We start from the raw sequence: 57671 nt of genomic DNA, 5'->3' as shown, positions 1-57671 counted from the left end.
GGATTCATCGCGAAGGAGCGCTCCATGTGCCGCTGGCTCGCCTATACGGGCAATCCGATCCAACTCGAGACCGTACTGTTTCGCGCGAAGCATTCGCTGATCGACCAGAGCCTGCATTCGGAGCTGGGCGCGACGACGACCAACGGCGACGGCTTCGGGATCGGCTGGTACGGGCACCGGGACGAATTGCCGTTTCGCTACCGCTCCGTGCACCCCGCCTGGAACGATCGCAACCTGCGCGAGGCCGCGCGCGCGATCCGTTCGCGAATGTTCATCGCGCACATTCGCGCGGCCACCGATACGCCCGTTCAGGAAACCAACTGCCATCCGTTCCGCCACGGCCGCTGGCTGTTCGCGCACAACGGGCTGATCCGCGATTTCCACAAGCTGCGCCGCGATCTGACGATGAAGATCGACCCTGCACTGTTCCCCACGCTCGAAGGGTCGACCGACTCCGAGGTGATGTTCCGTCTCGCGCTCACCTACGGACTCGAGCAGACGCCGCTGCCGGCGCTCGAGCGGATGGTCGGCGTGATCGAGGAAGCCGCCGTGCGGTATCGCGTCGCCGAGCCGCTCAACATGACGATCTGCGCGACCGACGGCGAGCGCATCATCGCCGTGCGTTACTCGAGCGAACGGCAATCGCGCTCGCTGTTCCACAGCACGTCGTTCAAGCACCTGCACGAACTCTATCCGCACAATCCGCGTATCGCGGAAGCGGGCGACGATGCGTTCATGGTCGTGTCGGAGCCGCTCGTCGATCTGCGCGGCGCGTGGGAGGAAGTGCCTGAAAGCATGGCGATCGTCGCGCACGGAGCGGACGTGCAGCAGCGGCCGTTCGAGCCGCGACACAAGTAGGCTCGTTGCGGACGCATCAAAAATGCATGCGTTGTCGCGACTTCGCAGATGCCTGCGATGAAATGAAGCGCGTCGCCGCCACGGCGTCGCGAGAATCCCGCGGCGAGTCGAGCGGCCCGGTTGTCGCGGCGCAGCAGTCGCGTTATAAACGTCCGACCGTCTGGAACCGAACGCTTCCATTTTCGCGCCTCTGCGCTCATCTACCGGGGAGAATGCATGATCGATCTGCACACCGCGCAACAATTCCTGATGACCCGCGGCCTCGACTTCGGCCTGAACCTGCTCGCTGCAATCGCGTTGTGGTTCGTCGGCCGCTGGGCGATCCGCCTCGGCACCGGCCTGCTCGGCAAGGTCGTGCGCCGCAGCGGCAAGGTCGACCCGACGCTCGCCGACTACCTGACTTCCGTCGTCAGCGTGCTGCTGACCGTCCTGTTGATCCTCGCGATCCTGCAGATCTTCGGCGTGCAGACCACGTCGTTCGCCGCACTGCTCGCCGGCCTCGGCCTCGCGATCGGCACCGCGTGGGGCGGGCTGCTCGCGCACTTCGCCGCCGGCGTGTTCATGCAGGTGCTGCGTCCGTTCAAGATCGGCGACGTGATCACCGCAGGCGGCGTGACGGGCACCGTGAAGGAACTCGGCCTGTTCGGCACGACGATCATCACCGCCGACAACGTCGTGACGATCGTCGGCAACAACAAGATCTTTTCGGACAACATCGCGAACTACAGCGCGACGCCGCATCGCCGCGTCGACCTGACCGCGAAGATCGCGAACAGCGTCGACGCGGCCGACGCGATCAACCGCCTGAAGACGCGGATCCAGCTGGTCCCTAACGTGATGAAGGTGCCGGCGCCGGACGTCGGCGTGCTGCAGTTCACGCCGGAAGGCCCGCTGCTGTTCGTGCGTCCGTCGACGCAGCCGGAGAACTACTGGCAGGTGTATTGCGATACCAACCGCGTGATCCTCGAGACGTTCCGCGAGGCCGGTTATCCGACGCCCGAAACGCCGGTCTCGCATCGCAACGCGTGATGCACGCAGCGCGCTGGCCGGCACGGACGAAAAGAAAGCGTGGCAGCCCGCGGCCGGCACGCTTTCTTGTCGAGCAGAATGAAAGACGCCGGCTCAGCGCCCGCTCGTCTTCTGCGTAGTGTCCGAGTGCTTTCCGCGCACCAGCTTCCACAACGCGCCGAGCGCGATCGGCACGATCGCCGCGCCGATCCCGACCAGCACGATCACGTTCAGGTACTGGCGAACGAACGGGATATTGCCGAAGAAGTAGCCGAGCAACACCAGCAGCAGCACCCAGACCAGCGCGCCGATCACGTTGAACAGCTGGAAGCGCGTGAAGCTCATCGACGACGCGCCGGCCACGAACGGCGCGAATGTGCGCACGACCGGGATGAAACGCGCGAGCACGATCGTCTTGCCGCCGTGCTTGTCGTAGAACGAGTGGGTTTTCTCCAGCGCCGCGCGGTCGAGGAAGCGCTCGAGCACCGGGATGTGGGTATTGAAGACCTTCGGCCCGATCCAGCGGCCGATCAGGTAGTTCACGGTATTGCCGACAGTCGCCGCGACGAGCAGCAGCGCGATCAGCACGCCGACGTTCATGTCGCCGGTCGCGGCGAACGCGCCGCCGATGAACAGCAGCGAATCGCCGGGCAGGAACGGCAGCACGACGAGCCCCGTCTCGCAGAACACGATCAGGAACAACACCAGATACACCCATGCGCCATACTGCCGGATGAAGTCGCCGAGGAACGCGTCGATATGCAGGACCAGGTTGACGAAATGAAGCAGCGTATCCAAATGCGATTCCTCGAAGACGAAAGGGCCTGAACGGCCGGAGACGGCGGAAGCGCCCACCGCACAAGGCGGCGCGCGAAACGCAGTCATCATACCGAAAGTCCCTTGAGGCTCCGTGAAAAAACGTAACGGTCCGCGGCGCCGGCATGCCCGCGCCGCCTCGCTATAATTCGGCCATGTCCGAAATCACCGAAACGGCCACGGGCGCCGCGTCCGCCCCCGCTCCGCGCCCGCTGCGCGCGATCCAGCCCCTGCCCGACCAGTTGATCAGCCAGATCGCTGCCGGCGAGGTCGTCGAACGTCCGGCATCGGTCGTCAAGGAGTTGCTGGAGAACGCGATGGACGCCGGCGCGACGACGCTGCGCATCGTGCTCGAGGAAGGCGGCGTCAAGCGCATCTCGATCACCGACGACGGCTGCGGAATTCCGCCCGACCAGCTGCCGCTCGCACTGATGCGCCACGCAACGAGCAAGATCCGCTCGCTCGAGGAGCTCGAGGCGGTCGCGACGCTGGGTTTTCGCGGCGAAGCGCTCGCGTCGATCGCATCGGTCGCCGAGATGTCGATCACGAGCCGCACGGCCGACAACGCGCATGCGACGAAGATCGACGCGACCACGGGCGCGCTATCGCCGGCGGCCGGCGCGGTCGGGACGACGATCGAGGTGCGCGAGCTGTACTTCAACACGCCCGCACGCCGCAAATTCCTGAAGAGCGAGCAGACCGAGTTCGGTCACTGCGTCGAAATGATCCGCCGCGCGGCCCTCGCGCGGCCGGACGTCGCGATCTCGGTGCTGCACAACGGCAAGGCCGTCGAGCACTGGAATGCAACCGAACCCGCGCAGCGCGTCGCGAAAATCCTCGGCGACAGCTTCGCGACCGCGCACCTGCCGCTCGACGAACGTGCGGGGCCGCTCGCCGTCTACGGCTGCGCGGGCCTGCCGACCGCGAGCCGCGGCCGTGCCGACCAGCAGTATTTCTTCGTGAACGGCCGCTTCGTGCGCGACAAGCTGCTCACGCACGCGGTACGCGCGGCGTATGAAGACGTGCTGCACGGCGACCGTTACCCGTCGTACGTGCTGTTCCTCGATCTGCCGCCCGAGGCGGTCGACGTGAACGTGCACCCGTCGAAGATCGAAGTGCGGTTCCGCGATTCGCGCTCGATCCACCAGTACGTGTTCCACGCGGTGCAGCGCGCGCTCGCGCGCCATGCGGGCGCGTCGCCGGAAACCACCGCGGGCGGCCATGCCGCGCAACTGTCGCCGGCGCCGGGCGGTCCCGCGTCGTTCGGCAATACGCCACTCGGTCAGGGCGCCGCCGCGGGCACGAGCCGCAGCGGCTTCTCGTCGCCATCCGCTTCATCGTCATCGTCGTCGGGCACCACGTGGATGCGCCAGGCACGCATGACGCAGGGCACACTGCCGGTCGCGCAGCCGCTCGCGCTCTACGACGCGCTGTTCGGCCGCAAGGACACGGGCGCGGGCACGCCCGACGGCACGACGATCGTCGCGCGCGATGCGGCCGGTCCGGCCGACGCGCCGATCGCACCGCCGCCCGGATTCGCGGCGTCGCCGCTTGCCGGTGCCGCACACGACGAGCAGCCGCTCGGCTTCGCGCTCGGCCAGATCCACGGTATCTACGTGCTCGCGCAGAACGCGCACGGCCTCGTGATCGTCGACATGCACGCGGCGCACGAACGGATCCTGTACGAACAGTTCAAGAACGCGCTCGCCGACCGTACGGTCGCGGTGCAGCCGCTGCTGCTGCCGGTATCGATGACGGCGACGCCGGTGGAGATCGGCACGGCCGAGGAAGAACGCGAGACGCTCGAATCGCTCGGCTTCGACCTCGCGGTGCTGTCGCCGACGACGCTCGCGATCCGCGCGGTGCCCGCGCTGCTGAAGGACGCGGACCTGCAGTCGCTCGCGCGCGCGGTGCTCGCCGACCTCCACGCGTTCGGCGGCTCGCGCGTGCTCACGGAGCGCCAGCACGAATTGCTCGGCACGCTCGCGTGCCACCACGCGGTGCGCGCGAACCGCCGCCTGACGCTCGACGAGATGAACGCGCTGCTGCGCCAGATGGAAGCGACGGAACGCGCGGATCAGTGCAATCACGGCCGGCCGACGTGGTACCAGCTCACGCTGAACGACCTCGACCGCCTCTTCATGCGCGGGCAATGAGCGCGACACCGCAGCCCCGTCCGACGACGATCGCCTGCCTGCTCGGCCCCACCGCATCGGGCAAGACGGCCGCCGCGCTCGCGCTCGCCGCGCGGCGGCCGATCGAGATCGTCAGCGTCGATTCGGCGCTCGTCTATCGCGACATGGATATCGGCACCGCGAAACCGACGCGCGACGAGCGCGCGAGCGTACCGCACCACCTGATCGACATCATCGACCCGGCCGATGCGTATTCGGCCGCCGAATTCCGTGCCGATGCGCTGCGCCTGATCGGCGAGATCGTCGCGCGCGGCCGCACGCCGCTGCTCGCGGGCGGCACGATGCTGTACTACAAGGCGCTGACGCAGGGCCTCAACGACCTGCCGACCGCCGATCCTGCCGTGCGCGCGGCGCTCGATGCCGACGCCGCGCGCGACGGCTGGCCCGCGCTGCATGCGCGGCTCGCCACGGTCGATCCGGCCACGGCCGCGCGGCTCGCGCCGAACGACTCGCAGCGGATTCAGCGGGCGCTCGAAGTGTTCGTGCTGAGCGGTCAGCCGATGTCGGCATTGCTCGCCGCGCCGCGGCCGACCGACGATGCGGCCGCAGCGTACCGCTTCGTGCCGGTCGCGCTCGAGCCGTCGGACCGCGCGGTGCTGCACGCGCGCATCGCGCAACGCTTCGACGCGATGCTCGACGCCGGCTTCATCGACGAAGTCGAACGGCTGCGCCGCCGCGACGATCTGCACGTCGGCCTGCCGTCGATGCGCTGCGTCGGCTATCGCCAGGCGTGGGAATATCTCGACGGCGACACCGATTACCGGACGATGCGCGACAAGGGCATCTTCGCGACGCGCCAGCTGTGCAAGCGGCAGATCACGTGGCTGCGCGCGATGCCGGAGCGGATCGTCGTCGACTGCGTCGCGCCAGATTCGACCGCGCGAGCGCTCGACGCACTCGAGCGCGTGCTCGACGGCCGCGCTCCGACGTGATGCATACGGCGCGTGCCGGCGCCGCCCCCGATAACGCCAGTTAGCCGCGCCGACGCGCCGCCATGCGCGCGCGCGCGCCATCGACGATCAACGCAACGCCGCGCTCGAACGCTTCGTCGCCGCCCCGGTCGCGCAGCGCGGCCCAGCCCTGCGCAAGCAGCGGATACTCGGCCGCATCCGGCAGCGTCGTGTCGGCTTCGCGCGCCGCGTCCGCCTGCTCTTCCAGCACCCAGCCCACCACGAAGCGGCCGATCGCATACATCACGTCGACCGCTTCGTCCGGCGCCAGACCCGCGTCGCACAACAGCGCCACCTTGCGTTCGATCGAGCTGAAATGCAGGCTGCGCGGCCGCGTGCCGGCATGCAGACGCGCACCGTCTCGGTAGGCGAGCAACGCGCGCCGGAAGCTGCGCGCATTCTCCATCAGCCACGTGTCCCATACGTCGCCCGGCCGCGGCAGCGACGCGTCGTGGCGCTCGAGCATGATCGCTTCGGCCATCGCGTCGAGCAGTTCGGCCTTGTTCCTGAAATGCCAGTACAACGTGGGCGACTGCACGCCGAGCCGCTCCGCGAGCCGCCGCGTCGACAGCCCGTCGATGCCGGCTTCGTTCAGCAGCTCGAGCGCCGCGCGCATCACCGTGTCGCGCGTCAGTCGCGTACCTGTGTCCTTCATCTCTATCACCGCTAGGGAAAACTGTGGAATAATCGTCACTCTATCACCGATAGAGTGACCACCTTGAATCCATCCTTGATTGCGATCCTCGCGACGGTACTGCTCGACGCGATCGGCGTCGGGATCGTGATGCCGATCCTGCCCGGGCTGCTGCGCGCGCTCGCCGGCGCCGGCAGCACCGACACCCATTACGGCATCCTGCTCGCGCTGTACGCGTTCGCGCAGTTCCTGTGCGCGCCGCTGCTCGGCACGTTGAGCGACCGTTTCGGCCGCCGGCCCGTGCTGCTTGCGTCGCTGGCCGGCGCCGCGCTCGACTATCTGCTGATGGCGCTCGCGCCGACGCTCGCGTGGCTATACGCCGGGCGGCTGATCGCCGGCATCACCGGCGCGAACGTCGCGGTCGCGACCGCGTACGTGACCGACGTGACCGCCGAACCGGATCGCGCGCGACGCTTCGGCCAGCTCGGCGCGATGATGGGCGTCGGCTTCATCGCCGGCCCGCTGATCGGCGGGCTGCTCGGCGCAGCGCACGTGCGCGCGCCGTTCGGCGCGGCCGCGCTGCTCAATGCGCTGAATCTGGTGCTCGTATGGCGCGTGCTGCCGGAATCGCGCCCGCGTGGGGCACATGAGGCACGTGAGGCGCACGAACGCCGCGCGGCGGCCGCACTGAACCCGTTCGCCGGCCTGCGCCGCTTGCGCGGCGCACCTGCGCTCGTGCCGCTGATCGGCATCTACGTGATCGTCGCGCTCGTGTCGCAAGCGCCGGCCACGCTATGGATTCTTTACGGGCAGGAACATTTCGGCTGGTCGACGCCGGTGGCCGGGTTGTCGCTGGCGGGGTACGGTGCGTGCCACGCGCTCGCGCAAGCGCTCGCGATCGGGCCGCTGATCGCGCGGCTCGGCGAACGGCGCGCGCTCGCGCTGGGTCTCGCGGGCGACGCACTCGGGCTCGTCGCGATCGCGGTCGCGACGGCAGCGTGGGTACCGTTCGCGCTGCTGCCGCTGTTCGCGGCCGGCGGCATGACACTGCCGGCGCTGCAGGCGATGCTCGCGCGCCAGGTCGACGACGCACGCCAGGGCGAACTGCAGGGCGCGCTCGCGAGCGTGTCGAGCCTGATCGGCGTCGCCGGGCCGCTCGTCGTCACCGCGATCTACGCAGCAACTCGCGGCACGTGGCCGGGGCTCGTATGGGCGGCCGCCGCACTCCTCTATCTGCTGGTGCCGCCGTTGCTCGCCGGCGCACGCGGGGCCTGCACGGCGCGAGCATCCGTGTAGACGGCGGCCATCGCCGCGCGCCGCCGCGCTCACTGCGCGAGCGTCACGAGATTCGCATCGCGTGCGAGCTGCCAGCGCCCGTCCGTCTTGCGGAAGATCGTCAGCGTATGGCCCGAACGGCGCACGGTATCGCCGCCGGGCGGCGTGACCTCGATCTCGATGAAATTGCGCATGTACGCCCAGTCGCCGATCACGCGCAGTTCGTCGATCCGGTAGCGGCCGTCGACTTTCGACGCGGCGCCCGCGGCAACCGCATTCGCATCGCGCGACGCGGCGGCGAACGCTGCCTTGTCGAATGGCGGCTTGCCGGCCACCATGAAGATCGCGTCGTCGGCGATCAGGTCGAGCACGGTCGCCAGATCGCCGCGCCGGCTCGATACGAACCAGGTTTCCACCAGTTCGCGGATCGCGCGTTCGTCTTCGGTCATCGTCGGTTCTCCTTCGATGGCGCACCGCAACGCCCGCGCGCCGCGCCAGAAAAAAAGCCGCCCGGATCGGCTCCGGGCGGCTTTCAGTGCTGCATCCTGCTTGCGGCGTGTCAGACCACGACCGTCTGCGCCTCGCCTTCGCGGCTCGCACGCACGGTGCCGATCTTCCACACCTGTTCGCCGGCGGCCGTCAGATCGGCGATCGCTGCGTCAGCATCGGCCGCCGCGACGATCACGGCCATCCCGATCCCGCAGTTGAACACGCGGTGCATTTCCGCGTCGGCGACGCCGCCATGCTCCTGCAGCCACTTGAACAGCGGCGGCAGCGGCCATGCGGTCTGATCGAGTTCGGCGGTGAGGCCCTCGCGCAGCACGCGCGGAATGTTCTCGACGAGGCCGCCGCCGGTGATGTGCGCCATGCCCTTCACCGTCAGCTTCTGCATCAGTGCGAGCAGCGGCTTCACGTAGATGCGCGTCGGCGCCATCAGCGTGTCGGCCAGCGAGCGGCCGTGGAAATCTGCCGACAGGTCGGGATTCGCGCGCTCGATGATCTTGCGCACGAGCGAGAAGCCGTTCGAGTGGATGCCGCTCGATGCGAGGCCGAGCACCACGTCGCCTGCGGCGATCGTGCTGCCGTCGATGATCTTGCTCTTCTCGACCGCGCCGACCGCGAAGCCGGCCAGGTCGTATTCGCCGTCCGGGTACATGCCCGGCATTTCGGCCGTTTCACCGCCGATCAGCGCGCAGCCCGACAGTTCGCAGCCGTGCGCGATGCCCTTGACGACGGTCGCGGCCGTGTCGACGTCGAGCTTGCCGCACGCGAAGTAGTCGAGGAAGAACAGCGGCTCGGCGCCCTGCACGAGGATGTCGTTCACGCTCATCGCGACCAGGTCCTGGCCGACGGTGTCGTGTTTGTTCAGATGAAAGGCCAGCTTGAGCTTCGTGCCGACGCCGTCGGTGCCCGACACGAGCACCGGCTCCTTGTACTTCTTCGGCACTTCGAACAGCGCGCCGAACCCGCCGATGCCGCCAAGCACGCCGTCGCGCAGGGTTTTCTTCGCAAAAGGCTTGATCTTGTCGATGAGCGCGTCGCCCGCGTCGATGTCGACGCCTGCGTCGCGGTAGGACAGACCCTGAGCGTCGGGAGCGGATTTCGGAGGATTCATGGGGGAATGCGAGAAGGTCGGTAAAATGCGATTTTACCCGAAGCCGGCCCGTTGGCCGGAATTCCCAGTACCGAATCGTCAGGGATTGCATCTTGGTCGACACGTCCCCGTTTTCATCGCCCCGCGAGCCGCGCCGCAACCCGCGCGCCGCCGTGCGTGCGGCCGTGCGTGCACCGACCGGCGCGGTCCCGCGCGCGTGCCCGGCGTACGGCGCGCGTTTCATCAACCGACCCGCATTGTGACTGTTGTGTCCCGTCAACTGACGCTCGATCTCGGCACGCCGCCGCCCGCCACGTTCGACAACTTCATCATGAATGAGGAGAACGACGAGCTCATCTCGCGGCTTCAGAAGCTCGACCTCGCGCTCGCGGCGGGGCCGGTGCCGGACCGGTCGTTCTATATCTGGGGCGAGCCCGGCAGCGGCCGCACGCATCTGCTGCAGGCGCTCGTGAGCGACGCGTCGTACGGCAACGCGCGCTATCTGACGCCGCAAAGCCCGCTCGGCGCGTTCACGTTCGACCCGCGCATCGGCATCTACGCGATCGACGACTGCGACAAGATGAGCGACGCGCAGCAGGTCGCGCTGTTCAACCTGTTCAACGAAGTGCGCGCGCATCCGTCGAGCGCGTTCGTCGCGGCCGGGCCCGCGGCGCCGCTCGCGCTCGACGTGCGCGAGGATTTGCGCACGCGCCTGGGCTGGGGGCTCGTGTTCCACCTGTCGCCGCCGTCGGACGCCGGCAAGATCGCCGTGCTGAAACTGGCGGCGAAGGAGCGCGGAATCGCGCTCACCGACGACATCGCCGCATACCTGCTGACCCATTTCCGCCGCGACATGCCGAGCCTGATGGCGCTGCTCGACGCGCTCGACCGCTTCTCGCTCGAGCAGAAGCGCGCCGTCACGCTGCCGCTGCTGCGCCGGATGCTGGCCCGCCCCGGTGACGACATCGCACCGCCGGGCACAGGCCCGAACCGCTTCGAGTAAAATGCGCTTCCATGACTAATCTGGCACTCTTTGACCTCGATCACACGCTGATCCCGACCGATAGCGACCACGAATGGGGCCGCTTCATGGTGAAGCTCGGCATCGTCGATGCGGAAAGCTTCTCGCGTCAGAACGATCAGTTCTTCGCCGACTACAAGGCCGGCAAGCTCGACATCCACGCGTACCTGTGCGCGATGCTCACGCCGCTCGCGAAGTATTCGCGCGCGCAGCTGGCCGAATGGCACGAGCAGTACATGCACGAGGTGATCCGCCCCGCGATGACGCCCGCCGCGCTCGAACTCGTGCGCAAGCACATCGACGCCGGCGACCTGTGCTGCGTCGTGACGGCCACCAACGAATTCATCACGCGTCCGATCGCGACCGCGTTCGGCGTCGACACGCTGATCGCGTGCGAGGTCGAAACGACCGACGGGCATCCCGATTCGCCGTACACGGGCCGGCCGACCGGCACGCCGAGCTATCGCGAAGGCAAGATCGTGCGCACCGAAGCATGGCTCGCGTCGCTCGGCAAGCACTGGGACGACTTCGAACACAGCTACTTCTACAGCGACTCGCACAACGACATCCCGTTGCTCGAGAAAGTCACCGACCCGATCGCGACCAACCCCGACGACACGCTGCGCGCGCATGCAAACGCGCGCGGCTGGCGCATCCTCGATCTCTTCTGAACGTCGTGATCAAAAAATTCATTCGCAAGCTGCTCGGCCAGGACGGCGCCGAACAAACGTCGCCCGCCGAGGCGCCCGCGGCCGACACGGCCGCTGCCCCGCGCCCGGCGAAGGGTAGCCGCGGCGGTGCCCCCGCGAAGCCGCGCGGCAATCACGAACCGACCATCGTGCCGGCCAGCGTGCACGGCATCAACCCGTCGCTGATCTCGAAGAATGCGGTGCGCGTGACGGACACGCTGCAGCAGGCGGGCTTCCGCGCGTTCATCGTCGGCGGCGCGGTGCGCGACCTGCTGCTCGGCATCGCGCCGAAGGACTTCGACGTCGCGACCGACGCGACGCCGACCGAAGTGCAGCGCCTGTTCCGCCGCGCGCGGCTGATCGGCCGCCGCTTCCAGATCGTCCACGTGCAGTTCGGCCAGGAACTGATCGAGGTGTCGACGTTCCGCGCACTGGTCGACGCGCCCCCCGAAGCCGGGGCGGCCGAGCCGCCGAAGCGCCTGAAGCGCGACGAGCTCGACCGCCGCACGCATGCGGTGGACGCGAGCGGCCGCGTGCTGCGCGACAACGTGTGGGGCGAGCAGCACGAAGACGCCGCGCGCCGCGACTTCACGATCAACGCGATGTACTACGACCCGTCGACGCAGACGGTGCTGGACTACCACGACGGGATGGCCGACGTGCGCGCCCGCCTGTTGCGGATGATCGGCGATCCGGCCACCCGCTATCGCGAGGATCCGGTGCGGATGCTGCGCGTCGTGCGGTTCGCGGCGAAGCTCGGCTTCGAGATCGAGCCGCATACGCGCGAGCCGATCAACGCGCTCGCCGACCTGATCAACAACGTGCCGGCCGCACGCCTGTTCGACGAAATGCTGAAGCTGCTGCTGTCGGGCCACGCGCTCGCGTGCCTGCAGCGGCTGCGCAAGGAGGGGCTGCACCACGGGCTGCTGCCGCTGCTCGACGTCGTGCTCGAGCAACCGCAAGGCGAGAAGTTCATCACGCTCGCGCTGAACAACACCGATGCCCGCGTGCGCGCCGGCAAGCCGGTGTCGCCGGGCTTCCTGTTCGCGACGCTGCTGTGGCACGACATGCGTCAGCGCTTCGAGCAGTACTCGGCCGAAGGCGAATTCCCGGTGCCGGCGCTGCATCGCGCGATGGACGACGTGCTCGACATGCAGACCGAGAAGCTGGCGATCCACAAGCGCTACTCGGCCGACATGCGCGAGATCTGGGGGCTGCAGCTGCGCCTCGAGAAACGCTCGGGCCGCAGCGCGATGCGGCTGCTGGAACACCAAAGATTTAGAGCGGGGTATGATTTCCTCCTGTTACGCTGCGAATCCGGCGAGCTCGATGCCGAAGTCGGACAGTGGTGGACGGATTTCATCGAAGGCGACGCGGCCGCCCGTGAGGCGCTCCTCACGCAGGGCGGCTCGAAGGAAAAATCGCCCCGCAAGCGGCGCCGCCGCGGCGGCGCGCGAAACCGCAAGCCGGGCGAAGGCGCCGCCGAGCAGGCGCCGGACACCGCGGGCGGTTCCGACGACTGACGCGCTCGCCGGCGAACGACGTAGGAAGTGATGCCATGACGGTTGCATATATCGGACTGGGGGCGAATCTCGGCGATGCGCGCCAGACGCTGAAGGACGCGGTGGTGTGCCTTGCGCAGCAGCGCACCATCTCGATCCTCGGCAAGTCGAGCCTGTATCGCACGGCGCCTTTCGAAGCGGGCGGCGACGATTACTACAACTGCGTCGTCAAGCTCGACACGACGCTGTCGGCCCGCGAGCTGCTCGCGCTCTGCCAGAAGATCGAACATCACTTCGGGCGCGAGCGCCCGTATCGCAACGCACCGCGCACGCTCGACCTCGACATCCTGCTGTTCGGCACCGATTCGATCGACGAACCCGACCTGATCGTCCCGCATCCGCGCCTCACCGACCGCGCGTTCGCGCTCGTGCCGCTCGTCGAAATCGAGCCGGCGCTCGACATTCCCGCGCGCGGCCGCGCCGACGCGTTCCTCGCGGCCGTCGCCGATCAGCGCGTCGAGAAGGTGCAGACCTGTCAATGCCTGATGCAGAAGGCCCTTGCCGCCGGCGCCGACGCCGACAAGAACCGCTGCCGATGAACGCCACCCCACTGACCGTCACCGCGCCCGACCTGCGCGCCCCGCATCGCTACCTGGTGATCGAAGGCCCGATCGGCGTCGGCAAGACGACGCTCGCACGCCTGTTCGCCGAGCGCTGGTCGATGCAGACGCTGCTCGAACGCCCGCAGGACAACCCGTTCCTCGAACGCTTCTACCGCGACACCGCGCGCTATGCGCTGCCCGCGCAGCTGTCGTTCGCGCTGCAGCGCGCGCAGCAGGCGCGGGAACTGATCGGCGCGCTCGACACGGGCCGGCCCGTCGTCGCCGATTTCATGCCGCAGAAGAACGACATCTTCGCGCGGCTGAACCTGCCGGAAGACGAATGGCAGCTGTACCGGTCGATCGCGGCGCACGTCGACGTGCCGCAGGCGCCCGCGCCCGATCTCGTCGTCTATCTGCAAGCGAGCCCCGAGGTGCTGTTTTCGCGCATTCAGAAGCGCGGGCTGCCGATGGAGCTGCAGATCAGCGACGCGTACCTGCGCTCGCTCGTCGATGCGTACAACGAATTCTTCTATCACTACGACCGCACGCCGGTGCTGACCGTCGCAGCGGAACACCTGAACCCGCTGGATTCCCCCGAAGATCTTGCGCTGCTGATCGAGCGCATCGACACGATGCGCGGCCGCAAGGAATTCTTCGTCAAGGGCGAGACGACGCGCTGACGCGTCCTCGCCCGTCGTTTTCATCCTCGAACCGGATTTCCCCATGACCTATCTCCAGGAATCGAGCCGGCCTGCCGTCACGGTGCCGAAGCTGCAGGCAATGCGCGAGGCCGGCGAGAAGATCGCGATGCTCACCTGCTACGACGCGAGCTTTGCCGCGCTGCTCGATCGCGCCGGCACCGACGTGCTGCTGATCGGCGACTCGCTCGGCAACGTGCTGCAGGGCCACTCCACCACGCTGCCGGTGTCGCTCGACGACATCGCGTACCACACCGCATGCGTCGCGCGTGTGCAGCCGCGCGCGCTCGTCGTCGCCGACCTGCCGTTCGGCACCTACGGCACGCCGGCCGAGGCATTCGCGAACGCGGTCTCGCTGATGCGCGCGGGCGCGCAGATGGTCAAACTCGAAGGCGGCGAATGGCTTGCCGACACGATCCGCTTCCTCGTCGAACGCTCGGTGCCGGTATGCGCGCACCTCGGCCTCACGCCGCAGTCCGTGCATGCGTTCGGCGGCTTCAAGGTGCAGGGCCGCACGGAGGCCGGCGCCGCGCAGCTGCTGCGCGATGCGCGCGCGATCGAGGACGCGGGCGCGCAACTCGTGGTGCTCGAAGCGGTGCCGACGCTCGTCGCGGCCGAAGTCACGCACATGCTGAAGATCCCGACGATCGGCATCGGCGCGGGCCTCGAATGCTCGGGGCAGGTGCTGGTGCTGCACGACATGCTGGGCATCTTCCCCGGCAAGCGTCCGCGTTTCGTGAAGGATTTCATGCAGGGGCAGCCGAACATCCAGGCGGCCGTCGAGGCGTATGTGAGCGCGGTGAAGGACCGTTCGTTCCCGGGACCGGAGCACTCGTTCTGATTCGCGGATGAGGGGGCGGCGCGATGCGAAGGCATGAGTCGCCGCCGGCTCGGCGGCACCCGCCGTTCGATTAGACAGCGCTGCATTTTCAAACGCGTCCTATATCCACCTGCGTTCGTTGCGGAGACCATTGCGCTTCCATCAACCCATGGAAGTGACATGTCCCACGTATACGAACGCGCAGCCGAATTGGCCGGCGAACCGCTGGAAGGCGATGGGGCCTGCGTCGCGCTCGTGAAGGCTTACACCAAAGTGGGCGCGACCTCGGGCTGGCGGCCGGAAAAGACCGTAAAGGGCGATTCGACCATTCGTCCGGGCACGGTCATCGCAACCTTCGAGAACGAGCGTTATCCGAACAGATCGTACGGCAACCATGCAGCGTTCTATCTGAGTCAGGATTCGAAAGGCATCTACGTCGTCGAACAATGGCGCAGCCTGACCAAGGTCCAGAAACGGCACATCCGGTTCCAGGGCAAGGACAAAAACGGTCGCCATATCGACCCGAGCACCAACGCCGATGCGTTCTCGGTGGTGACGTGACGATGGCGCTTGCCTATTTTCCAATCAATGCGGCGCTCGCCGCGTTGCTGACAAGTACTTGCATCTCGTCGGCGTACGCCACTTCGGCACCCGTCCAGTGTCCGGCCCGCCTGCCGGTTTCACAGACGATCGACCGTCCCGCGCCCGACGGCTGGCGACCGTACGATTCGCGGAAAACCCATCCGCTGATCGGCGTGTCGTTCTGGTCCGGGCCGCCCGATCGACTCGCGCTGCTCGCCCCATCGAGCGGTGTCAAGCGGCGCGATACGCTCATCGATACGTGGCCACTCGCCGCGGCCGAGACCGATTACTGGGTGAGTTGCGAGTATTTCGACACGGCCGTTATCGTTGCCCGTCCGCTGGGCACCGCCGCGCGAACCTGCACGGTCCGCTATGACGCGACGCGGACGCCGCCGAAGATGATCGACTGGCAATGCACACCACCTGCGCGCTGACTCGACGCACGTGGAGGCAACCCGTCCAGGACCGCCGGACCGGATGACGCCGCCGGCGCCGAACCGCTCGCGTTCCGAGTCCAAAAGCGATATCTATATCTGGTCGCTCGCCGAAAACAGCGAAGACTATTGGGTTTCGTGCGACTACGGCAATACGAGCGTCGTGATCGCACGGCCACTGGGCAAACACGCACAGACTTGCGTCGCGCGCGACGGACGTGGGCACGCGATCGTACAAAGCTGGCAATGCACGCCGCAGAAGTAATCGGCGTTCAGGCCGGTGCGCTGTCGTTAATCAGCCGCGCCGCCATCGGCCCGCGCAATGCGTTGCAGATCATCAGCTCCTCCGCGTTCAACACATCATCGAGCGTCAGCACACGCTCTTCCGCGCGCAGTGCCGGATCCTCGAGCAGCACACCGCGCATCACGCCGGGCAGCACGCCGCACGACAGCGGCGGCGTCACCCATACACCATCCCGTTTCACGAACACGTTCGAGCGCCCGCCTTCCGTCACCTCGCCGCACTCGTTCACGAACAGCATGTCGAAGCCGCCGAGCGCTTCCGCAGCCTGCCACGCGCGGTCGTATTCCGCGCGGCGCGTCGTCTTGTGCAGCAGCAGCGCGTCGTCCGCGCGGGTCGGCGCGAAGCCGTGCACGGGCGCGAGCATCACGCCGACCGGCCCCGCCGGCAGCGGCTTCAGCACGGCCGCCGTGATGTCGAGCGTGCCGTCCTTCGCGAGCGCGAGCTTCATCCGGTACGGGCCGTCGCCGTCGAGCGCCGCGCAGCGTGCATCGATCTCGCGGCGAAGCGCATCGGCATCGAAGCGAAAGCCGAACGCATCGGCGCTGCGCTGCAGCCGCGCGAGATGACGCTCGAGATGACGGACGCCGTCCGCACGCGTCGCGGCGGTGGTTTCGAACAGCTGGAAGCCGGGATCGGCGTCGGTCAGGAATCGCGCTTTCAATTCGCACTCCGCATATTCGTCGGCGGCGACGCTGTCGAGCACGATGCCCGCGCCGACGCCCATCGTGCCGCGCCGCCGGCCGGCAGCAGCCATTGCATGGTGCCGCGTGCCGGTCGTTGCGCCCGCATCGGTGCCGGCCGCATCGAGCGTCAGCGTCCGGATCGCGACCGACAGACAGAAATCGCCGCAGCCGGGCACGCCGTCCGGCAACGCGCCGCCTGCCGGCGCGGCTTGCGTCGGCGTCGGCGCATCGAGCCAGCCGATCGCGCCCGTATAGAGCCCGCGCGGCGTCGATTCGATCGCGTCGATCAGTTCCATCGTCTTGTGCTTCGGCGCACCGGTGATCGAGCCGCACGGAAACAGCGCGCGCAGCATCTGCGCGAACGTCGTCCCGTCGCGCCAGCCGGCCTCGACCGTCGACGTCATCTGCCATACCGACGCATACGGCTCGACGGAGAACAGCGCCGGCACCTTGACCGTGCCGGTCCGCGCGATCCGCGACACGTCGTTGCGCAGCAGGTCGACGATCATCACGTTTTCGGCACGGTTCTTCGGATCGTTCGCGAGGAACGCGGCGGCCGCCGCGTCTTCACGCGGGTCGGCCGCGCGCGGCGCCGTGCCCTTCATCGGCCGCGCGCGCAGCACGTCGCCGTGCTTTTCGACGAACAGCTCCGGCGAGCACGACACGACCCATGCGCCGTCGGGCAGCGCGATCAGTGCGCCGTAACGCACCGGCTGGCGCGCGCGCAGCCGCCGGTACAGCGCCAGCGGCGTGCCGAACATGTCGAAATTGAGCCGGTACGTGTAATTGATCTGGTACGAATCGCCGGCCCGCAGCGCGTCGTGCACCGCGGCGATCGCCGCGTCGAACGCGTCGCGCGACACGCTCTTCGCGACGTGCGCGACGCCCGCGATCGACGGCGGCCCGCCGCCGTCCTGCTGTGCGAGCCATGCGTGGACATCGTCGCGCGACAGGCGCTCGCAGCGCGCGTACAGCAAAAAGCGCAGCGGGGCATGGCCGGGCTGCGCTTTTTCCAGATTGCGTCCGAATTCGTAATCGCCGACGACGACCGCATGCAGCCCGTCGCGCAAATCCTGCGCCACCGCCGCATCGGTTTCGTCGAGCCGTGCCGGATCCGTGCATACGCGTTCGCGCACGAAACCGGAATACAAACGACTCGACCGCGCGGACGCGGTCGAGTCGCAATCGTCCAAGAGCGCGAAGGACGCGCTCTCGTTACCGTCAGTCATGCCGTTACTCGAAGAAGCTCTTCACCCGGTCGAACCAGCTCTTGCTCTGCGGGCTGTGACGCGCACCGCCTTCGGCCAGCGACTTCTCGAACTGCTTGAGCAGGTCGCGCTGCTGGTCGGTCAGCTTCACCGGCGTCTCGACCTGCACATGGACGTACAGATCGCCCGCGATGCTGGAGCGCAGCCCCTTGATCCCCTTGCCGCGCAGGCGGAACGTCTTGCCCGACTGCGTGCCTTCCGGCACCGGGAACGACGCGCGGCCGGCCAGCGTCGGCACCTCGATCTCGCCGCCGAGCGCGGCGGTCGTGAACGGGATCGGCATCTGGCAATGCAGATCGTCGCCGTCGCGCTCGAACACCGGGTGCGGCTTGATGTGGATCTCGACGTACAGGTCGCCCGGCGGCCCGCCGTTGATGCCCGGCTCGCCGTTGCCGGCCGAGCGGATCCGCATCCCGTCGTCGATGCCGGCCGGGATCTTGACTTCGAGCGTCTTGGTTTCCTTCACCTTGCCCGAGCCGTGGCAGTGCGCGCACGGTTCCGGGATGTAGGTGCCGGTGCCGTGACACTTCGGGCAGGTCTGCTGAATGCTGAAGAAGCCCTGCGACATGCGCACCGTGCCCTGGCCGTGACAGGTCGGGCAGGTTTCGGGCTTCGTGCCGGGCTTCGCACCGGACCCGTGGCAGACTTCGCACGACACCCAGCTCGGCACGCGGATCTGCGTGTCGTAGCCGTGCGCGGCCTGCTCGAGCGTGATTTCCATGCTGTAGCGCAGGTCGGCGCCGCGATACACCTGCGGGCCGCCGCGGCCGCCGCGCGCGGCACCGCCGGCAGCCTGGCCGAAGATGTCGCCGAAGATGTCGCCGAACGCGTCCGCGAAGCCGCCGAAACCTTGTGCGCCCGCACCACCCATGTTCGGATCGACGCCCGCGTGGCCGTATTGGTCGTACGCTGCCCGCTTCTGGCTGTCCGACAGCATTTCATAGGCCTCCTTCGCCTCCTTGAAATGCTCTTCCGCATCCTTGCTGTCCGGATTGCGGTCAGGGTGATACTTCATCGCAAGCTTGCGATATGCCTTCTTGATTTCGTCGTCGCTCGCATTCTTCGCGACGCCCAGAACCTCGTAGTAATCCCGTTTCGCCATATCGATTCACTGTGCCGTCGCGCGTCGCGCACGCGGCGGCTCCTTTCGCCCGCAGTAAAGTCTCTCGACTCGTCTGGCGCTGCGCCGTCCGCGGACGGCTTCGCGCAGCACCCGCCAAAAAACAAATGTGCCCGGAGGGCCGCGAAGCCCGCCAGGCGTGGAGTCGATCCGGCTATCCGGAAGGAAAGACAGACCGCTGTTCAGCCGCGCCGCGCGCGATTCGCGCGCGGCGTGCGGTGCCATGGCAACCCGGCTTAGTCCTTCTTCACTTCCTTGAACTCGGCGTCGACGACGTCGTCAGCTGCCTGCTGCGCGCCGCCCGCATGGGCCGCGCCTTCAGCTGCACCCGCCGCGCCGGCCGCACCGGCCTGCTGCGCCTGCATGTCGGCGTACATCTTTTCGCCGAGCTTCTGCGAAGCCTTGCCGAGCTCCTCGACCTTCGCGTCGATCGCCGCCTTGTCGGCCGACGTGTCCTTCAGGACGTCCTCGAGCGACTTCAGCGCCGCTTCGATCTTCTCCTTCTCGCCGGCGTCGAGCTTGTCGCCGTACTCGGTGAGCGCCTTCTTCGTGCTGTGGACCAGCGCGTCGCCCTGGTTACGCGAATCGGCCAGCTCGCGCAGCTTGTGGTCTTCCGCTGCGTTCGCTTCCGCGTCCTTGATCATCTTGTCGATTTCGGCGTCGGACAGGCCCGAGTTCGCCTTGATCGTGATCTTGTTTTCCTTGCCGGTCGCCTTGTCCTTCGCGCCGACGTGCAGGATGCCGTTCGCGTCGATGTCGAAGGTCACTTCGATCTGCGGCACGCCGCGCGGTGCAGGCGGAATGCCTTCGAGGTTGAACTCGCCGAGCAGCTTGTTGCCTGCAGCCATCTCGCGTTCGCCCTGGAACACCTTGATCGTCACGGCCGACTGGTTGTCGTCCGCCGTCGAATACACCTGCGAGTGCTTCGTCGGGATCGTCGTGTTCTTGCTGATCATCTTCGTCATCACGCCGCCAAGCGTCTCGATGCCGAGCGACAGCGGGGTCACGTCGAGCAGCAGCACGTCCTTGCGGTCGCCCGACAGCACCTGGCCCTGGATCGCCGCGCCGACTGCGACGGCTTCGTCCGGGTTCACGTCACGGCGCGGATCCTTGCCGAAGAACTCCTTCACCTTCTCCTGCACCTTCGGCATGCGGGTCTGGCCGCCGACCAGGATCACGTCGTCGATGTCCGACACCTTGACGCCGGCGTCCTTGATCGCGATGCGGCACGGTTCGATCGTGCGCTCGACGAGGTCTTCCACCAGCGCTTCCAGCTTCGCGCGGGTGATCTTCAGGTTCAAGTGCTTCGGACCCGATGCGTCGGCCGTGATGTACGGCAGGTTGATTTCGGTCTGCTGGCTCGACGACAGCTCGATCTTCGCCTTTTCAGCGGCTTCCTTCAGGCGCTGCAGCGCGAGCACGTCCTTCGACAGGTCGACGCCCTGCTCCTTCTTGAACTCGCCGATGATGTAGTCGATGATGCGCTGGTCGAAGTCCTCGCCGCCGAGGAACGTGTCGCCGTTGGTCGACAGCACTTCGAACTGCATTTCGCCGTCGACGTCCGCGATCTCGATGATCGACACGTCGAACGTGCCGCCGCCGAGGTCGTACACGGCGATCTTGCGGTCGCCCTTCTCGGCCTTGTCGAGGCCGAACGCGAGCGCGGCCGCGGTCGGCTCGTTGATGATCCGCTTGACTTCGAGGCCTGCGATGCGGCCGGCGTCCTTGGTTGCCTGGCGCTGGCTGTCGTTGAAGTACGCCGGCACCGTGATCACGGCTTCCGTGACCGGCTCGCCGAGGTAGTCTTCGGCCGTCTTCTTCATCTTGCGCAGCACTTCAGCCGAAACCTGCGGCGGCGCGAGCTTCTCGCCGTGCGCTTCGACCCATGCGTCGCCGTTGTCGGCCTTGATGATCGCGTACGGCATCAGGCCGATGTCCTTCTGGACTTCCTTCTCTTCGAAGCGACGGCCGATCAGGCGCTTCACCGCGAACAGCGTGTTCTTCGGGTTGGTCACGGACTGACGCTTGGCCGGCGCGCCGACGAGCACTTCGTTATCGTCCATGTAGGCGATGATCGACGGCGTCGTACGCGCACCTTCCGAGTTCTCGATGACCTTGACCTGGTTGCCTTCCATGATGGCGACGCACGAGTTCGTGGTGCCGAGGTCAATACCGATGATCTTTCCCATTTTTTCCTAATCTCCAGAAATGCTTGTTTGCTGTGCGAAACCCCGCGTTTTTGGGCAGTTTCGCGCGCCAGAATTCAACTCTGTTCCCGAAATGCGTCCGGCCGCACCGTTTTCAAGACCCGCCGAGCGATGCGGATATTAAATTTTTTCAATCGCCGCCGGTAGCTGAATCGCGCGCGGCGCCTTCGCTGACGCCGGAGGCGGCGCCTGCCGCGCCGCCAACCCCGGCGATCTTCGCGCGCGCCGCCGCCACCGCCGCCTCGAACTGCGCGAGGCCATGCCAGCCGGTCGCGCGGCCGAGCCGCTTGCCGCGGTGGAAGAAAAACCACGTCGGCACGCCGTGCAGCCCGAAGCGGCGCCCCAGCTCGTGGTGTTCGTACACATTGCAGTGGAACCACTTCAGGCCCAGCACGCGGATTGCGTCGGGCTGCGCGAGCATCGCCTTCTTCGCGATCTCGCAGTTGAAGCAGTCGACGCCCCAGAAGAACACCACGGCGAGCGCGTCGCCGGCGCCGGCGATGCCGGCGTCGAACGTGTCGGTCGTCAGCGCCTGCATGTCGAACGCGTCGAACGCGGCCGGATCGACGCCGGCGGGAAGCATCGCGGCGACCTTACTTCGGCTGCGCGACCGTCACGAGCGCCGGGCGCAGCACGCGGTCGGCGATCATGTAGCCCTTTTGCAGCACGGTGACGACGGTGTTCGGCTCCTGCTCGGCCGGCACCATCGAAATCGCCTGGTGCTGGTGCGGATCGAACTTCTCGCCGACCGGGTTGATCGCGACGACGCGGCCCTTCTCGAGCGCGCTGGTGAGTTGGCGCAGCGTCAGCTCGACGCCTTCACGCACCTTCGCGATGTCGCCGGACGTGTCGCCCACGGCCGCCTCCAGGCTGTCCAGCACGGGCAGCAGATGCTCGGCGAAGCTCTCGATCGCGAACTTGTGCGCCTTCGACACGTCTTCCTGCGCGCGGCGGCGGACGTTCTCGGTCTCGGCCTTCGCCCGCAGATAGCTCTCCTGCAGCTCGGCGACCTTGGCTTGAGCCTCCGCGAGCGCCGCGTCGGCGGCTTCGGCGGCGGGAGCGGCGCCCTGCGCCGGCTGTTGCTCGCTGCCGATGTCTTCGGCCGATTGGGTAGCCGGGTTCTCTTGCGTGTTTTCCATGTCGCTGAAAGTCGATTAGAGGTTGAAGCCAAATCGGCAACCGCCGGACCATATGACCAGCGGCACCGCACATTGATGGTGCAAATAAGGGCGAAAGCTGCGATTTCAAGAGGGTTATTCGCCGGCATTCGCCAATGCCGCGAAACAACCGCGCGCGGGCGGCCCGATTACGCGCATTTGCCGCCGGTCCCGACGAAACGGCCGGTAACAACGCTTACCAGGCAAGTACTAGCTCCGCACAGGGGGCTGCACTACACTCCACTCAAGCGTCGGAAAAGCGTGTTTACCCGTAGCTGTCCGCCGCCTGACATCCACCTGGCGCCGCATTCACCGTCTTCGAGGCGAGTACCGTGAAATTGACCTTTGCCATATCGGTGGTCGCGCTGGTACTGATTGCCGGCACCACCACCATCTGCCTGTCCGGAGCCGTCACCGACCGCACGACCGAATACGGAAGCGCACGGGCGACATTCGACCAGATGTTCAGCTCCCACCAGAAAATCTGTCGATGATGCGCCGGTCGCGCTTGGTCGGCCGGCCGTGCAGCTCGGCCGCCGGCTCGCGGTACGTGCGCCGCCGTTCCAGCTCGGCAAGCCGCGCGGCGCGCCCCGCGTCCGTTTCCTCGTAAAGCGTCTGCGCGACGCTCGCGGGCCCGCGCACGTCACAGATGCCCAGCACGGCAATGTGCCAGACGATACCGTCGATCGCAATCTCGACTTCGTCGCCGACGCGAACGTCCTTCGCCGGCTTGACTGCCGCGCCGCCGATCTTCACGTGGCCCTTGTCGACCGCGTCGGACGCGAGCGAGCGCGTCTTGAAGAAGCGCGCGGCCCACAGCCATTTGTCGATGCGCAGCTTCGCGCCGGGTTCCGTCGAAATCCTGTAGTTCATCGCGTTCAGCTCACCGTTTCGGGCTGCGCGGCCTTCACCGGCCAGCCCTGCAGATTCTCCGCGACGATCTCGCCGAGCGCGCCGATCCACGCCGGCGCGCCGTTCAGGCACGGGATCCGGTGGAACGCCTGGCCGCCGCCCGCGAAGAATTCGTCGCGCACCTCCATCCCGATCTCCTCGATCGTCTCCAGACAATCGGCCGTAAAACCGGGACAGAACACGTCGGCGCGCCGCACGCCCGCCTCGCCGAGTTCGCGCAGCGTCGGCGCCGTGTACGGCTGCAGCCATTCGGCCTTGCCGAAACGCGACTGGAACGTCACGCGGCATTCGAGCGTCGACAGCCCGAGCGCGGCCATCAGCAGCGCGCCCGTCTGCTGGCACTGGTCGTGATAGGGGTCGCCGAGATCGAGCGTGCGTTTCGGCACGCCGTGAAAGCTCAGCACGAGCTTGTCGCCGGCCGCGAAATCGGGCCGGCCGTGCTGCGCCCAGTAGTGGCGCACCTGCTCGGCCAGCGCGTGGATGTAGGCCGGGTGATCGGCGTAGTGCCGCACCGTGCGCACTTCCGGCTGGTTGCGCATCCGCGCGAGCGCGGCGAACGCGGCATCGAACGCGGTCGCGGTGGTCGACGCCGAGTATTGCGGATACATCGGCATCAGCAGCACGCGCTCGACACCCGCGCGCTTGAACTGCGCGAGCGCGTGAGCGATGTTCGGGCTGCCGTAGCGCATCGCGTAGTCGACCTGCACCTGGTAGCCGTTCGATGCGAGCAGATGCCGCACGCCGTCGGTCTGGCGCTCGGTGTATACGCGCAGCGGCGAGCCTTCCTGCATCCACACGGCCGCGTATTTCTTCGCGGACGCGCGGCCACGCAGCGGCAGGATCAGCGTGCGCAGCAGCACCTGCCAGACGACCTGCGGGATTTCGACGACGCGAGGATCCGACAGGAATTCGGCCAGATAGCGCCGCACCGCGCGCGGTGTCGGGGCGTCGGGCGTGCCGAGGTTGATCAGCAGCACGCCGATGCGATGGGCAGCCGCGACGCTCGAAGGCGGCTCAAGATCGAAACGCATGGGCAGGAACGTGCTCGGGGGCACGCAGTCGGACGGCTCTCAATTATAGCGGGCCGTCTCGCTCGGGGCCGCTGGCCGTTCGGCCGACTGGCGGCACGCGCAGCGCCGCGGCACGATGGCGGGACGGTGTCGGCGCCGGGTGCCGCAACTACTGCTGGCTCAGCGTGAGCGACAGCAGCCGCGCGGTGATGTCGACGATCGGAATCACGCGGTTGTACGCCATCCGGGTCGGGCCGATCACGCCGAGCGTGCCGACGATCTTGCCGTTCACCTCGTACGGCGCGGTCACGACGCTCATTTCCTCGATCGGCACGAGCGTCGATTCGCCGCCGATGAAGATCTGCACGCCCTGGGCGTGGCTCGACACGTCGAGCAATTGCAGGAGGCCCGTCTTTTGGTCGAACACGTCGAACAGCTTGCGCAGCCGTGCCATGTCGGACGACAGGTCCGCCACTTCGAGCAGGTTGCGCTCGCCGGAAATGAGCACCGTATCTTCGGTGTCGGGCACCTCGGTGCTGGCCGTCACGGCCGCATGCATCAGCGTGGTCATGTCGCCGCGCAGTTGGTCGATCTCGTCGCGCAGGCGGCGGCGCACCTCGTCGAACGACAGCCCGGCGAAGTGCGCATTGATGTAGTTCGACGCCTCGGTCAGTTGCGACGGCGAATAGTCGCGCGGCGTCGCGAGCATCCGGTTCTGCACGTCGCCCTCGGGCGTGACGATGATCAGCAGGATGCGCTTGTCCGACAGGCGCATGAATTCGATCTGCTTGAACACGTGGCTGCGGCGCGGCGTCAGCACGACGCCCGCGAACTGCGACAGGTTCGACAGCACGCTCGCCGCAGCCGCCACCACCCGCTGCTGCGGCTCGCCCGTCTGCAGCGTGTTCTGCACCTGCCGCGCGACGGCCTCGGCGTCGATCGGCGTCTCGACCGTGAGCATCGTATCGACGAACAGCCGGTAGCCGCGCGGCGTCGGCACGCGGCCGGCCGACGTGTGCGGGCTCGACACGAGGCCGAGCTCCTCCAGGTCGGACATCACGTTGCGGATCGTCGCCGGGCTCAGTTCCAGCCCGGAGTAACGGGACAACGTGCGCGAGCCGACCGGCTGACCGTCGGCGATATACCGTTCGATCAGGGTTTTCAGGAGGGTTCGTGCGCGAGGGTCTAGCATGGTGGAAAATTTTAGCGCAACCACGCAAGCACGGCGAGTGGCTGCAGCCACGGTCGCGCGGGCCGGCCGATCCGGCCCCGTGCGCGCACAGCCGGTTCTTTTCGTCAACGAGCTATGGTGTAATGCCGGCATGAAAACCGGTAATCAGTTCAATACTGTCGCGCTCGTCGGCCGGAGCAACACGCCCGGCATCGCCGAGCCGCTCGCCACGCTGGCTGGCTGCATCGCGAAGCTGGGCTTCGAGGTCGTCTTCGAAGCCGACACCGCGCGCGAAATCGGCATCTCCGGCTATCCGGCGCTGACGCCGGCGGAAATCGGCGCGCGCGCGGACGTCGCGGTCGTGCTCGGCGGCGACGGCACGATGCTCGGCATCGGCCGCCAGCTCGCGCCGTACAAGACTCCGCTGATCGGGATCAACCATGGGCGGCTCGGCTTCATCACCGACATCGCGGCGGCCGACATGCAGGCGCTGGTGCCGGTGATCCTGTCCGGCAAGTTCGAGCGCGAGGAGCGCTCGCTGCTCGAGGCCCGGATCGTGCGCGACGGCGAACCGATCTACCACGCGCTCGCGTTCAATGACGTCGTCGTGAACCGCAGCGGCTTTTCCGGGATGGTCGAGCTGCGCGCGTCGGTCGACGGCCGGTACATGTACAACCAGCGTTCGGACGGCCTGATCGTCGCGACACCGACCGGCTCGACCGCGTACGCGCTGTCGTCGGCCGGCCCGATCCTGCATCCGCAGCTCCAGGGCATCGTGCTGGTGCCGATCGCGCCGCACGCGCTGTCGAACCGGCCGATCGTGCTGCCGGACGATTCGAAGATCGCGATCCAGATCGTCGGCGGCCGCGACGTCAACGTGAACTTCGACATGCAGTCGTTCACGGCGCTCGAGCTGAACGACACGATCGAGGTGCGCCGCTCGAAGCACACGGTGCCGTTCCTGCATCCGGTCGGCTACAGCTACTACGCGACGCTGCGCAACAAGCTGCACTGGAACGAACACGCATCGAACGAAGACGACAAGGCGTCCTGACGCACCACCGCCCGCCACCATGCTCCGCCACCTCTCGATTCGCGACTTCGTCATCGTCGCCGCGCTCGATCTCGAATTCGACAGCGGCTTCACCGTCTTTTCCGGCGAGACCGGCGCCGGCAAATCGATCCTGATCGACGCGCTGGCGCTCGCGCTCGGCGAACGTGCCGACGCGAGCGTCGTGCGCGCCGGCTGCGGCCGCGCCGACATCACCGCCGAATTCACGCCGCACGACCGTGTCGCGCGCTGGCTCGACGAACACGCGTTCGACGCCGAAGACACCGTGATGCTGCGCCGCGTGATCGACGCGAACGGCCGCTCGCGCGCATTCATCAACGGCACGAGCGCGACGCTCGCGCAACTGCGCGAGCTCGGCGAGATGCTCGTCGACATCCATGGCCAGCACGCGCACCAGTTGCTGATGCGGCCCGACGCGCAGCGCGAGCTGTTCGACACGCACGCGGGGCTCGTCGCCGATGCCGCGAACGTCGCCCGCGCGTGGCGCGTGTGGCGCGACGCGACGCAGGCGATCGACGCCGCGAAGGCGCACGAGCGCGAACTGCAGCTCGAGCGCGAGAAACTCGCGTGGCAGCTCGCCGAGCTCGACAAGCTCGCACCGCAACCCGGCGAATGGGAAGAAATCGGCAGTGAGCACAAGCGGCTGTCGCATTCGGCGAACCTGATCGCCGGCGTGCAGGGCGCGCTCAACGCACTGTCCGAGGCCGACGATGCGATGCTGCCGCAGTTGGGGGCGATCGTATCGAAACTGCGCAGCCTGGCCGACTACGACTCAGGCCTCGGCGACGCACTCGCGTCGCTCGAGCCGGCCGAGATCCAGCTGCAGGAAGCCGTCTATTCGCTGTCGCACTACGCGCAGCGCCTCGATCTCGACCCGGCGCGGCTCGCGCAGGTCGAAGCGCGTCTGGACGCACTGCATTCGACCGCCCGCAAGTTCCGGCTGCCGCCCGACACACTGCACGAGGAACATGCGGCGCGCCGCGCGCAGCTCGCCGCGCTCGACGCGGCCGCCGATCTCGGCACGCTCGAAGCCGCGCAGGCAAAGGCGTGGGAAGCGTATCTCGCCGACGCGAAACATCTGTCGAAGGCACGCGCGCAGGCCGCGAAGGCGCTCGGCACGGCCGTCACGGCCGGCATGCAGGAATTGTCGATGGCGGGCGGCAGCTTCGAAGTCGCGCTCGTGCCGCTCGCCGACGGCGGCCCGCACGGGCTCGAACAGATCGAATTCCGCGTCGCCGGGCACCCCGGCGTGCCGCTGCGGCCGCTCGCGAAAGTCGCGTCCGGCGGCGAACTCGCCCGGATCAGCCTCGCGCTCGCGGTAATCGCGAGCGCGGCGAGCCCGACGCCGACGCTGATCTTCGATGAAGTCGACACGGGGATCGGCGGCGGCGTCGCCGAAGTGGTCGGCCGCCTGCTGCACCAGCTCGGGCGCGACCGCCAGGTGCTGTGCGTGACGCACCTGCCGCAGGTCGCGGCGCGCGGCGACCACCACTTCCAGGTCGCGAAAGGTTCCGACGAACGCGGCGGCACCGTGTCGTCGGTCGTCGCGCTCGACAAGGCGAGCCGCGTCGAGGAAGTCGCGCGGATGCTCGGCGGCCTCGAAATCACGGCGACCACACGCAAGCACGCGAAGGAAATGCTGGCGGCCTGACGCGCACACCGCGCTGGCCGAATCCAAGAAGACCGGCGCATGCGCCGGTCTTCTTTCGGACGGACGGGCGCCGGCTCGACCGCACCCGCGCTGCGCCGCCGAATCAGGCGTCCGATTCGAACGCCCGCCTCAAACGCCCGCCTCAAACACCCGTTTCGACCGCCCCGAACACGCGTTCCCACAACGCCGTCACGGCCGCCCGCTCGTCGGCCACCTGCGCCGGATCGACGCGCGCCTTCTCCATCCCGTCGAGCCGCAGCTTGTGCTGCAGCTTCCGGTACGTGCGATATGCGGCGCCGACCCGCTCGGCCTCGTCCTCGCCCATCAGCCCGAACCGCGCGACCTCGCGCAAGAGCGCGATGTTGCCGGTGTTGCGGATCAGCTCGGCGTCGCGCGACGCATGCAGCAGCACCCAGTACTGGACGATGAACTCGATGTCGACCATCCCGCCGCGGTCGTGCTTCAGATCGAACAGGTCGGTGTGGTTCGGGTGGCCCGCGAACACCTTGCCGCGCATGTCGACGATTTCCTTCGCGAGCACCGCCCCGTCGCGCGGCGTCGTCAATACCTGCTGGCGAATCGCCTCGAAAGCCGCGCCGATCTGCGCGTCGCCGGCGCTGTAGCGCGCCCGCGTCAGCGCCTGGTGCTCCCACACCCACGCGGTGTTCGCCGCATCGCCCTCGCGCAGCTGGTAGCGGCGGAACGCGTCGAGATCGGTCACGAGCAGCCCGGCCTCGCCGTTCGGCCGCAGCCGCAGGTCGATGTCGAACAGCGCGCCCGCGCCGGTCGCCGTCGTGAGCCACGTGATCAGCCGGCGCGTAAACGTCGTGTAGACGTCCGCCGAGCGCTCGTCGGGGTCGTCGTACAGGAAGATCAGGTCGAGATCCGACGCGTAGCCGAGCTCCTTGCCGCCGAGCTTGCCGTACGCGATCACAGCGAACTTCGGCACGTCGCGGTGGCGCTTCGCGAGCTGCGACCAGACGACTTCGATCGTCACGTCGAGCACCGCGTCGGCGAGCTCGGACAGGCGGTCGCTCACGTGCTCGACCGACAACTGGCCGGCCAGATCGATCAGCAGGATGCGGAACACCTCCGCGTGCTGCGCATGCCGCAGCAGATCCATCTGCTGCTCGGGACCGTCTGCGGCGGCCAGCCGCGCGCGCAGCGCGTCCTTGAACGCGGGCCAGTCGAACGGGCTCGCGATCGCTTCGTCGTCGAGCAGTTCGTCGAGCAGCTGCGGATGGCGGATCAGGTAGCTGCCGCCCCAGCGCGTCGCGCCGAGCACCGACAGCACGCGATCGAGCGCGGCCGGATACTCGGTCAGCAGCGCCAGATAGACGCCGCGCCGGCTGACCGTCTCGAGCAGGTCGAACAGGCGCACGATCGTTTCGTCGCGGCGCGCCGCGTCGATGCCCGGCGCCGCATCGAGCGCGCGCTGCGCGACGCTGTCGAAGCGCTGCCGGCTCTTCTCGGGCAGGCCCGCGTAGCGCGACGATTGCCAGATCGCGCGCAGCCGCGCGAGCACGGCCGCCGGATCGGCGAAACCCAGGCCATCGAGGCGCGCGAACAGCGTGTCGTCTTCGCTGTCGTCGGCGAGCGCGCCGCTCCAGATCCACGCGGCGGCCGTGTCCTCGCCGGCGGCACACGGGCCGCCGCTCACCTTGTCCGCAAAGATCTGATCGAACTGCGCCTCGACGAAAGTGCGGTGGCCATCGAGCACCGACATCAGCGCCGCATAGTCGCGAAAGCCGAGCGACGCGGCCAGCGCCGCGCGCTCGCCCGGATCGACGGGCATCGCGTGCGTCTGCGCGTCGTCGCGGTACTGCAGCCGGTGCTCGAGCGTGCGCAGGAAGTTGTACGCGCCGGTGAGCCGCTCGCGCACGTCGTCGCCGATCAGCCCGCGCGCCTGCGCGTGGCGCAGCACCGCGAGCGTCGGCCGCACGCGGAATCCCGCATCCTGGCCGCCGCGGATCAGCTGGAACACCTGTGCACTGAATTCGATCTCGCGGATCCCGCCGCGCCCGAGCTTGATGTCGTCGGCCTTGTCGGGCCGCATCGACGCGCGGCGCGCGGCTTCCTGGCGAATCTGCTGGTGCAGCGAACGGATCGCGCCGATCACGCCGAAATCGAGATAGCGGCGGTACACGAACGGCTTCACGATCGCTTCGAGCTGCGACTGGAGCCGGCGCGCGGCGTCGCTGTCGCCTTCCGACACGAGCCGCCCCTTGATCCATGCGTAACGCTCCCACTCGCGGCCCTGCACGTAGAAATATTCCTCGAGCATCCCGAGGCTGCAGACGAGCGGGCCTGAATCGCCGTTCGGGCGCAGCCGCATGTCGACGCGGAACACGTAGCCGTCGGCCGTGACCTCGGACAGCACGCCGATCAGGCGCCGGCCGAGCCGCGTGAAGTATTCCTGCGTGGACAGCGGCGAGCGCGTGCCGCCGGCCGTCTCGCCGTCGTCCTCGTAGACGAAGATCAGGTCGATGTCGGACGACACGTTCAGCTCGCGGCCGCCCAGCTTGCCCATCCCGACCACGCCGAGCACGACCCGCTGGCCGTCGGCGCCGCGCGGCTCGCCGTACATCGCTTCGAGTTCGGCCGACAGCAACGCGAGCGAGCGCTGCACGGCCACTTCGGCGAGGTCCGTCATCGCGCCCGTCACCTCGGCGACGTCCGCGACGCCGCGCAAGTCGCGCTCCGCGATCGCGCCGAACACCTCGACCCGCAGCTGCCGCAGCGCGCGCTTCAGCTGCTCGTCCCCGGGCGCGGCCGTGCCGGCCGGCAGTGCGAGCAGTGCGGTCAGGCGCGCGTCGAGCTGCTCGCGGGACAGCGGCGCGGCGGCCCACGCGGCGATCTGGCCGGACAGCGCAGGACGCGCGGCGGCCGCGCGGGCGAGGTAGCGGGAGTACGAGAGGCTGAGCAGGGCGGAAGCGTCGGTCATCGAAAAGCGGGCCTGGCGGTAAGGCCCGCCGCCGCGGGACGACGCTTCGCGCGCCCCGCCGCCGGCAGGCCCGTTGGACTCCGCGCGGCACCGCGCGACGCGGGTGCGCCGTCGCGGCGACGCGCGCCGGAAAGCCCGTGCCGTGCTGCCTCAACGGCCGCCGGCACGAACCCCTGTGATACATTTCAACGTCAGTCTGCAAAACTACCATATCGCCGCCCTTCCGCCGCATGTCCGACCGTCAGGAATCCGCCGTAGCTGCGCCCGAAGCCGGACCTCCGAAGCACGATCATCCGGTCCTGCGTCGCGTGTTCAGGGTGACGCTGGCAGTCGGGATCGGCACCTACTTCGTTGCGTCCGGCGCGTTCCTCGGGCTGCGCTACGTGCTGCTGCCGCGTATCGACGAATACCGGCCGCGCATCGAGCGCGCGGTGTCCGACAAGCTCCACGCGCAGTTGTCGATCGGCAAGCTGTCCCCTCACTGGTCCGGCATGCAGCCGGGCGTCGAAGTCACCCACCTGACCATTCGCGGCCGTGACGGCCAGATCGCGCTGTCGGTCCCGCACGCGACGGCCGCGCTGTCGTGGATGTCGCTGCTGCGGCTGTCGCCCGCGCTGTCGAGCCTGATCGTCGACCACCCGGACCTCGTCGTCGCGCGCGCGGCCGACGGCTCGCTGAGCATCGCGGGCGTCGGCGTCGCGACGACCCACGGCGGCAACGACACGTTCGGCACGTGGCTGCTGAAGCAGGAAGCGATCGTGCTGCGCAACGGCACGCTGCGCTGGCGCGACGCGCAGCACGATGCGCCGGAACTCGCGCTGTCGGGCATCCGCCTCGCGGTGCTCAACCACGGCCGCGAGCACAAAGCCGCGCTGCAGGCGCCGGCGAACGGCACGCTGCTGCTCGGGCCGCTCGATTTTCGCGCGCGCTTCCGGCACAAGGCGCTTGCGCCGATCGGCAAGCCGACGAACTGGACCGGCGACGCGTATCTGTCGACCGGCCCCGTCGATCTGCAAACGCTCGGCCGCTATCTCGACCTGCCGCTCACGGTCCACGCGGGCCGGATCGACAACGCGATCTGGGCGACCTTCCAGGACGGCCATCTGCGCTCCGCGGGCGGCGACCTGCAGGGCGCCGACGTCGCGCTGCGCGTACGGCCGACGCAGCCGCGCCTCGACGTGCCGACGGTCGGCTTCGGCTGGGACATGGCGCTGAACGCCGGCCGCGACTACACGCTGCACCTGACGCGCTTCAACGCGGAGCTCGGCCAGCCGCCGTTGCCGGACGGCACGCCGCTCGCCCGCTCGCTCGCGCTGTCGACGCTGACGGCCCGCTACCGCGTGCCGGCCGCCGACCAGGGTCAGCTGCTGAGCGTCGTCGGCGACCGCGTCGACCTCGGCATCCTCAGCGAATTCATCCGCGGGCTGCCGCTGCCGGCGCGGCTGCGCAACGAACTGATCAAGCTCGACCCGCGCGGGATGGTGTCGAACTATCACATCGAGGTCGAACGCGCGAAGCCCGCGCGGCCCGATCTCGCCGACGAAGAGCGGCGCATGGGCGCCGCGCCGATCATCCGCTACCGCTTCCTCGGCGATCTGCAGGGCATCAGCGTCGCCGCGCAGGAGCCGCCGCCGGGACTGTCGCCGCGCGGTCATCCGCGCGCCGGCTGGCCGGGCGTCGAGAATGTGTGGGGCCGCATCGACGCGACCGAGACCGGCGGCAGCGCGCACATCGATACGGTCAACGCAGCCGTCACGGTGCCCGGCGAATTCGACGAGCCGCGCCTGACGTTCGACCGGCTGCGCGGCAACGCGAAATGGGTGATCACGCCCGCGCCCGGCGACAAGCACGCGCGCGTCGACGTGACGCTGCCCGACCTGTTCGTCGCGAACCCGGATGCCGAGATCGCGGTGTCGGGCTCGTACACGAACCCCGGCCACGGCCGCGGCTCGCTCGACCTGCGCGCGGATTTCGCGCGCGCGTCGGTGGCGCGCATTCCGCGCTACCTGCCGACCGGGATGTCCGAGCACCTGCGCGACTATCTCGGCCACGCGCTGCAAGACGGCCAGGTGACCAAGGGCGCGTCGATCGTCGCGCGCGGCCCGCTCGAGAAATTCCCGTTCGAACACGAGCCGGATGCCGGCGTGTTCCATATCGTCGCGCCGTTCACCGGCGGCCGCTTCGAGCCGACGCCGTATCCGCCGCGCAAGCTCGCGAACGGCACGCCGAGCGTGTGGCCCGCGCTCGACGGGATCGACGGCGTATTCGAACTCGCACAGAACAAGCTGCGTTTCGACATCGCACGCGCGCACTACAAGCGCGTCGCGCTGACGAAGGTCACGGGCCGCATCGACGATCTCGGCAATCCGTCGAAGTCGCCGCTCGTCATCGACGGCCATGCGCAAGGCCCGCTCGCCGACCTGATCGACTATGCGGACAACAGCTCGCTCGGCGCGATGAGCGCGCACGTCGGCCAGCGGATCGACGCGCAGGGCCCCGCGGCGCTCGCGCTGAAGATCACGATTCCGCAGCACGTTCCGCATCCGCATACGCACGTCGAAGGCGCGCTCGCGTTCGGCGGCAATACGCTGTCGGCCGACGGCGTGCCGCCGCTGTCCGCGCTGCGCGGCAGCGTGCGCTTCACCGAGGCGGGCGCGTCGCTGCACGACCTGTCGGCGCGCTTCCTCGGCGGCCCGGTGCGCGCGAGCGGCAGCTTCCAGTCGCACGGCCCGTACGCGGTGAACGTCGACGGCAAGCTCGCGCTCGACGCCGCGCGCGGCCTGAACCTGCGCGGCACCGCGGCGGTGCTGCTCGAGCACGTGGTCGGCGACGCGCCGTACCAGATCGCCGTGCGCGGCGCGCCGGGCCGCCTGCCGCAAGTCACCGCGCGCTCCGACCTGACCGGCGTCGCGCTGAACTTCCCGGCGCCGTTCGCGAAACCGGCCGGCACGCCGATGCCGTTCCGCTTCACGCTGGAGCCGGCCGCGCAGACCGACGGCAAGCGGCTCGAACATGCCGACCTGACGCTCGGCCCCGTATCCGCGACCTACCTGCTCGACGCGACCCATGGCCAACCGCTGCGCGCGGTGCGCGGCGCGATGGGCATCCACCGGATGCCCGACCTGCCGCAGGAGGGCGTGAGCGCGGCCGTCGACGTCGACGAACTGGACGCCGACGCATGGCTCGCGCTGGCACGCACGCTGCAGCCTGACACGCCGCGCGCGTCCGAGCCGCAGGCCGCGCCGCGCATCGACGTCGCGAGCTTCACGCCGAAGCGCTTCGCGCTCCACTTCGGCACGTTGAAGCTGCTCAAGCGCAACTGGGAGAACGTGATCGTCGGCGCGTCGCACGTCGACGAGCTGTGGCAGGCCAATATCGCGTCGAACCAGGTGTCGGGCTACCTGTCGTGGGCGCCGGGCGGCGGCCACAACGGCGCGGGCGTACTGAACGCGCGGCTCGCGAAGCTCGTGATTCCGCAAAGCGCGCAGCACGACCTCGTCGGCCGCGCGATGAACCTGCCGACGCCGACCGACCGCCCGATGCCGTCGGTCGACCTGATCGTCGACCAGGTCGTCGCGCGCGATCACGACATCGGCCGGCTCGTCGTCAATGCGCGCAACATCGACGAGGACGGCGCGCCGGTGTGGCAGCTGGACAAGCTCGAGCTCGCGAACCCGGCCGCGACGCTGACGGCGACCGGCAACTGGCGCACGTCGCGCCGCGCGCTCGCCCGCGGCGTCGATGAAAACGACGCGCCGCGCCGCAGCGTGTTCGACTTCAAGCTCGACATCGGCAACGCGGGCGCGCTGCTCGACCGCGTCGGCCTGCCGCGCACGCTCGCGGACGGCCGCGGCACCGTGACCGGCAAGGTCGGCTGGCGCGGCGGCCCGACCGCGGTCGATCTGCCGTCGCTCGGCGGGCAGGTCGCGCTCGATCTCGAGCACGGCCAGATCCTGAAGGTCGATCCGGGCGCCGCGAAACTGCTCGGCGTGCTGAGCCTGCAGAGCCTCGCGCGCTTCCTGACGCTGAATTTCCGCGACGTGCTGGGCAAGGGGCTGCCGTTCGACAAGATCACGGGCACGAGCCGGATCTCGAACGGAATCGCGCGCACCGACGACTTCTCGATGACGACGGCGCCCGCGAACGTGACGGTGCGCGGCGCGGTGGACCTCGGCACCGAGACACAGGATCTGCACGCGCACGTCGCGCCGAAGATCGGCGCCGGCACCGCGGCGATCGCGGCCGCGATCGTCAACCCGTTGCTCGGCATCGGCGTGCTGGCTGCGAACTACGCGCTGTCGGAGACGCTGTCGCACGCGTTCGCGCTCGACTACGCGATCACGGGCTCGTGGGCCCATCCGCACATCGAGCGGGTGCGGGGCGATCAGGGTAAGATGAATCACGGTCCGGCCGATGCGGCGAGCCATTGATGCGCACGGCGCCGGGCCGCACCCCATTTATCACGCAACCGATCCTGCGATGACCGATCACACCCGTTCCGCCACGCCCTTTCGGGTGGCCGCGCTGCAGATGGTGAGCACGCCGGACGTCGCGCGCAACCTCGCCGAAGCCGGCCGCCTGATCGCCGAAGCGGCCGGCGACGGCGCCCGGCTCGTGCTGCTGCCCGAGTACTTCTGCTTCATGGGCCACCGCGACACCGACAAGCTCGCGCTCGCCGAGCCCTACCGCGACGGTCCGATCCAGCGCTTTCTCGCGGGCGCCGCCCAGCGTCACGGCATCTGGGTCATCGGCGGCACGCTGCCGCTGAAGGCGCCGGAGCCCGATCACGTGCTGAACACGACGCTCGTGTTCGACCCGTCCGGCCAGGAGGCAGCCCGCTACGACAAGATCCACCTGTTCAACTTCGAGAAAGGCGACGAATCGTTCGACGAGGCGCGCACGATCCGCGCCGGCAACACCGTCGTCGCGTTCGACGCGCCGTTCGGGCGGGTCGGCCTGTCGGTCTGTTACGATCTGCGCTTTCCGGAGCTGTATCGCAGGATGGGCGACTGCGCGCTGATCGTCGTACCGTCGGCGTTTACGTATACGACGGGCCGCGCGCACTGGGAAATGCTGCTGCGCGCGCGGGCCGTCGAGAACCAGTGTTACGTGCTCGCTGCCGCGCAGGGCGGCAAGCACGAGAACGGCCGGCGCACCTGGGGCCACAGCATGCTGATCGACCCGTGGGGCGACATCGTCGCGGTCCGCGACGAAGGCGCGAGCGTCGTGGCCGGCGCGCTCGATCCGCAGCGCATCGCCGACGTGCGCCAGAGCCTGCCCGCGTGGCGGCATCGCGTGCTGGCCTGACCCGCTGCCCGCGCTGCAGCTTGAAACGCCGCCCGGTCAACCCATCTGCCCAGAACGCACCCGACAACTTTTTGAGAACCCTCGATACCCGCATGAACATCATCGAACCCGGCATCCGCAATCTTGCGCTGGCGAAGGACATCCTCCTCACGCCGTACGGCCTCGACGAAAGCCTGCTCACGCGCACGATCGCCGACATCTTCACGCATCGCGTCGACTACGCGGACCTGTACTTCCAGGCGACCCGCAGCGAAGCGTGGAGCCTCGAGGAAGGCATCGTGAAGTCGGGCAGCTTCAGCATCGACCAGGGCGTCGGCGTGCGCGCGGTCGCGGGCGACCGCACCGCGTTCGCGTACTCGGACGACCTGTCGCCGGAAGCGATCGCGCAGGCGGCCGCAGCCACGAAGGCGATCGCGGCGGCCGGCGGCGGGCGCCAGAAGATCAAGGCCGCGAGGTCGCTGACGGGCATCTCGGGCCGCGACCTGTACCTGCCGTCCGATCCGCTCGCGTCGCTCGACGCCACCGCGAAGGTCAAGCTGCTCGAGCGCATCGAGCAGATGGCGCGCGGCCGCGACCCGCGCGTCACGCAGGTAATGGCGGGCCTCGCCGGCGAATACGACGTCGTGCTGGTCGCGCGCAGCGACGGCGCGCTCGCGGCCGACATCCGCCCACTCGTGCGCGTGTCGGTCACGGTGATCGCCGAGCAGAACGGCCGCCGCGAAATCGGCTCCGGCGGCGGCGGCGGCCGCTTCGACTACGGTTACTTCACCGACGAAGTGCTGTCGCGCTACGTCGACGACGCGGTGCACGCGGCGCTCGTGAACCTCGACGCGCGCCCGGCGCCCGCCGGCGCGATGACCGTCGTGCTCGGGCCGGGCTGGCCGGGCGTGCTGCTGCACGAGGCCATCGGCCACGGCCTCGAGGGCGACTTCAACCGCAAGGGCTCGTCGGCATTTGCCGGCCGGATCGGCGAGCAGGTCGCCGCGAAGGGCGTGACGGTCGTCGACGACGGCACGCTGCCGAATCGCCGCGGTTCGCTGAACATCGACGACGAAGGCAACCCGACGCAGTGCACGACGCTGATCGAGGACGGCATCCTGAAGGGCTACATCCAGGACACGCTGAACGCGCGCCTGATGAAGATGCCCGTGACCGGCAATGCGCGGCGCGAGTCGTACGCGGCGCTGCCGATGCCGCGCATGACCAATACTTACATGCTGAACGGCGACAAGGATCCGCAGGAAATCATTGCGTCGGTGAAGAACGGCCTGTACGCGGTGAACTTCGGCGGCGGCCAGGTCGACATCACGAACGGCAAGTTCGTGTTCTCGGCGTCCGAGGCATACATGATCGAGAACGGCAAGGTCACGTACCCGGTGAAGGGCGCGACGCTGATCGGCAGCGGCCCGGAATCGCTGAAGTACGTGAGCATGATCGGCAACGACATGTCGCTCGACACGGGCGTCGGCGTGTGCGGCAAGGAAGGCCAGAGCGTGCCGGTCGGCGTCGGCCAGCCGACGCTGCGGATCGACAAGATGACGGTCGGCGGTACGGCATAACCGCATCGCGGCGCAGACAATCCGCGCTTTTTGATGAAAACGCGCGGATTGTCCGCATTTTCGAGCATCCCCGGTTGCCAGCCGCGCGCGGACCGGGTATAAATTCCGAATCGACTTTTTCGACGAACCGAATCTCCGTCATGTCCGCCAAGTTTTATTTTTACTTTTTTTGGTATCTCAGACCGCTGGCGGATCGAGAGGGTTGATGGCGCGTGAAGCGCAACCGAAATTCCCGAAAAAAAACCGCCGGCGAACCCGGCGGTTTTTTTTCGCCCTTCGCCAACCGGCCGCCGCCGCAAGCCGTCCCGCAGCCACGACCGACACCACTGAATTGCCTGAATTGATGAATTTGCCGCACGCGCACTGACCGAACGGCGCCCCGGAAAATTAGGAGAAAAAGCATGCCCCCGCACAACACCGACGACGTCCGCATTCGCGAACTCAAGGAACTGACGCCGCCTGCCCACCTGATCCGCGAATTCGCGTGCTCCGAAGCCGCGTCCGAGCTGATCTATCACTCGCGCCAGTCGATGCACCGCATCCTGCACGGAATGGACGACCGGCTGATCGTCGTGATCGGACCGTGCTCGATCCACGATACGAAGGCGGCGATCGAATACGCGGGCCGGCTCGTGAAGGAGCGCGAGCGCTTCAAGGGCGAACTGGAAGTCGTGATGCGCGTGTACTTCGAGAAGCCGCGCACGACGGTCGGCTGGAAGGGGCTCATCAACGATCCGCATCTGGACAACAGCTTCAAGATCAACGAAGGGCTGCGCACCGCGCGCGAGCTGCTGCTGCAGATCAACGAAATGGGTCTGCCGGCCGCGACCGAATACCTCGACATGATCAGCCCGCAGTACATCGCCGACCTGATCTCGTGGGGCGCGATCGGCGCGCGCACGACCGAGTCGCAGGTGCATCGGGAACTGGCGTCGGGGCTGTCGTGCCCGGTCGGCTTCAAGAACGGCACCGACGGCAACGTGAAGATCGCGGTCGACGCGATCAAGGCCGCGTCGCAGCCGCACCATTTCCTGTCGGTGACGAAGGGCGGCCACTCCGCGATCGTGTCGACGGCCGGCAACGAGGACTGCCACGTGATCCTGCGCGGCGGCAAGACGCCGAACTACGACGCGGACAGCGTGAACGCCGCGTGCGCGGACATCGGCAAGGCCGGCCTCGCCGCGCGCCTGATGATCGACGCGAGCCACGCGAACAGCTCGAAGAAGCACGAGAACCAGATCCCGGTGTGCGCGGACATCGGCCGTCAGATCGCGGCCGGCGACGAGCGCATCGTCGGCGTGATGATCGAGTCGCACCTCGTCGAGGGGCGCCAGGATCTGAAGGAAGGCTGCGCGCTGACCTACGGCCAGAGCATTACCGACGCATGCATCGCGTGGGACGACAGCGTGAAGGTGCTCGAAGGCCTCGCGGAAGCCGTGAAGGCGCGCCGCGTCGCGCGCGGCAGCGGTAACTGAAGGGCGCCCGCAGGCTAGGCCGACCGTATGACGCAGCCCGGCGGCGCGTTGGCCATGCGGCCAGCCTGCGGTTGGCGTGTCCCTCTGCTGGACCCGCTAACAGCGCCTAGCTAACTAGAGAAGCGACCATGCCGACCGTCAACATGCACGATACCAAGTCGCGGCTTTCAAGCCTCGTCGAAGCGCTTGAATCGGGGCGCGAATCCGAAGTCGTGATCGCACGCAATGGCCATCCGGTCGCCAGGATCGGGCCTTACGCCGCGCCGAAGCGGATCGGCGCAGCGCGTCAGGTGCTTGCCGGATTGAACATCCCGGCAAGCGTCGAGGCATTCCACGCGGGCGACGAATCGATCGCTGCCGGCTTCGATGCCAGCTTGGATCAGGGACTCGCGCCGTGAAGCTGTTGCCCGATACGCATATCGCGCTCTGGGCGGCCGAAGGCGCATCGCAGCTTTCGCCGACTGCAGTCGCATTAATCGAGGATCCGCAGAACACGCTGTACGTCAGTGCCGCGTCCATCTGGGAAATCACAATCAACTATCGCAATGGCAATCTCCCCGTTCATCCGCGGGATGCCCGCTCGGCGTTCCGGCTCGCCGGGTTCGACGAGTTGCCGATCAGCAGCGATCACGTCGAGGCAGTCGCGCGCTGCCGGATTTCGCCGATCATGCCGATCCGTTCGACCGCGTAATGGTCGCCCAGGCGCTGCATGAAGGCATGCCGCTCGTCAGCGCCGATCCGAAAGTGTGGCGCTATCATGCAACGCTGATGCTGCGCGCCTGAAGTCGTCCGTACGGCGCTCGCTGCGAGTACAAAAAAGCCCGGCTCGCGCCGGGCTTTTCATTTTCATTGCCTCATTGCGTTGGCCGAAACCGGCCGTCACACGCTCACTCGAGCGCGCCCGAACCGAAGATCTCGGTGTTCACGCGCTCCGGCGCGACGCCAAGGGCGACGAGCGCATCGCGCTGCGCCTTCATGAACGCGATCGGCCCGCAGATGTAGTAGTCGGCATCCGGCACCAGCGCGTATTGCTTCACGCGTTCCGGCGTCAGGCGCCCTTCGAGATCGTGATCGACACCGGCACGGTCGGTAGGGCCCACCAGCTCATACAGCACCGTACGCTTCACGTTCGCGTGCTCGCGCGCCGCGTCGTTCAGCCAGTCGCGGAACGCGTGCACGGCGCCGGAACGGCATGCGTGGATGAAGCGGACTTCGCGCTTGCTGCCTTCGGCGATCAGTGTCGACGCCATCGACATCATCGGCGTGATGCCGACACCGCCGGAAATCAGCACGACCGGTGTATCGGCATCGCGCTTCAGCGAGAAGTCGCCCATCGGAGCCGTCACCTCGACGATCGCGCCCTCTTCCACGCCGTCGTGCAGCAGCGTCGACACCTTGCCGGCCGGGATCGCTTCGGCCTGCCCGGATTCGCGCTTAACCGAAATGCGCAGCCACTTGCCGTGCGGCGCATCGGACAGGCTGTACTGGCGCGGCTGATCGACGCCGAGATCGCCGACGAAGCGCTTCACCGAGATGTACTGGCCCGGCTCGAACGTCGGCGCGCCGCCGCCGTCGGCAGGCGTCAGGTAGAACGACGTGATCTCGTCGCTTTCGCGCACCTTGCGCGCGACCTTGAATGGACGGAAGCCGCTCCACGCGGCGCCCGCGTAAAGGTCGGCCTCGGCGCCGATCAGGATCTGCGCAAGCTGGCCGTACGCAACGCGCCACGCTTCGAGCGTTTCCGCATCGACCGCATCGCCGAGCACCTCAACGACCGACGCGAGCAGGTTCTCGCCGACGATCGGGTAATGCTCCGGCCGGATGTTGAGGCTCGCGTGCTTGTGCGAGATCCGCGACACCGCGCCGCCCAGCGCGCCAAGGTTGTCGATGTTCGCCGCATACGCATACACGGCCTTCGCGAGCGTTTCCGGCTGGCTGCCGGTCTTCTGGTGCGTCTGGTTGAACAGGTTCTTCAGTTCCGGATGACGCGCGAACATCCGCTGATAGAAATGCTTCGTGATCGTCGCGCCGTGCTCGGCGAGGACGGGGGCGGTGGCCTTCACACGGGCCATCTGGTCAGCGGTGATGTCGGTCATGTTCGTTCTCCGTTAAACATGCACGCACGATACATCTTTAAAGCCGGCACCCCCTCGGGCAAATTGTCGCAGCGCGGAAAACGCGGCACCGGCTTGAGCTTCAGCGCACGCGCCCGCGCTCCCACAGCACGTCCGAGCCGCCAGCCGCGCGGTTCAGCACGCGCGCCAGCACGAACAGCAGGTCCGACAGCCGGTTCACGTAACGCCGCGGCGCATCATTGAGCGTGTCGGTGCGGCCGAGCGCGACGATCGAGCGCTCCGCGCGGCGGCACACCGTCCGGCACACGTGCGCGAGCGACGCCGCGCGCGAGCCGGCCGGCAGGATGAATTCCTTCAGCGGCGGCAAGGTCGCGTTGTAGTCGGCGAGCCACCGGTCGAGGCGCGCGAGATGCGTGTCGTCGAGCACCATGTGGCCGGGGATGCACAGCTCGCCGCCGAGATCGAACAGGTCGTGCTGGATCGTGACGAGCGCGGCGCGAACGTCGTCCGGCAACGGCTCGGCGAGCAGCACGCCGAGGGTCGAGTTCAGCTCGTCGACGTCGCCGATCGCGGCGATCCGTGCGTCGTCCTTGCCGATCCGCCGGCCGTCGCCGAGGCCGGTGGTGCCGTCGTCGCCGGTGCGCGTGGCGATCTTGCTCAAGCGGTTGCCCATGCGGATGTCCCTCTCGTGCGCGGCCGCGACGCGGCCCGGTTGCGTTGGAACGCGATTATCGCAGCCCGCGGCGGGCGCCGCAGCAGGCGTTGCAGCGTAGAATGGGCCGAAAGTTCGACAAGCAGCCGTCAGGAGACATTCGTGAATCACCCCGACACGCCGGCCGCCACGCGCCGCCCCCTCCCCCCCGCAATGCTCGATGCGCTGCGCGCCGCCTTCGGCGAGCGCGTGTCCACCGCCGACGCCGTGCGCGCCCATCACGGCCGCGACGAGTCGCCGTTCGATCCGCAACTGCCCGACGCCGTCGTGTTCCCGCACAGCGCCGAAGAAGTTCGCGAGGTCGTGTCGCTGTGCGCGCTCTACGGCGTGCCGCTGATCCCGTACGGCGCCGGTTCGTCGCTCGAGGGGCACCTGCTCGCGGTGCGCGGCGGCATATCGCTCGACCTGTCCGAAATGAACCGCGTGCTGTCGATCAACGCGGAAGACCTGACCGTCACCGTCGAGCCGGGCATCACGCGCAAGGCGCTCAACGAAGCGCTGCGCGACACCGGCCTGTTCTTTCCGATCGATCCGGGCGCCGATGCGAGCATCGGCGGGATGACGGCGACCCGCGCATCCGGCACCAACGCGGTGCGCTACGGCACGATGCGCGAGAACGTGCTCGGCCTGACCGCGGTGCTGGCCGACGGCCGCGTCGTGAAGACCGGTTCGCGCGCACGCAAGTCGTCGGCCGGCTACGATCTCACGCGGCTGTTCGTCGGCTCCGAAGGCACGCTCGGCGTGATCACCGAGATCACGCTGCGCCTGCATCCGCTGCCCGAAGCCGTGTCGGCCGCGATCTGCACGTTCCCGTCGATGGGCGACGCGGTGCGCACCGTGATCGAGACGATCCAGATCGGCGTGCCGATCGCCCGCGTCGAATTCGTCGACTCGCTCGCCGTGCGTTCGATCAACCGCCACTCGAACCTGACGCTCGCCGAAGCGCCGACGCTGTTCTTCGAATTCCACGGCACGGAAGCCGGCGTAAAGGAGCAGGCCGAACTCGTGCAGGCGCTCGCGGGCCAGAACAACGGCCAGGGCTTCGAATGGGCGACCCGCCCGGAGGATCGCACGCGGCTCTGGGCCGCGCGCCACAACGCCTATTTCGCGATGCTGCAGCTCAAACCGGGCTGCCGCGCGGTGACGACCGACGTGTGCGTGCCGATCTCGCAGCTCGCCGCGTGCGTCGAGGAAACCGAAGCCGACCTGCGCGCGTCGTCGCTGCCCTGCCCGATCGTCGGCCACGTCGGCGACGGCAACTTCCACGTCGCGATCCTGATCGACCCCGACAAGCCGGAGGAAATCGACGAAGCCGAACGCATCAACGACCGGATCGTCGAGCGCGCGCTGCGCCTCGGCGGCACCTGCACCGGCGAACACGGCGTCGGGCTGCACAAGATGCGCTTCCTGCCGAAGGAGCACGGCGACAACGCGATCGACACGATGCGCGCGATCAAGCTCGCGCTCGATCCGCGCAACCTGATGAATCCCGGCAAGATCTTCACGTGCTGACCCGGCGGCGCGACGACGCGCCGCACGCAGGAGACCGAATGAACGCTTCCGTCGAACTGTCGAGCGCGACGCGCGCGCAGCGCCAGCGCGAGGTCGTGCAGGCGCTGATGGCCGTGCTGCCGACGCATTGCCTGCTGTACCGCGACGAAGACACCGCGCCATACGAATGCGACGGCCTGTCCGCGTACCGGCGCCTGCCGCTCGCGGTCGCGCTGCCCGAAACCGAATCGCAGGTGCAGCGGATCGTCCAGATCTGCCGCCGCATGGAGGTGCCGATCGTGCCGCGCGGCGCGGGCACGAGCCTGTCCGGCGGCGCGCTGCCGATCGCGAGCGGCGTCGTGCTGTCGCTCGCGCGCTTCACGCGCATCGTCGAGGTCGACCCGTACGCGCGCACGGCGACCGTGCAGCCCGGCGTGCGCAACCTCGCGATTTCGGAAGCGGCCGCACCTTACGGGCTCTATTACGCGCCGGATCCCTCGTCGCAGATCGCGTGCACGATCGGCGGCAACGTCGCGGAAAATTCCGGCGGCGTCCACTGCCTGAAGTACGGGCTGACCGTGCACAACGTGATGCGCGTGCGCGCGGTCACGATCGACGGCGAGATCGTCGAATTCGGCTCGCTCGGCCTCGACACGCCGGGCCTCGAGCTGCTCGCGGTGATGATCGGCAGCGAAGGGATGTTCGCGATCGTCACCGAGGTCACGGTGAAGCTGATCCCGAAACCGCAGACCGCGCAGCTCGTGATGGCGAGCTTCGACGACGTCGTGAAAGGCGGCGAGGCGGTCGCGGCGATCATCGCGTCGGGCATCATCCCGGCCGGGCTCGAGATGATGGACAAGCCGGCCACGCAGGCCGTCGAGGCGTTCACGCACGCGGGCTACGACGTCGACGCGAAGGCGATCCTGCTGTGCGAATCGGACGGCACGCCGGAAGAAGTGGCCGAAGAAATCGTGCGGATGACGGCCGTGCTGCGCGAGCATGGCGCGACGCGCATCCAGGTGTCGCGCAACGAAAGCGAGCGGCTGCGCTTCTGGTCCGGCCGCAAGAACGCGTTCCCGGCCGCCGGACGCATTTCCGCCGACTATTACTGCATGGACGGCACCGTGCCGCGCCGCGCGATCGGCCCGCTGCTCGCGCGCATCGAGCAGCTCGAGACGCGCTACGGGCTGCGCTGCATCAACGTGTTCCATGCCGGCGACGGCAACATGCATCCGCTGATCCTCTACAACGCGAACGATCCGGACGAGCTGCACCGCGCCGAACAGTTCGGCGCGGAAATCCTCGAATGCTGCGTGGAATTCGGCGGCAGCGTGACGGGCGAGCACGGCGTCGGCATCGAAAAACTGAATTCGATGTGCGTGCAGTTCTCGCCGCAGGAGCGCGACGCGTTCTTCGCGGTCAAGCGCGCCTTCGATCCGGCCGGGCTGCTCAACCCCGACAAGGGAATCCCGACCCGCGCGCGCTGCGCCGAATACGGCCGCCAGCACGTGCGCGGCGGGCTGCTGCCGCACCCCGGGCTGCCGCGCTTCTGAGCGGTGCGCGGCCCGCGCCGATGCGCGCTGCGTGCGCGTGGCGGCGCGCGCATGCCATGCTGATACGGGGCTTAGGGATAGTCGCGATGTGCAATCGCGCCACCCCGGTACAATCGACCGGACAACAACGAGGCAGCAACGGAACATGGAAGAGGACGACATCGTCGCCGGATGGGCCGAGCGCATCCGCGCCGCCAGTGCCAACGGGCGGCCGCTGCGGATCCGCGGCGGCGGCACGAAGGACTGGTACGGCCAGGCGCTGGACGGCGAAATACTCGACACGCGCGCGTTTCAGGGCGTCCTGTCGTACGATCCGGCCGAACTCGTCGTCACGGTCCGCGCGGGCACGCCGCTCGCGCAGCTGGAAAGCGTTCTCGCCGAATGCGGCCAGATGCTGCCGTTCGAGCCTCCGCACTTCGGCCGCGCGGCCACCGTCGGCGGCTGCGTCGCGGCCGGCCTCGCGGGGCCGCGCCGCGCGACCTGCGGTGCGCCGCGCGATTTCGTGCTCGGCGTCACGCTGATGAACGGGCGCGGCGAAGTGCTGCGCTTCGGCGGCCAGGTCGTGAAGAACGTCGCCGGCTACGACGTGTCGCGGCTGATGGCCGGCTCGCTCGGCACGCTCGGGCTGATGCTCGACCTGTCGATCAAGGTGCTGCCGGTGCCGGTCGCCGAAGTCACGCTGAAGTTCGAGATGACCGCGACCGACGCGGTGCGCAAGCTCAACGAATGGGGCGGCCATCCGCTGCCCGTCAGCGCGAGCGGCTGGCGCAACGGCACGCTCGTGCTGCGGCTGTCGGGCGCGGAGGCGGCGGTGAAATCGGCGAAGACGCTGCTCGGCGGTGAAGTGGTCGACGCGGTCGAGGCCGAGCGCTTCTGGGCCGGGCTGCGCGAGCACACGGACCCGTTCTTCAACGGCATCCCGCCCGGCTACGCGCTGTGGCGCCTGTCGCTGCCGTCGATCACCGAACCGATGCATCTGCCCGGCACGCAGCTGATGGAATGGGGCGGCGCGCAGCGCTGGTGGATCACCGACGCCGACGCGCAGACGGTACGCATGAGCGCGAAGCAGGCCGGCGGCCACGCGACGCTGTTCCGCGCCGGCGACGCGTACGACCGCAGCGCGGGCGTGTTCACGCCACTGCCCGCGCCGCTGATGAAGATTCACCGCGGGCTGAAGAGCGCGTTCGATCCGGCGCGCATTTTCAACCGTGGCCGGCTCTATCCCGATCTCTGAGGGTTGGATGCAAACGAACCTCGCCGATTTCATCCGCAACACGCCCGACGGCGACGAGGCCGACGCGATCCTGCGCAAGTGTGTGCATTGCGGCTTCTGTACCGCGACGTGCCCGACCTACCAGCTCCTCGGCGACGAACTCGACGGTCCGCGCGGCCGCATCTACCTGATCAAGCAGATGGTCGAAGGCGCACCCGTCACGCGCAGCACGCAGCAGCATCTCGACCGCTGCCTTACGTGCCGCAGCTGCGAGACGACCTGCCCGTCCGGCGTCCAGTACGGGCGGCTCGTCGAGATCGGCCGCAAGCACGTCGAGGCGCAGGTGGAGCGCCCCGCGCAGCAGCGGCTCATGCGCCGCGCGCTCGCGAGCGTCGTGCCGAATGCGGCGCTGTTCTCGCCGATGATGCGGCTCGGCCAGCACGTGCGGCCGCTGCTGCCGAAGCGGCTGCGCGACAAGGTGCCGCCGCGCACGCGGCTGCTCGAATGGCCGCAACGCACGCACCCGCGCAAGATGCTGATGCTCGCCGGCTGCGTGCAGCCGTCGATGCTGCCGAACATCAACATCGCGACAGCGCGCGTGCTCGACGCGCTCGGCGTCGAGACGATCGTCTCGCCCGACGCGGGCTGCTGCGGCGCGATCCGCCTGCACCTGAACTATCACGACGACGCGCTCGACGACGCGCGCCGCAACATCGACGCCTGGTGGCCGCACGTCGAACAAGGCGCCGAGGCGATCGTGATGAACGCATCGGGATGCGGCGCGACGGTGCTCGAATACGCGCACCTGCTGCGCGACGATCCGGCCTATGCGGAAAAGGCGCAGCGCATCGTCGCGCTGACGCGCGACATCTCCGACGTGCTGCTCGCGTTCGAGGCCGAGATCGCGACGCTCGCGCGCCGCCGCGCGATCCATACCGTCGCGTACCATCCGCCGTGCACGCTGCAGCACGGCCAACAGTCGCGCGGCAAGGTCGAACGCCTGCTCGAGACGCTCGGCATCGATGTGCGGCTGCCGGCCGACAGTCATCTGTGCTGCGGGTCGGCCGGCACCTATTCGCTGACGCAGCCGTCGCTCTCGTACCGGCTGCGCAAGCAGAAGCTGCTGAAGCTGCAGGCGCTCGAGCCGCAGATGATCGTGTCCGGCAACGTCGGCTGCATCGCGCACCTGCAAAGCGGCACGCAGATTCCCGTCACGCACTGGGTCCAGCTCGTCGAGCATCTGCTGTACGGCTGACGCAACGGGCCGGCCGGCCCCGCGCGGCGCGCCCTCCGTATAATGAGCGAGTCGCGATGCGCGGCGCGCCGTGCCGCATCGGCTGCCGCATCCCGCGTCACGTTCGTCACCGTACTTGCCGCCGTACTCGCTTCCCGTGCCTGCTTCCGTGCCCGTCATGTCCGATTTCGCCGCCCGTCTCGACTCCGTCCACCGCCGCATCGCCGACGCCGCCCGCGCGGCCGGCCGCGATCCCGCCACCGTCTCGCTGCTCGCCGTATCGAAGACGTTTCCAGCCGACGACGTGCGCGCCGCGCATGCGGCCGGCCAACGCGCATTCGGCGAGAACTACGTGCAGGAATCGGTCGACAAGATCGACGCGCTCGCCGATCTGCGCGCCGAGCTCGAATGGCATTTCATCGGGCCGCTGCAATCGAACAAGACGCGCGCGGTCGCCGAACGGTTCGACTGGGTCCATTCGGTCGACCGGCTGAAGATCGCGCAGCGCCTGTCGGAACAACGCCCCGCGCACCTGCCGCCGCTGAACGTCTGCGTGCAGGTGAACATCAGCGGCGAGGCGTCGAAGAGCGGTGTCGCGCCAGCCGACGTGGCCGAGGTCGCGCGCGCGATCGCCGCACTGCCGGCGCTGCGCGTGCGCGGGCTGATGGCGATTCCCGAACCGGCCGGCGACGTCGATGCGCAGCGCGCGCCGCATCGCGCCCTGCGTGCGCTGTTCGACGCTTTGCGCGCCGAAGGGCTGCCGCTGGACACGTTGTCGATGGGCATGTCCGCCGATCTCGAAGCCGCGGTGCTCGAAGGCGCGACGATCGTGCGCGTCGGCACCGCGATCTTCGGCGCACGCGACTATTCGCGCTGAGCGCCACCCGCTTTCCGCGTTTCCGTTCACTTACTTGCTCAATCGGACATCATGAAAATCGCATTCATCGGCGGCGGCAACATGGCCGCGGCCTTGATCGGCGGCCTCGTCAAGCGCGGCGTCGCCGCTGACGGCCTGTACGCCATCGACGTCAACGAGGACGTCCGCGCGCGCGCCGCGCAGCAATTCGGCATTCGCACCGGCGCGGCCGTCGACGCGACGCTCGCCGACTACGACGCGATCGTGCTCGCGGTGAAGCCGCAGGTGCTGAAGGACGTCGCGCAGGCGCTCGCGCCGCATCTGAAGTCGCAGCTCGTGATCAGCATCGCGGCCGGCATCCGCGGCACCGACCTCGCACGCTGGCTCGGCGACTACGCGCGCGTCGTGCGCACGATGCCGAACACGCCGGCGCTGGTCGGGATGGGCGTGACGGGCCTCGCCGCGCTGCCGGGCGTCGACGCGGCCGGTCGCGAACTCGCGTCGAGCGTGCTCGGCGCGGTCGGCGAGATCGTCTGGTTCGACGACGAAGCCCAGCTCGACGCGGTCACGGCGATCTCGGGCAGCGGCCCGGCTTACGTGTTCTATTTCATCGAAGCGCTGCAGGAAGCCGCGCGCCGCCTCGGCATGAACGACGAACAGGGCCGCGCGCTCGCGGTCGCGACGTTCGCGGGCGCCGCGCAGCTCGCCGCGCAATCGGGCGAGCCGGCGAGCGTGCTGCGCGAGCGCGTGACGTCGAAGGGCGGCACGACGGCCGCCGCGCTCGCGTCGTTCGACGCGCAGGGCGTGAAGGAAGCGATCGTGCGCGGCGCGCTCGCGGCCGAGGCGCGCGCGAAGGAAATGGGCGACGAGCTCGGCCGCGCGTAAGCGCGGCGACCAACGCCGCACGTTCCCTGCACCGACAACAAAAAAGCGGCCGCGGCCGCTTTTTTGTTGGCATCGCGCGCCGGCGAGGCGCGTGCAGCGTCAGTTGCCAGCAGCGCCGGCCAGCAGATAGTGCGCGGCAATCCCCGCGAACAGTGCGCCGCCGAGCCAGTTGTTGTGCCGGAACGCCGCGAAGCACGGCATCCGCTCGCGATCCTTGATCAGCGTGTAGTGATACAGCGCGCAGCCCACCGCCGCGGCCCAGCCGGCCCAGTACGCGAGACCGAAGCCGAGCGTCACGCCGATCCACACGTAGATGCCGAGCGTCATCGCGTAGCACAGCATGACGGCCGCGACGTCGAAGCGGCCGAACGTCAGCGCCGACGTGCGGATGCCGATCTTGATGTCGTCGTCGCGATCGACCATCGCATATTCGGTGTCGTACGCGACCGACCAGAAGATGTTCGCGACGAGCATCACCCACGCGAGCATCGGCACCGTGTCCTGCACGGCCGCGAACGCCATCGGGATGCCGAAGCCGAACGCGATGCCGAGATACGCCTGCGGAATCGCGAAGAAACGCTTCATGAACGGATACGATCCGGCGACGAACAGCGCGACGACCGACAGTTCCTTCGTCAGCGTATTGAGCGGCAGAATCAGCAGAAACGCGACGAACGACAGCACGACCGCGATCGCGACGGCTTCCCACGCGCGGATCTTGCCCGACGTGAGCGGCCGATCGGCCGTGCGCTTCACGTGACGGTCGAAATCGCGGTCCGCGTAGTCGTTCATCGCGCAGCCGGCCGAGCGCATCAGCAGCGTGCCGAGCACGAAGATCACGAGCAGCGGCCAGCGCGGATGGCCGTCTGATGCGATCCATAACGCGTTGAGCGTCGGCCACAGCAGCAGCAGGCTGCCGATCGGCTTGTCCATCCGGACGAGCCGCAGATACAGGGGAAAGCGGGCAAGCATGGCGAAGCACCGGGGAGAGAATCCCGGCATTTTAGAGCCGAGCGGCGGTTCGCGTCATGTCGGGGCACCCCGCGGTTGCGCGCCGCGGCCCGCGCGGTAGCCGCCCGCCCCGCAGCAAGCGGGCGGGCGGCCGATGCGAGTCAATCAAGGGACGGATGCCGAGCCCGACGCCGGCAGCCGGCGGCCAATCCGGCGCTCGGCTCGGCTGCGGAGCGCTCGGCGCGGCGCCGGCCGCGCGGGACCGATGGGCGGCCGCGCGGGGCTTACGCGAGCAGCGACCGCAGCATCCATGCGGTCTTTTCATGCGTCTGCAGACGCTGCGTGAGCAGGTCGGCGGTCGGCTCGTCGCTCGCCGCATCGGCGATCGGGAAGATTTCGCGCGCGGTGCGCACGACCGTCTCGTGCCCTTCGACGAGCTGGCGGATCATTTCTTCGGCCGCCGGCACGCCGTTGGCCTCCGGCACCGACGACAGCTTCGCGAAATCCGCGAACGTGCCCGGCGCAACGACGCCGAGCGTGCGAATGCGCTCGGCGACCGAGTCGACCGCGAGCCACAGTTCGTTGTACTGCTCTTCGAACATCAGGTGCAGCGTATTGAACATCGGACCCGTGACGTTCCAGTGGAAGTTGTGGGTCTTCAGGTACAGCGAAAACGTATCGGCGAGCAGGCGCGACAGGCCGTCCGCGATCTTCTTGCGGTCCTTGTCGCTGATGCCGATGTTGATCTGCGTGGCGTTGCCTTTCTTGGCCATCTTCGGGACTCCCATTCGAAATGTTGAACCGACGAAAATGCGTATAGCAATCCGCATGCCGCATCGCGCGGCATCCGTTCGCAGCTTGCCAGTCTAGCGCGGCGAGCGAATCCGTGCGCTCAACCGCCGGCGCCCGCGACGAGCGGCGCGAGCGCGTGCAGCGCCTGCGCGATCAGCTCGGCTGCGCCGCCGATGACGATCGCGAAGCCGACGATGCGCCGCGCCAGCTCGGCCGGCGTGTACGCAGCGCGCATGTTCAGGATCATTTGCGTCATGATCGTGACTCCTTCGACTGAAGGTTGAATCGGAAGAAAAACGGCCGGTCGTGCGACCGGCCGTTTCACGTTGCAACGTGACGGCGTTACCGCGTCACGGAGTTCACGCGAGGTCGAAGCGGTCGAGGTTCATCACCTTGTTCCAGGCCGCGACGAAATCGCGCACGAACTTCTCGTTCGCGTCCGCGCTGCCGTACACCTCGGCCAGCGCACGCAGCTGCGAGTGCGAGCCGAAGATCAGGTCGACGCGCGTGCCGGTCCACTTGACCTGGCCCGTCGCGCGGTCGCGCCCTTCGAACACGTCGTTCGCGCCCGACACCGGCTTCCACTCGGTGCCCATGTCGAGCAGGTTCGCGAAGAAGTCGTTCGACAGCGTGCCCGGACGATCGGTGAACACGCCGTGCTTCGAGCCGCCGACGTTCGCGCCGAGCACGCGCAGGCCGCCGACCAGCACCGTCATCTCCGGCGCCGTCAGCGTCAGCAGCTGCGCCTTGTCGACCAGCAGCGCCTCGGCCGGCGTCTTGTACGCGCCCTTCAGGTAGTTGCGGAAACCGTCCGCCACCGGCTCGAGCACGGCCATCGCGTCGACGTCGGTCTGCTCCTGCGACGCGTCCATCCGGCCCGGTGCGAACGGCACCGTGATCGCGACGCCCGCGTTCTTCGCGGCCTGCTCGACGCCGGCCGCGCCGGCCAGCACGATCAGATCGGCGAGCGACACCTTCTTGCCGCTCGTCTGCGCGTCGTTGAACGCCTTCTGCACGCCTTCGAGCGTCTCGAGCACCGCCGCGAGCGCCGCCGGCTGGTTTACTTCCCAGTCCTTCTGCGGTGCGAGGCGGATCCGCGCGCCGTTCGCGCCGCCGCGCTTGTCCGAACCGCGGAACGTCGACGCGGACGCCCACGCGGTCGACACGAGCTGCGATACGCTCAGCCCCGTCGTGAGGATCTTCGCCTTCAGCGCGGCGACGTCGGCATCGTCGATCAGCGTGTGGTCGACGGCCGGGATCGGGTCCTGCCACAGCAGTTCTTCAGCCGGGACTTCCGGGCCGAGATAGCGCGCACGCGGACCCATGTCGCGGTGCGTGAGCTTGAACCATGCGCGCGCGAACGCGTCGGCGAACTCGGCCGGGTTCTCGTAGAAGCGGCGCGAGATCTTCTCGTAGGCCGGATCGAAGCGCAGCGACAGGTCGGTCGTCAGCATCGTCGGACGATGCTTCTTCGACGGATCGAACGCATCCGGAATCACCGCATCGGCATCCTTCGCGACCCACTGGTGCGCGCCGGCCGGGCTCTTCGTCAGTTCCCATTCGTAGCTGAACAGGTGCTTGAAGAAGTCGTTGCTCCACTGCGTCGGCGTCGACGTCCACGTGACTTCCAGGCCGCTCGTGATCGCGTCGCGGCCCTTGCCCGATGCGTACGTGCTCTTCCAGCCGAGACCCTGCTCCTCGATGCCCGCCGCTTCCGGCTCCGGACCGACGTTCGACGCGGGGCCCGCGCCGTGCGTCTTGCCGAACGTGTGGCCGCCGGCGATCAGCGCGACCGTCTCTTCGTCGTTCATCGCCATCCGCGCGAACGTCTCGCGGATGTCGCGCGCCGCCGCGACGGGGTCGGGGTTGCCGTCCGGGCCTTCGGGGTTCACGTAGATGAGGCCCATCTGCACGGCCGCGAGCGGGTTCTCGAGCTCACGGTCGCCCGAGTAGCGGCTGTTCGGGCCGCCGCTCAGTTCGAGCCAGATCTTTTCCGAGCCCCAGTAGACGTCGTCCGGTTCCCACGTGTCCGCACGGCCGCCCGCGTAACCGAAGGTCTTGAAGCCCATCGATTCGAGCGCGACGTTGCCGGTCAGGATCATCAGGTCGGCCCACGAGATGTTGCGGCCGTACTTCTGCTTGATCGGCCACAGCAGCCGGCGCGCCTTGTCGAGGTTCCCGTTGTCCGGCCAGCTGTTCAGCGGTGCGAAGCGCTGCTGCCCGCCGCCCGCGCCGCCGCGGCCGTCGGCGATCCGGTACGTGCCGGCGCTGTGCCAAGCCATCCGGATGAACAGACCGCCGTAATGGCCGAAGTCGGCCGGCCACCAGTCCTGCGACGTCGTCATCAGCGCGTGCAGGTCGCGCTTCACCGCTGCGAGGTCGAGCTTCTTGAACGCTTCCGCGTAGTCGAAATCCGGGTCCATCGGATCGGACAGCGCCGAGTGCCGGTGCAGGATGTTGAGGTTCAGCTGGTTCGGCCACCAGTCCTTGTTCGACGTGCCGCCGGCCGCCGTGTGGTTGAACGGACATTTCGATTCGGTCGACATGCTTTTTCTCCTTTACTTGCTCGTGGGCCCCCACTTGCCGGGCGCGGTTCGTGGAGCATTGCGGGGGTGAAACGGAACAGGTTGATCCTGTCGTGCTACGGGGTGCCAGGGGCGGCTTTGGTTTGGGCTTCGTAGATCTCGGACATGCAACAACGCTCCTTCATGGCCGGACGACGGGTGAAGCGGCGGAACACCGGACCGGCGCGCGGCGGCACTCATCCGCCATACACGCGATCCGCCAGGTATGCGAATGCAATCGGCCGAAGACTGCGGACCGCGGCCCTCGCACGACTGACGACCTCGTCACGCGACGGGATGTTCCGTTGCGCGTGCTGCAATACCGACCGCATCATGACATCCTCCTTTGACGCTTGCATTCAGCGTGCGGAACGGGCTTGTCGCCATGACGACCCGATCCATGCGAAAGATTGTATTTTCTTCTATCAAATATTTGAAGTTGATAAATTTCATCTATTCGATAGGGAAAAATAAACGGGGTCGTAAGACCCCGTCCATCGGACGCCGGCACGCAGCGCACGCGCGACTCAGTTCATCGTCGTCGGCATGTCGAGCTTCGCGACGCCCGGCAGCTCGCACGCGGCGATCGCCTCGCTGATCGCGTCGATCGCCGGCATCCGCGTGAAGCTCTTGCGCCACACGAGCACGACGCGGCGGTCGGGCACCGGTTCGTGGAACGGCACGTACGACAGCAGTTCCGCGTCGGGGCCGTTCGCACGCGGGCCGACCTCGGCGACCGACATCCGCGGCAGCACCGTGATGCCGACGCCGCTCGCGACCATGTGGCGAATCGTCTCGAGCGACGAGCCCTCGAAGGTCTTCTGGATGCCGTCGGCCGTCTGCGAGAAGCGCATCAGCTCCGGGCACACGCCGAGCACGTGATCGCGGAAGCAGTGGCCGTTGCCGAGCAGCAGCATCGTCTCCTGCTTCAGGTCCTCGGCGTCGATCTCGTCGCGCTTCTCCCACGGGTGGCCGGCCGGCAGCGCGACGACGAACGGCTCGTCGTACAGCGGCCGCACCATCAGGCCGGTTTCGGGGAACGGGAGCGCCATGATCGCTGCGTCGATCTCGCCCTGCTTCAGCAGTTCGAGCAGCTTCAGCGTGTAGTTTTCCTGCAGCATCAGCGGCATCTGCGGCACGCGCTGGATCATCTGCTTGACGAGCGTCGGCAGCAGGTACGGCCCGATCGTATAGATCACGCCGAGGCGGAACGGGCCGACGAGCGGATCCTTGCCCTGCTTCGCGATCTCCTTGATCGCGAACGTCTGCTCGAGCACACGCTGCGCCTGTGTGACGATCTGGTCGCCGATCGGCGTCACGCTCACTTCGCTCGCGCCGCGCTCGAAAATCTGCACGTTGAGCTCGTCTTCGAGCTTCTTGATCGCCACCGACAACGTCGGCTGGCTCACGAAGCATGCTTCGGCCGCTCGGCCGAAATGCCGCTCGCGCGCCACCGCGACGATGTATTTCAGTTCAGTCAGGGTCATTGTGGGTCAATCAGAGATATACAGGCGATAGGTTTAATTTATACACCTGTTGGCACCGGTTCGCCAAGTTTCTCTGCATCGCGATACGCCGAATGTGCGGGGAATGGCGGTTTAAATCCGACCCCGATTGCACGATCACGCCTTCAGATACTGCTCGCGCGCACCGAGCCAGCGCGCCAGGTGCTGCGTGACCACGTCGGGATACGCGGCGATCAGTCGCGCGGCCGCGTCGCGGGCCGGGTCGATCAGCCAGCCGTCGGTCTCGAGATTCGCGAAGCGCAGCATCGCCGCGCCCGACTGGCGCGCGCCGAGGAATTCGCCGGGGCCGCGGATCTCGAGGTCGCGCCGCGCGATCTCGAAGCCGTCGGTAGTCTCGCGCATCGTCTTCAGCCGCTCGCGGCCGGTGAGCGACAGCGGCCCGCTGTACAGCAGCACGCACACCGACGCCGCGGTGCCGCGCCCGACGCGGCCGCGCAGCTGGTGCAGCTGCGCGAGGCCGAAGCGTTCCGCATGCTCGATCACCATCAGCGACGCGTTCGGCACGTCGACGCCGACCTCGATCACGGTCGTCGCGACGAGCAGCTGCACTTCGTTGCGCGTGAACGCGTCCATCACGGCCGCCTTGTCGGCCGGCGACAGCCGCCCGTGCACGAGCCCGACCTTCAGCTCGGGCAGCGCCGCGGCGAGCGTCTCGTAGGTTTCGACGGCGGTCTGCAGCTGCAGCGTCTCGCTTTCCTCGATCAGCGGGCACACCCAGTACACCTGGCGGCCGGTCAGCGCGGCCTCGCGCACGCGCGCGATCACCTCTTCGCGCCGCGCGTCGCCGACGACGCGCGTGAGCACCGGCGTGCGGCCCGGCGGCAGCTCGTCGATCGTCGACACGTCGAGATCCGCGTAATACGTCATCGCGAGCGTGCGCGGAATCGGCGTGGCCGACATCATCAGCTGGTGCGGCTGGAAGTCGCGCGCGCCGTTGGCCGCGTTCGCGGCTTTCGCGCGCAGCGCGAGACGCTGCTCGACGCCGAAGCGATGCTGCTCGTCGACGATCACGAGGCCGAGCCGCGCGAATTCGACGGTGTCCTGGATGATCGCGTGCGTGCCGATCACGAGCTGCGCGGTGCCGAGCGCCGCCGCCTCGACCGCCGCGCGCTTCTCCTTCGCCTTCAGGCTGCCGGCCAGCCACGCGACCGACACGCCGAGCGGTTCGAGCCACGCGCGCAGCTTGCGCGCGTGCTGTTCCGCGAGAATTTCGGTGGGCGCCATCAGCGCGGCCTGGTAGCCGGCATCGATCGCCTGCGTCGCGGCCAGCGCCGCGACGACCGTCTTGCCGCTGCCGACGTCGCCCTGCAGCAGCCGCTGCATCGGGTGCGGCAGCGTCAGGTCGTGCGCGATCTCGTCGACGACGCGCGCTTGCGCGCCCGTCAGCGTGAACGGCAGCGCGGCGTACAGGCGCGTCGTCAGCGCATCGGCGTCGGCCGCGGTGCGGCGCGGCATCGCGGGCGCCGCGCGCGTGCGGCGCTCCTCGTGCGCGCGCTTGAGCGACAACTGCTGCGCGAGCAGCTCCTCGAACTTGATGCGCGTCCACGCCGGATGCGAGCCGTCCATCAGCGCGGCTTCGTCGGAGTCGACGCCCGGGTGGTGCAGGATCCGCACGGCCTGCGCGAGCGTCGGCACGCCGAGCGGCTTCAGGTAGTCGCGCTCGATCTCCGGAGGCAGCAGCTCGGGCAGCGGCGTGCGCTCGACCGCGTTCTCGATCGCCTTGCGCAGGTATGCCTGCGACACACCGGCCGTGCTCGGATAGACGGGCGTGAGCACCTGCGGCAGCGGCGCATCGGCTTCGACGACGCGCACGGCCGGATGCACCATCTCCATCCCGAAAAAGCCGCCGCGCACGTCGCCGCGCACCCGCAGCCGCTGGCCGACGGCCATCTGCTTGACCTGCGACCCGTAGAAATTGAGGAAGCGCAGCACCAGCTGGTCGCCGTCGTCGTCGCGGATCTTCACGACGAGCTGGCGGCGCGGCCGGTATGCGACCTCGTTGTCGAACACGACGCCTTCGGTCTGCGCGACGCCGCCCGGCAGCAGTTCGCCGATCGGCGTCAGCGTGGTTTCGTCCTCGTAGCGCATCGGCAGGTGCAGCACGAGATCGATCGAGCGCGTGAGGCCGAGTTTCGCGAGCTTGTCGGCGGTCTTCACGGGTTTGTCCGCGGCCGGCTTTTTCTTGCGCTTCGTGCCCGATGCGCCGGGTGCGCCAGATGCACCCGAGGCCGCCGCTTCGTCGCCGTCCGCCCCCGGCTCGACGGCCGGCGCGGCTGCGGCCGGCTGCGCGAGCCGCCCGTC

50 protein-coding genes and 1 pseudogene are annotated in these 57671 nt (G+C 68.2%); 29 read left to right on the top strand and 22 right to left on the bottom strand.

All coding sequences use genetic code 11. The features are described 5' to 3' along the window. Positions 1-24: 24 nt before the first annotated feature. The gene (locus BSE24067_RS23650) at positions 25-858 is read left to right on the top strand and encodes a class II glutamine amidotransferase (RefSeq protein WP_151064498.1); all 834 of its coding nucleotides are present in this window, start codon (positions 25-27) and stop codon (positions 856-858) included. Between the two features lie 216 nt (positions 859-1074). Then, a complete protein-coding gene (locus BSE24067_RS23645; RefSeq protein WP_151064497.1) occupies positions 1075-1887 on the top strand; it encodes a mechanosensitive ion channel family protein in 813 nt (270 codons plus the stop codon). A gap of 93 nt (positions 1888-1980) precedes the next feature. Here the strand turns inward: BSE24067_RS23645 and BSE24067_RS23640 are convergent, their stop codons facing one another. After that, a complete protein-coding gene (locus tag BSE24067_RS23640) occupies positions 1981-2664 on the bottom strand; it encodes a DedA family protein (protein WP_151064496.1) in 684 nt (227 codons plus the stop codon). A gap of 173 nt (positions 2665-2837) precedes the next feature. Here BSE24067_RS23640 and mutL point away from each other — a divergent pair, with 173 nt between their 5' ends. Both mutL and miaA read left to right on the top strand, forming a co-directional pair. Continuing rightward, positions 2838-4838, top strand: a complete 2001-nt coding sequence (gene mutL / locus BSE24067_RS23635) for a DNA mismatch repair endonuclease MutL (RefSeq protein WP_151064495.1) — start codon at positions 2838-2840, stop codon at positions 4836-4838. After that, complete coding sequence (gene miaA / locus BSE24067_RS23630; RefSeq protein ID WP_151064494.1) at positions 4835-5809, top strand: tRNA (adenosine(37)-N6)-dimethylallyltransferase MiaA; 975 nt, start codon at positions 4835-4837, stop codon at positions 5807-5809. The genes mutL and miaA overlap by 4 nt, the downstream gene beginning before the upstream one ends. A gap of 40 nt (positions 5810-5849) precedes the next feature. Here the strand turns inward: miaA and tetR are convergent, their stop codons facing one another. Next, complete coding sequence (gene tetR, locus BSE24067_RS23625) at positions 5850-6482, bottom strand: tetracycline resistance transcriptional repressor TetR (protein ID WP_151064493.1); 633 nt, start codon at positions 6480-6482, stop codon at positions 5850-5852. A 63-nt stretch (positions 6483-6545) separates the two neighbouring features. Here tetR and tet point away from each other — a divergent pair, with 63 nt between their 5' ends. Then, positions 6546-7757 (top strand): Tet(A)/Tet(B)/Tet(C) family tetracycline efflux MFS transporter, encoded by a 1212-nt coding sequence (gene tet, locus BSE24067_RS23620; RefSeq protein ID WP_151064492.1) that lies wholly within the window; start codon positions 6546-6548, stop codon positions 7755-7757. Between the two features lie 29 nt (positions 7758-7786). On the opposite strand, the gene BSE24067_RS23615 is transcribed toward tet, so the two are convergent. Then, positions 7787-8185 carry a YybH family protein gene (locus BSE24067_RS23615; RefSeq protein WP_151064491.1) on the bottom strand — a complete coding sequence of 133 codons (399 nt, stop codon included), beginning with the start codon at positions 8183-8185 and terminating at the stop codon, positions 7787-7789. Between the two features lie 110 nt (positions 8186-8295). Next, complete coding sequence (gene purM / locus BSE24067_RS23610; RefSeq protein ID WP_151064490.1) at positions 8296-9351, bottom strand: phosphoribosylformylglycinamidine cyclo-ligase; 1056 nt, start codon at positions 9349-9351, stop codon at positions 8296-8298. Between the two features lie 247 nt (positions 9352-9598). Between purM and hda the strand changes: the two genes are divergently transcribed. The 9 genes from hda (at position 9599) to BSE24067_RS33010 (ending at position 15943) form a co-directional block, all read left to right on the top strand. After that, positions 9599-10333 carry a DnaA regulatory inactivator Hda gene (gene hda / locus BSE24067_RS23605; protein ID WP_217460369.1) on the top strand — a complete coding sequence of 245 codons (735 nt, stop codon included), beginning with the start codon at positions 9599-9601 and terminating at the stop codon, positions 10331-10333. Positions 10334-10344: 11 nt separating this feature from the next. Then, entirely contained in the window at positions 10345-11022 is a 678-nt protein-coding gene (locus BSE24067_RS23600) for a histidinol-phosphatase (protein ID WP_151064488.1), read from the top strand. Between the two features lie 5 nt (positions 11023-11027). Beyond that, complete coding sequence (gene pcnB / locus BSE24067_RS23595) at positions 11028-12563, top strand: polynucleotide adenylyltransferase PcnB (RefSeq protein WP_151064487.1); 1536 nt, start codon at positions 11028-11030, stop codon at positions 12561-12563. Between the two features lie 35 nt (positions 12564-12598). Then, positions 12599-13141, top strand: coding sequence for a 2-amino-4-hydroxy-6-hydroxymethyldihydropteridine diphosphokinase (gene folK, locus BSE24067_RS23590; protein ID WP_151064486.1), 543 nt, complete (start codon positions 12599-12601; stop codon positions 13139-13141). Further along, the gene (locus BSE24067_RS23585) at positions 13138-13824 is read left to right on the top strand and encodes a deoxynucleoside kinase (RefSeq protein ID WP_151064485.1); all 687 of its coding nucleotides are present in this window, start codon (positions 13138-13140) and stop codon (positions 13822-13824) included. Before folK ends, BSE24067_RS23585 begins: the two co-directional genes overlap by 4 nt. 43 nt (positions 13825-13867) lie before the next feature. Continuing rightward, positions 13868-14683, top strand: a complete 816-nt coding sequence (panB, locus tag BSE24067_RS23580) for a 3-methyl-2-oxobutanoate hydroxymethyltransferase (RefSeq protein WP_151064484.1) — start codon at positions 13868-13870, stop codon at positions 14681-14683. Between the two features lie 159 nt (positions 14684-14842). Further along, complete coding sequence (locus BSE24067_RS23575; RefSeq protein WP_151064483.1) at positions 14843-15223, top strand: BPSL0067 family protein; 381 nt, start codon at positions 14843-14845, stop codon at positions 15221-15223. Positions 15224-15225: 2 nt separating this feature from the next. Next, positions 15226-15678: an STY0301 family protein gene (locus BSE24067_RS23570; protein ID WP_174904870.1), complete on the top strand. Its 453-nt coding sequence runs from the start codon at positions 15226-15228 to the stop codon at positions 15676-15678. Between the two features lie 10 nt (positions 15679-15688). Further along, positions 15689-15943: an STY0301 family protein gene (locus tag BSE24067_RS33010; protein WP_367647166.1), complete on the top strand. Its 255-nt coding sequence runs from the start codon at positions 15689-15691 to the stop codon at positions 15941-15943. 7 nt (positions 15944-15950) lie between these two features. Here the strand turns inward: BSE24067_RS33010 and BSE24067_RS23565 are convergent, their stop codons facing one another. From BSE24067_RS23565 to grpE, 5 genes are all read right to left on the bottom strand, one after another. Next, positions 15951-17894 (bottom strand): chorismate-binding protein, encoded by a 1944-nt coding sequence (locus tag BSE24067_RS23565; protein ID WP_151064481.1) that lies wholly within the window; start codon positions 17892-17894, stop codon positions 15951-15953. A gap of 4 nt (positions 17895-17898) precedes the next feature. Next, entirely contained in the window at positions 17899-19035 is a 1137-nt protein-coding gene (dnaJ, locus tag BSE24067_RS23560) for a molecular chaperone DnaJ (protein ID WP_151064480.1), read from the bottom strand. A gap of 254 nt (positions 19036-19289) precedes the next feature. After that, positions 19290-21242, bottom strand: a complete 1953-nt coding sequence (gene dnaK / locus BSE24067_RS23555) for a molecular chaperone DnaK (RefSeq protein WP_151064479.1) — start codon at positions 21240-21242, stop codon at positions 19290-19292. 148 nt (positions 21243-21390) lie between these two features. Then, entirely contained in the window at positions 21391-21843 is a 453-nt protein-coding gene (locus BSE24067_RS23550; protein WP_151064478.1) for a thioredoxin family protein, read from the bottom strand. Positions 21844-21853: 10 nt separating this feature from the next. Further along, a complete protein-coding gene (gene grpE / locus BSE24067_RS23545; RefSeq protein WP_151064477.1) occupies positions 21854-22399 on the bottom strand; it encodes a nucleotide exchange factor GrpE in 546 nt (181 codons plus the stop codon). Between the two features lie 350 nt (positions 22400-22749). Between grpE and BSE24067_RS23540 the strand changes: the two genes are divergently transcribed. Continuing rightward, a complete protein-coding gene (locus BSE24067_RS23540; protein WP_006476841.1) occupies positions 22750-22911 on the top strand; it encodes a hypothetical protein in 162 nt (53 codons plus the stop codon). On the opposite strand, the gene BSE24067_RS23535 is transcribed toward BSE24067_RS23540, so the two are convergent. The 3 genes from BSE24067_RS23535 to hrcA all read right to left on the bottom strand — a co-directional run bounded on the left by BSE24067_RS23535 (position 22883) and on the right by hrcA (position 25531). After that, positions 22883-23290: an RNA-binding S4 domain-containing protein gene (locus BSE24067_RS23535; RefSeq protein ID WP_151064475.1), complete on the bottom strand. Its 408-nt coding sequence runs from the start codon at positions 23288-23290 to the stop codon at positions 22883-22885. The two genes, BSE24067_RS23540 and BSE24067_RS23535, sit on opposite strands and share 29 nt — an antisense overlap. Before the next feature lie 5 nt (positions 23291-23295). Next, complete coding sequence (gene hemH / locus BSE24067_RS23530) at positions 23296-24360, bottom strand: ferrochelatase (protein WP_151064474.1); 1065 nt, start codon at positions 24358-24360, stop codon at positions 23296-23298. Positions 24361-24508: 148 nt separating this feature from the next. Further along, positions 24509-25531 carry a heat-inducible transcriptional repressor HrcA gene (hrcA, locus tag BSE24067_RS23525; protein WP_151064473.1) on the bottom strand — a complete coding sequence of 341 codons (1023 nt, stop codon included), beginning with the start codon at positions 25529-25531 and terminating at the stop codon, positions 24509-24511. A gap of 130 nt (positions 25532-25661) precedes the next feature. Here hrcA and BSE24067_RS23520 point away from each other — a divergent pair, with 130 nt between their 5' ends. Further along, positions 25662-26564, top strand: coding sequence for an NAD kinase (locus BSE24067_RS23520; protein ID WP_040143470.1), 903 nt, complete (start codon positions 25662-25664; stop codon positions 26562-26564). 19 nt (positions 26565-26583) lie between these two features. Beyond that, positions 26584-28233 carry a DNA repair protein RecN gene (gene recN / locus BSE24067_RS23515; protein WP_151064472.1) on the top strand — a complete coding sequence of 550 codons (1650 nt, stop codon included), beginning with the start codon at positions 26584-26586 and terminating at the stop codon, positions 28231-28233. 142 nt (positions 28234-28375) lie between these two features. On the opposite strand, the gene glnE is transcribed toward recN, so the two are convergent. Next, positions 28376-31177 carry a bifunctional [glutamate--ammonia ligase]-adenylyl-L-tyrosine phosphorylase/[glutamate--ammonia-ligase] adenylyltransferase gene (gene glnE, locus BSE24067_RS23510; RefSeq protein ID WP_151064471.1) on the bottom strand — a complete coding sequence of 934 codons (2802 nt, stop codon included), beginning with the start codon at positions 31175-31177 and terminating at the stop codon, positions 28376-28378. Positions 31178-31407: 230 nt separating this feature from the next. Between glnE and BSE24067_RS23505 the strand changes: the two genes are divergently transcribed. From BSE24067_RS23505 to BSE24067_RS23480, 6 genes and pseudogenes are all read left to right on the top strand, one after another. Continuing rightward, positions 31408-35607: a YhdP family protein gene (locus BSE24067_RS23505; protein ID WP_151064470.1), complete on the top strand. Its 4200-nt coding sequence runs from the start codon at positions 31408-31410 to the stop codon at positions 35605-35607. A gap of 49 nt (positions 35608-35656) precedes the next feature. Then, a complete protein-coding gene (locus BSE24067_RS23500) occupies positions 35657-36484 on the top strand; it encodes a carbon-nitrogen hydrolase family protein (RefSeq protein ID WP_151064469.1) in 828 nt (275 codons plus the stop codon). 92 nt (positions 36485-36576) lie between these two features. After that, positions 36577-38043 (top strand): metalloprotease TldD, encoded by a 1467-nt coding sequence (gene tldD / locus BSE24067_RS23495; RefSeq protein ID WP_151064468.1) that lies wholly within the window; start codon positions 36577-36579, stop codon positions 38041-38043. A 401-nt stretch (positions 38044-38444) separates the two neighbouring features. After that, a complete protein-coding gene (gene aroG / locus BSE24067_RS23490) occupies positions 38445-39518 on the top strand; it encodes a 3-deoxy-7-phosphoheptulonate synthase AroG (RefSeq protein ID WP_151064467.1) in 1074 nt (357 codons plus the stop codon). 128 nt (positions 39519-39646) lie between these two features. Continuing rightward, positions 39647-39916, top strand: a complete 270-nt coding sequence (locus BSE24067_RS23485; protein ID WP_151064466.1) for a type II toxin-antitoxin system Phd/YefM family antitoxin — start codon at positions 39647-39649, stop codon at positions 39914-39916. Further along, positions 39913-40301: pseudogene (locus BSE24067_RS23480) on the top strand (type II toxin-antitoxin system VapC family toxin). Before BSE24067_RS23485 ends, BSE24067_RS23480 begins: the two are co-directional and overlap by 4 nt. Before the next feature lie 104 nt (positions 40302-40405). On the opposite strand, the gene hmpA reads toward BSE24067_RS23480, so the two are convergent. Then, positions 40406-41614: an NO-inducible flavohemoprotein gene (hmpA, locus tag BSE24067_RS23475; protein ID WP_151064465.1), complete on the bottom strand. Its 1209-nt coding sequence runs from the start codon at positions 41612-41614 to the stop codon at positions 40406-40408. Between the two features lie 100 nt (positions 41615-41714). Further along, complete coding sequence (locus BSE24067_RS23470) at positions 41715-42266, bottom strand: cob(I)yrinic acid a,c-diamide adenosyltransferase (RefSeq protein ID WP_151064464.1); 552 nt, start codon at positions 42264-42266, stop codon at positions 41715-41717. A gap of 141 nt (positions 42267-42407) precedes the next feature. On the opposite strand from BSE24067_RS23470, the gene BSE24067_RS23465 reads away from it, so the two are divergent. From BSE24067_RS23465 to proC, 6 genes are all read left to right on the top strand, one after another. Continuing rightward, entirely contained in the window at positions 42408-43817 is a 1410-nt protein-coding gene (locus BSE24067_RS23465) for an FAD-binding oxidoreductase (RefSeq protein WP_151064463.1), read from the top strand. 38 nt (positions 43818-43855) lie between these two features. Continuing rightward, positions 43856-45349 (top strand): FAD-linked oxidase C-terminal domain-containing protein, encoded by a 1494-nt coding sequence (locus BSE24067_RS23460; RefSeq protein ID WP_151064462.1) that lies wholly within the window; start codon positions 43856-43858, stop codon positions 45347-45349. A gap of 145 nt (positions 45350-45494) precedes the next feature. Further along, positions 45495-46583 (top strand): glycolate oxidase subunit GlcE, encoded by a 1089-nt coding sequence (glcE, locus tag BSE24067_RS23455; protein ID WP_151064461.1) that lies wholly within the window; start codon positions 45495-45497, stop codon positions 46581-46583. Positions 46584-46590: 7 nt separating this feature from the next. After that, the gene (glcF, locus tag BSE24067_RS23450; RefSeq protein WP_151064460.1) at positions 46591-47817 is read left to right on the top strand and encodes a glycolate oxidase subunit GlcF; all 1227 of its coding nucleotides are present in this window, start codon (positions 46591-46593) and stop codon (positions 47815-47817) included. Between the two features lie 157 nt (positions 47818-47974). Continuing rightward, a complete protein-coding gene (locus BSE24067_RS23445; protein ID WP_151064459.1) occupies positions 47975-48673 on the top strand; it encodes a YggS family pyridoxal phosphate-dependent enzyme in 699 nt (232 codons plus the stop codon). A 51-nt stretch (positions 48674-48724) separates the two neighbouring features. Continuing rightward, positions 48725-49537, top strand: a complete 813-nt coding sequence (proC, locus tag BSE24067_RS23440) for a pyrroline-5-carboxylate reductase (protein WP_151064458.1) — start codon at positions 48725-48727, stop codon at positions 49535-49537. A gap of 99 nt (positions 49538-49636) precedes the next feature. On the opposite strand, the gene ubiA is transcribed toward proC, so the two are convergent. The 7 genes from ubiA to recG form a co-directional block, all read right to left on the bottom strand. Next, positions 49637-50509, bottom strand: a complete 873-nt coding sequence (gene ubiA, locus BSE24067_RS23435; protein WP_151064457.1) for a 4-hydroxybenzoate octaprenyltransferase — start codon at positions 50507-50509, stop codon at positions 49637-49639. Between the two features lie 263 nt (positions 50510-50772). Beyond that, on the bottom strand, positions 50773-51261 hold the full coding sequence (gene dpsA, locus BSE24067_RS23430; RefSeq protein WP_040143454.1) for a non-specific DNA-binding protein DpsA: 489 nt from the start codon (positions 51259-51261) through the stop codon (positions 50773-50775). 119 nt (positions 51262-51380) lie between these two features. Further along, the gene (locus BSE24067_RS23425; RefSeq protein WP_170297458.1) at positions 51381-51536 is read right to left on the bottom strand and encodes a hypothetical protein; all 156 of its coding nucleotides are present in this window, start codon (positions 51534-51536) and stop codon (positions 51381-51383) included. 103 nt (positions 51537-51639) lie between these two features. Next, a complete protein-coding gene (gene katG / locus BSE24067_RS23420) occupies positions 51640-53826 on the bottom strand; it encodes a catalase/peroxidase HPI (RefSeq protein WP_151064456.1) in 2187 nt (728 codons plus the stop codon). A 303-nt stretch (positions 53827-54129) separates the two neighbouring features. Further along, positions 54130-54297, bottom strand: a complete 168-nt coding sequence (locus BSE24067_RS23415) for a hypothetical protein (RefSeq protein WP_170297457.1) — start codon at positions 54295-54297, stop codon at positions 54130-54132. Positions 54298-54371: 74 nt separating this feature from the next. Further along, on the bottom strand, positions 54372-55331 hold the full coding sequence (locus BSE24067_RS23410) for a LysR substrate-binding domain-containing protein (protein WP_151064455.1): 960 nt from the start codon (positions 55329-55331) through the stop codon (positions 54372-54374). A 135-nt stretch (positions 55332-55466) separates the two neighbouring features. Further along, a partial coding sequence (gene recG / locus BSE24067_RS23405; protein WP_174904868.1) for an ATP-dependent DNA helicase RecG occupies positions 55467-57671 on the bottom strand: 2205 nt, incomplete at its 5' end.

Source organism: Burkholderia latens (assembly GCF_902499045.1).
GTDB classification, from domain to species: domain Bacteria; phylum Pseudomonadota; class Gammaproteobacteria; order Burkholderiales; family Burkholderiaceae; genus Burkholderia; species Burkholderia latens.
The sequence above is the reverse complement of the archived record's forward strand: the minus strand, read 5'-3'. Positions and strand labels throughout refer to the sequence as shown.

Bases quoted from the DNA above. Each gene is read 5' to 3' on its own strand.
- BSE24067_RS23650 (WP_151064498.1), top strand. From the start codon at position 25: ATGTGCCGCTGGCTCGCCTATACGGGCAATCCGATCCAACTCGAGACC.
- BSE24067_RS23645 (WP_151064497.1), top strand. From the start codon at position 1,075: ATGATCGATCTGCACACCGCGCAACAATTCCTGATGACCCGCGGCCTC.
- mutL (WP_151064495.1), top strand. From the start codon at position 2,838: ATGTCCGAAATCACCGAAACGGCCACGGGCGCCGCGTCCGCCCCCGCT.
- miaA (WP_151064494.1), top strand. From the start codon at position 4,835: ATGAGCGCGACACCGCAGCCCCGTCCGACGACGATCGCCTGCCTGCTC.
- tetR (WP_151064493.1), bottom strand. From the start codon at position 6,482: ATGAAGGACACAGGTACGCGACTGACGCGCGACACGGTGATGCGCGCG.
- BSE24067_RS23615 (WP_151064491.1), bottom strand. From the start codon at position 8,185: ATGACCGAAGACGAACGCGCGATCCGCGAACTGGTGGAAACCTGGTTC.
- purM (WP_151064490.1), bottom strand. From the start codon at position 9,351: ATGAATCCTCCGAAATCCGCTCCCGACGCTCAGGGTCTGTCCTACCGC.
- BSE24067_RS23600 (WP_151064488.1), top strand. From the start codon at position 10,345: ATGACTAATCTGGCACTCTTTGACCTCGATCACACGCTGATCCCGACC.
- folK (WP_151064486.1), top strand. From the start codon at position 12,599: ATGACGGTTGCATATATCGGACTGGGGGCGAATCTCGGCGATGCGCGC.
- BSE24067_RS23585 (WP_151064485.1), top strand. From the start codon at position 13,138: ATGAACGCCACCCCACTGACCGTCACCGCGCCCGACCTGCGCGCCCCG.
- panB (WP_151064484.1), top strand. From the start codon at position 13,868: ATGACCTATCTCCAGGAATCGAGCCGGCCTGCCGTCACGGTGCCGAAG.
- BSE24067_RS23575 (WP_151064483.1), top strand. From the start codon at position 14,843: ATGTCCCACGTATACGAACGCGCAGCCGAATTGGCCGGCGAACCGCTG.
- BSE24067_RS23570 (WP_174904870.1), top strand. From the start codon at position 15,226: ATGGCGCTTGCCTATTTTCCAATCAATGCGGCGCTCGCCGCGTTGCTG.
- BSE24067_RS23565 (WP_151064481.1), bottom strand. From the start codon at position 17,894: ATGACTGACGGTAACGAGAGCGCGTCCTTCGCGCTCTTGGACGATTGC.
- dnaJ (WP_151064480.1), bottom strand. From the start codon at position 19,035: ATGGCGAAACGGGATTACTACGAGGTTCTGGGCGTCGCGAAGAATGCG.
- dnaK (WP_151064479.1), bottom strand. From the start codon at position 21,242: ATGGGAAAGATCATCGGTATTGACCTCGGCACCACGAACTCGTGCGTC.
- BSE24067_RS23550 (WP_151064478.1), bottom strand. From the start codon at position 21,843: ATGCTTCCCGCCGGCGTCGATCCGGCCGCGTTCGACGCGTTCGACATG.
- grpE (WP_151064477.1), bottom strand. From the start codon at position 22,399: ATGGAAAACACGCAAGAGAACCCGGCTACCCAATCGGCCGAAGACATC.
- BSE24067_RS23535 (WP_151064475.1), bottom strand. From the start codon at position 23,290: ATGAACTACAGGATTTCGACGGAACCCGGCGCGAAGCTGCGCATCGAC.
- hemH (WP_151064474.1), bottom strand. From the start codon at position 24,360: ATGCGTTTCGATCTTGAGCCGCCTTCGAGCGTCGCGGCTGCCCATCGC.
- hrcA (WP_151064473.1), bottom strand. From the start codon at position 25,531: ATGCTAGACCCTCGCGCACGAACCCTCCTGAAAACCCTGATCGAACGG.
- BSE24067_RS23520 (WP_040143470.1), top strand. From the start codon at position 25,662: ATGAAAACCGGTAATCAGTTCAATACTGTCGCGCTCGTCGGCCGGAGC.
- recN (WP_151064472.1), top strand. From the start codon at position 26,584: ATGCTCCGCCACCTCTCGATTCGCGACTTCGTCATCGTCGCCGCGCTC.
- glnE (WP_151064471.1), bottom strand. From the start codon at position 31,177: ATGACCGACGCTTCCGCCCTGCTCAGCCTCTCGTACTCCCGCTACCTC.
- BSE24067_RS23505 (WP_151064470.1), top strand. From the start codon at position 31,408: ATGTCCGACCGTCAGGAATCCGCCGTAGCTGCGCCCGAAGCCGGACCT.
- BSE24067_RS23500 (WP_151064469.1), top strand. From the start codon at position 35,657: ATGACCGATCACACCCGTTCCGCCACGCCCTTTCGGGTGGCCGCGCTG.
- tldD (WP_151064468.1), top strand. From the start codon at position 36,577: ATGAACATCATCGAACCCGGCATCCGCAATCTTGCGCTGGCGAAGGAC.
- aroG (WP_151064467.1), top strand. From the start codon at position 38,445: ATGCCCCCGCACAACACCGACGACGTCCGCATTCGCGAACTCAAGGAA.
- BSE24067_RS23485 (WP_151064466.1), top strand. From the start codon at position 39,647: ATGCCGACCGTCAACATGCACGATACCAAGTCGCGGCTTTCAAGCCTC.
- hmpA (WP_151064465.1), bottom strand. From the start codon at position 41,614: ATGACCGACATCACCGCTGACCAGATGGCCCGTGTGAAGGCCACCGCC.
- BSE24067_RS23470 (WP_151064464.1), bottom strand. From the start codon at position 42,266: ATGGGCAACCGCTTGAGCAAGATCGCCACGCGCACCGGCGACGACGGC.
- BSE24067_RS23460 (WP_151064462.1), top strand. From the start codon at position 43,856: ATGAACGCTTCCGTCGAACTGTCGAGCGCGACGCGCGCGCAGCGCCAG.
- glcE (WP_151064461.1), top strand. From the start codon at position 45,495: ATGGAAGAGGACGACATCGTCGCCGGATGGGCCGAGCGCATCCGCGCC.
- glcF (WP_151064460.1), top strand. From the start codon at position 46,591: ATGCAAACGAACCTCGCCGATTTCATCCGCAACACGCCCGACGGCGAC.
- BSE24067_RS23445 (WP_151064459.1), top strand. From the start codon at position 47,975: ATGTCCGATTTCGCCGCCCGTCTCGACTCCGTCCACCGCCGCATCGCC.
- proC (WP_151064458.1), top strand. From the start codon at position 48,725: ATGAAAATCGCATTCATCGGCGGCGGCAACATGGCCGCGGCCTTGATC.
- ubiA (WP_151064457.1), bottom strand. From the start codon at position 50,509: ATGCTTGCCCGCTTTCCCCTGTATCTGCGGCTCGTCCGGATGGACAAG.
- dpsA (WP_040143454.1), bottom strand. From the start codon at position 51,261: ATGGCCAAGAAAGGCAACGCCACGCAGATCAACATCGGCATCAGCGAC.
- BSE24067_RS23425 (WP_170297458.1), bottom strand. From the start codon at position 51,536: ATGACGCAAATGATCCTGAACATGCGCGCTGCGTACACGCCGGCCGAG.
- katG (WP_151064456.1), bottom strand. From the start codon at position 53,826: ATGTCGACCGAATCGAAATGTCCGTTCAACCACACGGCGGCCGGCGGC.
- BSE24067_RS23415 (WP_170297457.1), bottom strand. From the start codon at position 54,297: ATGAAATTTATCAACTTCAAATATTTGATAGAAGAAAATACAATCTTT.
- BSE24067_RS23410 (WP_151064455.1), bottom strand. From the start codon at position 55,331: ATGACCCTGACTGAACTGAAATACATCGTCGCGGTGGCGCGCGAGCGG.